This is a genomic window from Megasphaera massiliensis (assembly GCF_036305205.1).
GTDB classification, from domain to species: domain Bacteria; phylum Bacillota; class Negativicutes; order Veillonellales; family Megasphaeraceae; genus Megasphaera; species Megasphaera massiliensis.
This window is the reverse complement of sequence record NZ_JAXIXE010000033.1, coordinates 1-57,671: the sequence shown is the minus strand read 5'-3', so window position 1 is coordinate 57,671 and position 57,671 is coordinate 1. Positions and strand designations below refer to the sequence as shown.

The following is a 57,671-nucleotide window of genomic DNA, read 5'->3' as shown; positions in this document are numbered from 1 at the left end:
ATCTATTACATATCCTTCACGGCCGTTTCCCCTCGAGAGAGAGAAATCTGGCCCGTCCGGGCAATTTCAATGATTTCATAGTCTTTCAGCATTTCAAGCAAGGCTTCAATACGATCTTCCCGGCCTGTAATGCGCATGGTCAGCGAATGTCGCTGGACATCGACAATCTTAGCCTTGAACAAATTCGCAATATTGGTCAATTCTTCCCGGATTTCGGGCGTCAGACTCCGTATCTTGATCATGGCCAGTTCATAACTGACAAAGGGGGCGTCATCAAGGTTTACCACCTTGATGACGTCGATGAGTTTTGACAGTTGATTAACGGCTTGGTCGAGTTCCCATCGGTTTTCGACGGACACGACGATATTGATGCGGGTCACATCGGATTCCTCCGTGTACCCGGCGTTAATACATTCAATATTAATGGCTCTGCGGCTGATGAGGCCGGCGACGTGTGTCAGTACGCCGGGCTTATTGTCGCAAAGTAGTGCCAGGTGCTGTTTCGTCACTGGCCTTCACCTCCCAATACCATTTGATCCAATCGTTTTCCGCCGGGAACCATGGGATACACATTTTCATCAGGCGGAATGAATACATCGAGCAGGGCCGGTCCCTCCGTTTGGAATAACCAGGATACGGCTTCATCCAGTTTTTCCGGATTGCGGACACAGGAGCCGGGAACACCCATGGCTGCTGAAAGGGCCGTCAAATCCGGATTGTCGGCAATGACCGACTGCGAACAGTGACCACTGTAAAACATGCGCTGCCACTGATTGACCATGCCCAAGACGTTGTTGTGGAGAACGACGACTTTGACGTCGACACCGTACTTATGGAGTGTGGCAAATTCCTGACAGTTCATCATGATGCTGCCGTCGCCGGTAAAGAGGACGACCGTAGATGAAGGACAGCCGATTTTAGCACCCATGGCTGCCGGAAGGCCGTACCCCATCGTCCCCAGTCCCCCGGAGGTAACGAAATGCCGCGGTTTATTCAGGTTGAAGAACTGGGCCGACCACATTTGATGCTGGCCGACGTCGGTAACGATGATAGTATCCTCATCGGTCGCAGCCTGAACGGCATTAAAAATCGCCTGCGGAGAGATGGTTCCCTCCAGATGACGGGTCGCAAAGGGATGGGCCTTCTTCATGGACAAAACGACGTGCCGCCACCCTTCATATCTTTCATAAAGGGACTGTCCATAAGGTTTCAGCCCCTCACAGAGCCGCGGCAGAGACCAGCGAAGATCGGCGTTGACACTGATATCGGCATGGACGATCTTATTGATTTCAACCTTATCGATATCGAAGTGGACGATGGTTGCCTGCGGCGCAAAATTCGCAGCGTCGCCGGTAACGCGGTCATCAAAGCGGACGCCGACGGCAAGGAGCAAATCGCACTGGGTAACGGCCATATTGGCGGCGTAAGAGCCATGCATGCCGACCATTCCCAAGTGGCAATCCCAATCATCAGGGATACTGCCCTTCCCCATGAGCGTCGTTACGACCGGTATCCCGAGCGGCTGCACAATAGTGCGCAGGGTTTCTGCCATTTCCGATAAGATGACACCACCGCCGGTGAGGAGGACCGGCCGTTTTGCCTTAGCCAGGGACTTAACGGCACGGACCACATCGTCTTGGCAGCCTTCCTGATTGCCGCTGTAACCTCTAAGGTGAACATCCTTTGGATATTCAAATTCAAAGGACGTGTCGAAGACATCTTTGGCAATGTCGACCAGGACCGGTCCCGGCCGGCCTGTCGAAGCGATGTAGAAGGCCTCTTTCAAGACCCGCGGCAATTCTTTGACGTCCTTTACGAGATAATTATGCTTGGTAATGGGCGTCGTGATACCGGAAATGTCAGCTTCTTGAAAGGAGTCACGGCCGATGAGTGGCGTCGCGACCTGACCGCTGATGATAACCAAGGGAATAGAATCCATATTGGCCGTCGCAATGCCGGTCACCATGTTGCAGACTCCCGGGCCGGAAGTTGCAAAGCAGACTCCGGTGCGCCCCGTCACTCGAGCATAACCGTCGGCAGCGTGAACAGCTCCCTGTTCATGTCCCGTCAAAATATGAGGGAACTGCGCTTTATATAATTCGTCGTATAAGGTTAGGACGGCTCCGCCGGGATAGCCGAATACGACATCTACACCTTCTCGCTTTAAGCATTCAAGGACAGCTTGTGCGCCGGTCATGTTCATTCTATTCACCTCGTTATCATGTCATTAAGAGCATGGTCTATGGACCATGAAGAAATTAGTCGTTCTGATCGTTGCTGTGGAGCCAGGGCATCATGGCGCGAAGCTTTTCACCGACCTGTTCGAGAGGATGTTCCGCGTGCTGACGGCGCATAGCTAAGAAGTGAGCCCGGCCGCCGGCCTTGTTTTCGAGGAGCCAATCTTTGGCAAAGGCACCGGACTGGATGTCGTTGAGGACGTCTTTCATGGCCTGCTTCGAAGCCTGGGTTACGACGCGGGGGCCGGCCGTATAATCGCCATATTCCGCCGTATCGCTGATGGATTTACGCATCTTGGCCATGCCGCCTTCATACATGAGGTCGACGATCAATTTCATTTCATGGAAGGTTTCAAAGTAAGCGATTTCCGGCTGATACCCTGCTTCGCAGAGCGTTTCAAAACCGTTGGTGATGAGCTGGCAGATCCCGCCGCAGAGAACGGCCTGTTCACCGAAGAGGTCCGTTTCTGTTTCTTCCTGGAACGTCGTCTGGATGACGCCGGCACGCGTTCCGCCGATACCGCGGGCATAAGCCAGGGCTAAATCAAAACAAGTTCCCGTCGCATCCTGTTCAACAGCGAATACGTCCGGAACGCCGCCGCCTTCTACAAAGGTACGGCGAACGAGGTGACCGGGTCCCTTCGGAGCTACCATGAAGACATCGACGTCAGCCGGCGGGACAATCTGTTTGAAGTGCACGTTAAAGCCGTGAGCAAAAGCAAGGGCACTGCCGGATTTTAAATTCGGAGCGATTTCAGAAGCATAGACATCCGCCTGTTTTTCGTCCGGAATGAGGACCATGGTAACGTCCGCTTCTTTAACGGCTTCGGCAACGGTCTTGACTTCAAGGCCGGCTTTTTTTGCTTTTTCGACAGATTTACTGCCTTCGTACAAACCGACGACGACGTCTACGCCGCTTTCTTTCAAATTCAAGGCATGGGCATGACCCTGGCTGCCATAACCGACGACAGCTACCTTCTTACCTCTCATGACATCCCAATTTACATCTTGATCATAAAAAACCTTTGCCATAATAACATCGCTCCTTTGAGTATAAAATAATTTATTCTCGTTGGAATTTAGAGATGCGTCGAAAGAGGTAACAAAAAAACTCCTATCCCTATGAGGGACGGAGTTTTTATTCCGCGATACCACCCTGATTCCCGGCTCATTGCTGCGCCAGGCTCTCTACAACGTACCAACATACGCGTTTCCTATAACGTGGAAAAGTCGTCAGTGCTTAGTATACTTCAGCACTCCTCTTCAGGGATGATTTTCAATCGATCTTCACTATCGGCTCGCACCACCCGCCGACTCTCTGAAAGTATCCGAAGGACCTACTCTTTCCCGTCATCAGATTTTACTCTATGCTTTTGCGAGCCCTTATCAGTTCGGCTCGTTTGAAAAGCTTGAACACATTCTACAAAATGACGCCTCGTTTGTCAATGATTTTTTTGAAATTAATTTGAAATTCTTTAGTTAAACGCTTGACTTCCTAATATTTTTAGGAGTCCCGATTGTTGAGGTACCATTTCACAAATTGCTGGGCAATCCGCCCGTTGCGGCCGGAATGTTCCATCTCCCAGCGCAGCCCTTCGATTCGCAGCTTTTCCGGAGCGAGATCAATGCCGGCTTTTTTCAATTCATGGCCAATGATTTCCAGATATTCATCCTGCGTCGGCGCTGCGTAATGAAGGATGAGGCCGAAACGGTCTGATAAAGAAATGGCTTCATTGGTGTTATCGTCACGGTAGACTTCTTCCCATTCATCATTGCGGTCATGCCAGGTCTCCTTGAGCAGATGACGGCGATTGGAAGTTGCATAAATAACCACATTTTTGGGCTGTGGCGTAACACCACCATCCATGGCCGATTTCAGGTACTTATAAGACGCTTCATTTTCATCAAAAGACAGGTCATCGAGAAACAAGATGAAACGCTTGCTGCCGATAGCGCCCAACTTTTCCATCAGGGGCTGTAGTCCCTGAAGCTGGTCACGCTGAAGCTGAACCAGGCGCAGTCCTTGTTCATGATATCGTGAGACCAAGGCTTTGACTGCCGTCGACTTGCCCGTACCGCGAGATCCCGTAAGGAGAACGTTATTCGCTTCTTTCCCGCTGACAAAAGCCGCTGTATTGGCCATGAGTTTTTCCTTCTGGGCAGCATAGCCAATGAGATCATTCCAATCGAGGTGCGGGAAATTTTCAATCCCGATGAGCTGGCCGTCATCAGACAACCGAAAGGCCATGAAACGAGCAAGTTTCCCGCGGCCGAAGGCGGCATAGTAATCGAGCAGGACGGCCGTGGCTTTTTCCGGCGTATCCGCCCCTTGAAAAGCTTTCTCTAAGGACCGAATGCAGGCGTCGTTTGTGACGGAAGCCGGCTCATAATCATCTAAATATTCGATATCAAAGAAGTCAGAAGGCTGACGCTGTAAGTACGGAAATATCAGTTTCATATCGAAAGCCAAAGCCCGAGTCAGTCCCGTACCTGCGGTACCGACCCGTTCCATAACATCGGCAGCTACCGTACGTCCCTCAGAAAAAAGGTATAAAAAATACTGGCGCAGCACATTGCCCTGAAGCCCCAACCGTTCAGCCGCTTCCAATAAGGCGGCCGCACCGGCTCGCCGTGAAAACGAAGCCTCTTGATCCGTATCTTCCTGAACATCCATCAAGGCCTTGATGACAGGATCCTTCAAAAAATCCCGGCAAACGACGAGGCCTCGTAAACTTTCACACTTCATAGAACCATCTCCCCCTTGCGGCACAGCTTTTGACGTCCGCAGTATTTGGGCTATTATACTTCCAGAATGGACAGCGGTCAAGAAGCAGATCACCATCTATGCATAAATAATACAATTTTTATCAAAAGTTATCCACTAAGGCATCGGCCATGCGGCACATACGAACAATAGGTTTTACATCATGAACACGCATGATAGTACATCCCGAAAGGACTCCGGCCACACAGGTCGTCCCCGTCCCTTCCATCCGCTCCGTTACGGGCAGGTCGAGGATCTTTCCGATAAAGCCCTTGCGGCTCGTCCCCAGCAGCATGGGATACGGCAGGACCGTCAATTCGCGCAGATGCTTCATGACATAGACGTTCTGTTCAAAAGTCTTGCCAAAACCGATGCCCGGATCGGTAATGATTTGGTCTTGACGCATCCCGGCCCGGTCGGCAATCATGGACGAACGAATAAAGAAGCGCTTCATATCGCCTATGATGTCGCCGTATTCCGTGCTGTCCTGGTTGTGCATGACGACGACGGGGACGCCGTGTTTTGCAGCAACTGAAGCCATTTTCCCCGGTTCCGGCCCATACTGCAGGCCCCAAATGTCGTTCATGATATGGGCTCCCGTGCTCATGGCATAGTCTGCCGTTTCGGCTTTATACGTATCGACAGAAACGGGCACCGGACAAGCATCGACGAGGCGGGGCAGTATTCGTTCCAATCGTTCAATTTCTTCAGCCGCCGAAATCGGCGTAAAGCCCGGGCGGGACGATTCAGCACCGATATCGATAATATCGGCCCCATCGGCAACCATGTCTTCCATATGGCGTAAGGCCGCGTCGATATCATTCCACTTGCCTCCATCCGAAAAAGAATCAGGCGTATAATTTAAGACCCCCATAATCAGCGTTCTTTCTCCGACAGTCAGCGTTTTTCCATCATTCCAGCGATAGTGACGAATTTCCATGGTAACTCCTCCTATAAAAAAAAGAGATAACTCGGGCGCCCAAAAGGACGCACAGTCGTTATCCCTAAAAAAAGTCCGTAACCTGTACGTTACTATGTAGTATACTAAAATAAGGACTTCCGGGCAATAAGGCCATTCTCAAAAGGCACTTGTTTTTCAGTAAAACACTTCTCTCAATTGAATATATGAAACAAGGCCCTTTGTTGACGTAAAGTATGTATATGATATACTAAAAGGGGTTTATATTTACGAATTACAAGACAAAGGGGGATTTGTTATATGAAAAAGACGCCTGTTATCTTCATCGGACACGGAAGCCCCATGCTGGCCATCGATGAAAATGATCTTACGCGCGAAATGCAGCGAATCGGCGCCGACATTCTAAACAGCCCGGAAAAGCCAAAAGCCATATTAGCCATATCCGCCCATTGGTATGCGCCGGGTACATATATTCAAAGCGCCGAAAAACCACGTCAAGTATACGATATGTACGGCTTCCCAGAAGAACTCTACCAGCTTAAATATCCCGTCAGAGGCTGTTCAGACCTTACGAAAGAAGTCTGTGACCGCCTGGGCAGCGACGTTTCTATCAACGACAGCTGGGGCATCGATCACGGAACCTGGAGCGTCATGGTTCATATGTTTCCCGATGCTTCTATCCCCGTCGTACAGCTTTCGGTAAACAGCCATCTGAGAACGGAACAGTGTGTCGAAATCGGGAGAAAACTAGCCCCCTTGCGTGAGCAGGGATACCTGATTTGGGGCAGCGGCAACATCGTCCACAACCTGCGGCGAATCGAATGGAACAACCGCGGCGGTTCCGACCAGGCAGAACACTTTAGCCAATACATCGTAGACAACGTCCTTAACGGCAATATCGATGCCGTCATCAACTACCAAGAACACGAAAACGCAGCCTACTCCGTTCCTACACCGGACCACTATATGCCGCTGCTTTACTGTCTCGGCGCCGCCGGAGAAGATTCGGCCACCGTATTTAACAACACCTGCACCATGGGGTCTCTCTCCATGGCCAGCTTCGTGTGGGCTTAAAGATTTAACTATATTTAAGACTTAATCATACAAAAGGCGATTCACTCTGTTATTTCAGAGTAAATCGCCTTTTTATGTGTGAAATATAATTTAGCGTTCCCGTAAGTATGATATGGAATGCAATATCATCAATGCCGCTTTGATTTTCTTAAAATAACCAACTTTATACGACCGGTTATTTTATTCCAAGCAAGGTTAGCATAAGCCATGGCGAGGCATAATAGACCATATACTGCACGCCTGTATGGACACCAAAATATCTGTTCAAAATACCCCCAAACACAGCAATAGTCACAGCAATGGAAATACCTACCAGGCCTGCTTCAAAGTACGATATTACGACAATCAAACCGGCAAACATGCTGATAATAGCTTCCTGGCTAACATGTTTCAATACCCAAGCACTAGCTTTCCGTGCATAGTTCATCGAAAAAGGGTAGGCAACCAGAAAAGCAACGAACAACCCAATATAACCATAAACCAAGTAATCTACAGGGGTTAAAAAATTATGTAAATTATGAACCGGCTGTGCTGAAAAAACAGGCGGTGCATTAAACAATGGCGCTGCTGGTCCCAATCCAACGGGACTGAGTGGGATACCAAAAGCAAGCAAAGGAATGACCGTTTCTGCAATATAAGTGGCTTCTGTCGTGCCATTCATAACTGCCAGCGTTGTCGTCATCCGTTGGTATAACCCTTTTATTCTGGTACCTACAAATTCCCCCATCATAACGGTCATGCCAACAGGGCTGAACGTAAATGTAAGTGCTGAAACAGCCGCAGTCAACGCATTGTATAAAATCTGATGCTTAGATAGAATTTTCACTGGATTGGGAAAGTATCCCTTCCATGTTTTTAACTCCGGAGCAAGCCAAAATTCTCGTGCCTGACTTCTTGCTAAAAGATGGCGCGATCCCGGGAATAATATGGTCATTAAATCCGCAAACATCGGACCAATCGCAATCCCAAGAAACATACTAATAAATACGCCATGCCCAATACTTGCAATAGCCATTTTATTTAACCCTTGGACAAAGAAGGCGAACGGAATCAGAGCAAACAAACTGGCCCATCTGCCTTGAGAAGTATAGGCAATAATAATAGCTGCTACAGTAAATACAACGGGAGCCCACGCTTTAACAATATCTGCAAAGGGTGCTAATAAAGAAGCAAAGCCCACACTGATTGGCAAGGCTAAAAAAGCAGCAATAATCCCGCCAGATATCATTTTACGAAGAGCAATATGCGGAACTCCCAGTTTCCTCAAAACAGAAGCATCTTCAAGCATGGGGACGGCCATTGTATCTCCCGGCACCCCCATTAGAGCTGTGGGGATGGCATGTACCATGTGTTTAGAAATCGCAGCGGCCATAAACCAGGAAAAAATGGCTACCGGTGGGACCCCTAACAAAACGATTAATAGGGTAAGAGGAGCAATGGTTGATGTTTCATCCGTGCCAGAAATTAAACCGACACCGGAAAAAATGATGCCGCCAGCTAATGCCATCCCTAAAGCCCACAATAAATCACTGACAACAAAACCCTCCATCATGTTTCATCTCCTTTTAAGGCTTCCGACGATTTATTTTTATCGTGTCCATAGAATAATTCATATAGTTTCAAGTCTTTCATTTCTTGCAATACTTTGGCATCTGCATATTTTAACTCTTCTTGTTCCTTACTTATATCAACATTTAATTCGTTCAATACTCTGTCCCGATCTTTTTCAGAAAATTCTTCTTCGTTCAGTGTCCGTTTGGGCTTAAATAACTTTGCAGATACGACGGCAGAAATAACGCATCCACCAATCCCAAATAGTAACGAATATGCAGAAACTAATTTAGGTGCTATTTCCGGAGCCTGTGTAATAATTATTTCATGGGCTCCTAAATAACAACTAATGCTTATAACAATTCCTATGACGATTCCCTTCCCTAAGTCATACAGATCAACCGTATCACCCCAGATGTCAGCCAAACACGTCTTTTTCATTGCGGGAACCTCCTTTAATTACATTCTTGTAATCAAGTCTTTGGCATATTCTACAGATATGTTTTTATCCGCAATCATTTTATCAACGACAGCTTCTAATACATCTCCCGTAGCTCCAGCGACTGTTGCAATATTTCTAGCATGAAGTTTCATATGACCTTTTTGGATTCCGTCAGTTGCTAACGCACGCATGGCTGCAAAATTTTGTGCCAAACCAACCGCGGCAATAATACGAGCTAACTCTTCTGCCGTTTTTACACCCAATATTTTAATAGCTGTCTGTGCCCCTGGATGAATTTTAGTGGCACCGCCAACTAATCCCACCATAATAGGAAGTTCAATCGATCCAGTCAGATTCCCTTCATCATCCTTTTCCCACCGGGTCATCGAGGTATATTTTCCATATTTATAATACATGTAAGAGTGTGCTGCAGCTTCCATCCCACGCCAATCATTGCCAGTTGCAACTACAACCGGATCCATTCCATTCATAATGCCTTTATTACTGGTAGCCGCCCGGAAGGGGTCCGCTTCAGCAAAAGCATAGGCATCTATCATTCCATCAACAACAGAGTCTCCACCGATAGCCTCTTTAGAAAAAGTAGCAGTTGCTCGTGCCAACCGATACGCAGCTAAATTCGATAATATACGCAACTTCACCGTTCCTTTAGTAATTTTTTCAATCAATGGCGCTACCGCTTCTGCCATCGTATTAACAGCATTAGCTCCCATAGCATCACCCGTATCAACAATCAAGTGTACTACAACCATCGGGCCTATAATCGTTTCAATAACACGGACTTCCACATCTTTAGCTCCACCTGTAATTTTCACCAATACTGGATCTTTTGCATTAGCTTGATCAATAATTTCTTTTTTATGGTGTAAAATAGACTGACATGCAAAATACGGATTTGATACCCCTACAACTTGGACTTGGGCAATCATAATATTTCCCGTATAGCTGGTATGAAACCCACCACTAGATCTTGCCATTTTAGCTGCATTTGAAGCTGCAGCGACAATAGATGCTTCTTCTACAACCATAGGAATGAGGCGTTCCTGTCCGTCAATGATAAAATTCATAGCCACGCCCATAGGCAGTTGATAAGTACCAATTACATTTTCAATGCAGTGATCCGCTATTGTATCGGAAAGTGCTCCCGGCTTTGTAATCGTATTTAATTCATCAGCCGTTAAGTCTGAAAATTCAGCAACTTCCATTGCCCGTTGTTCCATTGTGAGTTTGTGAAATCCCGAATATTGATTTGTTTTCATGATAATTTCTCCTTAACTAAAGTTTAAAATTTATAACTTTTTATTGATTAGTCCTCGTCCACCTCAATATACATTCTCAGGAGAGCTGCTTCCATACATTTTCCCAATGTATCAAGGCGCAGTGAACGTGTAGCACCGCCATCAAGAGCGTGGTGCATGACAAAATTAAATCCGTCCAACTGAGGCACATCATAACGAATGACATCTCCGAATACCAAGCCCTCAAAATGGCGACGAACATTTTCCGGCGTCAATTGTGCTTCCATAAATTTATAATATTTAGGTTCTCTTGCATAGATGCAAATATTAGACGTATCACTTTTATCTCCACAACGGCCGTGAGCAATATCTTTTAACTGTACTTTCATGTTTTTATACCTCCTCAACATATGTCGTAAGCTTAATAGCATCTCTCGGGATTAACGTCGGCCAGAGAGCAAAGACTTCACTCGGACGACTGCGCCCGCCGAAGAAGCATCCCTGTGCCGGTCCATTCAGGTTGCTGACAGCTGCGACTTCCGGCGTAAGTTTCAAGCCTTCCTGCTTGTTTTCAGTCATGATGGCATAGCGAAGGACCACTTCATTGAGATCGGCATTAAGTTCCGGTGCCAGAGGGCCGTGAAGAGCGTTTACACCAAGATAACTTATATGCTTACGAACAATATGCGCATTTTTCATCGCTAATCGCTTATCGAGAATATCAGCTGCCATTTTGGCTTTGTCTAAAGCTCGCGGCCAGGAATATGGCAAATAAGCAATCGTGCGGTACCCTTCAAGATAACCTACGCAGAGCTTTAAGGTATCCGGGGCTGGGGTCCCGGTGACGCCTCGGACGGCCACATGGTCCCGTTCAATTTCTTCCAATGTAATTTTGCTGAAATCAGCAACGGTATCGGGCGTAATGTATTTTGACGGATCATGAATTTCATAAAGCAGCTGTTCCTTAACGGACTGGGGTGTAACGAGGCCGCCGGTGTTCTTAGTTTTCGTCAAGATAAGGCTGCCTTTTTCACTGACTTCAACAATAGGGTAACCCAGGTTTTCCGGGCTGGGAACATGTTCCCAATCGTAATCATAGTTGCCGCCGGTTGCTTGGGCACCGCATTCACAAAGATGACCGGCTAAAATCCCCGTTGCCTTAGCCGTCCAGTCGTCTGATTTCCATCCGAATTCATACATGAGCGGAGCTTCAAACATAGCTGTATCGGTCGATCTGCCTAAAATAATGATATCGGCACCGTCTTCCAAGCATTTGACAATGGGTTCCACGCCATAATAAACATTCGCATTGACCATATTCGGCAAAATACGATCGATATCTTCGCCGGTATCCATATGTTTCATGGTAATGCCTTTTTCTCTGAGCTGAGGAATCATTTCACGCACATCATCACCAAAAACGTAACCTACTTTTAAGCTGTATCCGCCTTCGCGAATAACTTCTTTCGCCTTTTCAACGCAGGCTTTAACGTTCATCCCACCGGCATTGGTGATGACTTTCGTTCCTTTTTGCGTAATATAGGGCAGCATTCCTTTTAAGGCTGTAATAAAATCACGTGCATAGCCTGCTTCCGGGCGCTTTTCCTGCTGTCTTCTCATGATCGATAAAGTTAATTCAGCCAAGTAATCGCAGCAGATATAATCTAAATTATCCTCTCTGGCCATCGTGATAGGGGCATCACTTAAATCCCCCCAAAAGCCTTGTCCACCGCCGATTCGAATTGTTTTCATACGGGTTTACCTCTTTTCTTTGTATTGTATACATCACAGTATCGAAATGTTACTGACACGCCTTTCTATATGAAATTTTTATGCCAATCAAGAAAAGACGCCGAAAAAAGAAGTCCTCCATCTTTAGAGATTGGGATTCTAGCAGTGCTATCACCTTTAATTAAAATTTTACAAAAAAACACCATGACCCATTCAGGCACACAACTGTATACCTAAATAGGTCATGGTGTTTACATAGTATACGATAAATTACGTGAAACATGTTTACATAGTATACGTTTTATAATTCTTCATCAAACCCATATTGCTTCCACTTCTTATAAAAAGTGCGGCGGCTGATTCCTAGCGCCTTCATAGCTTTCGTTTTATTTCCGTTCGCCTCCAATACTGCCTGTTGAATTCGCTTCTTTTCAATCATTTGAAGACCGGATTTCAAGGAATAATCACGGCTATCTTCGACAGTATACGCACTAAAAGAAGTATTCACACGGTCTTGATCCTCATGCTGCAGAAGGTCATCCGGTAAGTGTTCCAACTGAATGATTCCTTCATTGCAAACAATGACGGCATATTCCATACAACTTTGCAGTTGGCGGACGTTGCCATTCCACGGAAAGGTTAAAAAATACTGTTTCACTTCAGGAGAGATTGTAACTTTTTTCCCATACTTTTGTGCATATTTCTCTAAAAAGAATTCCGCCAATAACAGAATATCTTCACCACGTTCACGCAGCGGCGGAATCGTTATTTTAAATGTGTTTAAGCGGAAATATAAGTCATCTCGGAATTTACCTTCCCGGACCATTTGTTTCAAATCGCGATTCGTCGCGGCAATAACCCTGACATCAGCTTTTTGAACTACTTGTGAACCTATTTTTTGGATTTCTCCGGACTGCAGTACCCTCAATAATTTTGACTGCATAAAGAGGGGCATCTCGCCTATTTCATCTAAAAAAATCGTACCGCCATCGGCCTGTTCGAACTTTCCGGTCTTCCCACCTTTAGCAGCACCGGTGAACGAGCCCGAAGTATAACCAAAAAGTTCACTTTCCATCAAAGATTCCGGAATGGCCGAACAATTTAAGTTCACATACGGTTGTTTTCTCTTACCGCTAATAGATAGTATTGCATTGACAAAAACTTCTTTCCCTGCCCCGCTTTCCCCTTCGATAAGTACCGTCGCATCTGTCGGTGCAACTAATTCTGCTAAGCGCAGGCATCGCAAAAAATTAGGACTCTGACCAATGACATGAGAAAATTCAACCGGCAGTTTGATTTCACTGTCAGCAGCCGCTTTAAAAATCGATTGATTAAGCCGCTGTGCCTTCTCCAACTCGGCCTGACTTCGAGACAGTTCTGTAATATCATTGAATACTGATACGGCCCCGACGAGAGACTCGTCCTTCATGATTGGCGTAATGGTTACCCGTATTTTTTTCCCTCGCGTTTTTACTTCCACTAATTGATGAAGAACCGGTTTTTGGTTTTGAAGAACCTGCAAAATAAGTGCTCCCGGTTCAATCGTTTTTACTTGCTTATGAAGCACCTTATCTTTCGAGACAGCCAAAATCTTCGTATAGGCCTTATTGACATAGAGGATACGCGACGTCTTATCGACGATAACGATTCCGTCATTGACAGCATCCATAGCCTCCCACATCATGACACTGGCAATAGCGTCATTTTCAGCCAACACACTCATAAAATCACCTACCTTACCAATAATCTGATGGATACCTGCTTATACATACTATTTTTCAATAGAATTCATTCGTTCTCAGACAAATTCAAAGTTATTGGGTTATAAGAAACATCTGACGGGATCTATCGTACGCACCGACTAAAAGCCCCAGTTACAACAAACAGCCCGGCAAAACCGAGCTGTCTGTTGTGTATCGAGAATCTCGTTACGAAGCCGTTTGGGGTTGGATATTTCCTTTTTCGATTTCAAAAATATGGATCGTATCGGTTTCTCCGGAAAGTTCTTTCTGAACTTCCTGGGCCACTTTCTGGGTCGCTGCCGAGCAGGTGAACAGGAAGATCTGTTCTTTTTTACCTAAGGACGCTAAAAAGTGAATGGCTTCTTTTTGGCGCTGTTCATCGAAGCGGACCAGGATGTCGTCGAGGATGAGCGGCATCGGTTCGATCTGCCGCGAGAAGGCCATGGCCAGGCTGACGCGGATAGCGAGGTAAATCTGGTCGCCTAATCCGCTGCTCCACTGTTTTTCCGGTATGCGGCGCTGGGTACCGTCGACGGCGAAAAGCTGCTTTCCGTCGAGGCTGGCCTGAAGGGTATAACGCCCTTGGGTCATGAGATTGAGGTATTCACCGGCCTGACGAATGACGATGGGCTGGCGGACTCTTTCGTAGTAATCCTGAGCCTGTTCGAGCATGTACTGGGTATACATATAGGTCAGCCAGTCATCGACGTGGCGGTCCAAATCGGCCTTGCGGTTCTGCTGGGTCTGCAAGAGTTTCCCATATTCATCGCTCTTAGCCATCTGACTCAGGCGTTCAATGATACTGCCTCGTTTTTCAGCCACTTCGGCCAGTTTCTTTTCGGCCTCGGCGATTTTTTTCTGATAGTAATCGCGTTCGTCGGTCCAGTTTTTCAGCGTGTGTATCTTCAATTCATGGCGCAGTTCCGACAATTTTTTAGGATTCTTGGCGATGAGCCGAATATGAGCCTCCGTTTGGTCATAGACTTCCTTATACTGTTGGAATTGACGGAATTTCAATAATTTGCTGCGGAATTCCGCATCGGTCTTGGCCCCGGCAGCGCTAAGCAGTTCCCGCTGCATCTGAACTTTATGTTCCCGTTCTTCGGCCAGGCTTTCAATCTGAGCTTCCCGTTCTTTCTGTTGACGGTCCTGCTCTTTGGCAACTTCTGCCTGGACACGGATATCCTGCCACTGTTTATATACGGCTTCTGCCTCGTCGGGAGATACCGGCTTTTTAACGCCGACTTCACGGAAAATCTGTTCTGCCGTATCCGTCCAACGCGAAATGGAACTGTTGACATCGAGTTTACGCCGCTTCCAATCGTTCGACGCCGTCGTCATCTGTTTCCATATATCCCAGGCTTCTTTGGCTTTGGCCATATCCGCCGTTTCAAGTTTCGTAAATCCCGACTGATCGCGCCAGCCTTCCCAAGCCGTTTCACTGGCTAAGAGTTTTTTCTTGCAGGTATTTCCTTCTTCCTGCCAGGTGCCATAGATGGCATCGTACATCACTTTTTGTTCTTTCTGCCAGGCATTCTTTGATTCCTTCGTCTGCCAGTCCATGTACTGTTTCCGGACGCCGTCTAATTCCTGCTGCCAGCGATCGTTGGCGGCCTCCACATCTAAGTTGATTTCAGCGTCTTTTGAAAGGTCGCTTATCTGCTGATTAAGCTTCCCTAATTGATTCTCTATTTCAGCAATTTTACGGGGAATACGATCGGTCCCCGTTTTTTGACGGGCCAGGGAGATGACGGCGATGACGGCACAGGCCGCCCCGGCACCCAGTCCGAGGGTTGAGTCAAAGTCTGCCAGATATACCGCAGCGACGCAGGCGACCGCGGCTAAGAGAAAGAGCACACCTAATACGATAAAGGCCTTCGACGGGCCCGTAGCCCCATTTTTTAGCCAATCGAGCTGTTCTTGCAGGGTCTGCCGTTCCGTAACGGCCGACTGAATGGCTGATACGGCTGTCCCAACAGTATTCCACTCGTCTTTCGACTTTTCCGTATCTTCTTCATCAAGTTCCGGCGACGAGACGTTCTTGGGCTTGGCAGCCTGCCACTTTTCCATTTCCTGACGGCTGTGTTCAAGGGTTGAAGCCGCAGCCATTCCGCGCGGCCAGTCGACCGTTTCCGGAATTTCACCGGTAACAGTCCACCCTTTCAAGACCTCTGCCTGTTTGTTTTTTTCAAAATCCCAGTCTATTTCTTTATCTTCGTGTTCTTTTAATTCATCAAGGCCTTGCTTCCAAGCCGGAATACTGCGGTAAATATCCTCAATTTGAGGACCGCAGACGAGCCAGCGCTTCCATGATTCTTGAAAAGCCGGTCCCTTTTGGTTCATTTCTTTCAAGTGCTTAATCTGTTCGTCGATTTCCTTGATCTTTTGATCCATATCGGCCCATTTTTGAGCGCCATCTAAGGGAAACTGCGATACGTCAGCTAAATTCTGCATCTGCTGCAGAGCATCCTGACCACGTTTATAGACGTCCCAAGCTGCGATGGGCATGGAAATCTGCTCGATCTGCTGCTTTGATTCTTCAATATCGAGACGGATGCGGTTTTCGATTTCATGTGTCGTCCGCTCCGTTTCCTGTAAGTTCGCGAATTCATCTTCATCAAAGGCCAGGCTGCTGATCCGGCGGTCGAAGTCTTTCTGTTCATTGAGGAGGGCATTGATGGGCTTTTTCCCCTGGGGAGATGCGACCAGAAGTTCCCCCATCTCTTTGGCCACTTCACTGCGGGCCAGCCCCATGGCGACGCCGCCTTCAATGCTGAAAAAGTGATTGCGAACGGCTTCGTTGGACAGGATTTTAAAGCCCTGAAGGTCCTCAAGACCCATGGCGAAAATCTTATCGTAGGTCTGACGATCCAGCCCGTGCCACCACAAATCGGCCGGTTCTTCCTGAAGGTTTTCGTCGCCGTTCGATAAGGTATATTCTTTTTCATTGCGGACGATCCGGTATTCTTTTCCGTCTTCCCGGCGGATATCCATACTGCCGAAATAGCCGTGCCAGTCGCCCCGCAAGTAGCCGAAGAACATGGAGCGAACATACTTCATAAGGGTCGTCTTCCCACTTTCATTACGGCCGTGCATGACGATCAGTCCGCTTTCCGGGGGATTCCATTTGACACCATGATAAATCCCGAAATCAGCTAATTCCATCTGTATAATCTTCATGACATTATCCTCTTCTATGTTCCAGCAAGCGCTGCATGCCCAGCCACTTGGCTTTTTCAAAGTTTTCCAGCAGGCGGTCATCAGAAATCGCCCGGCCATACGCACCGAGGCGTTCGAACTCGGGCCGATTCATGAGGATATCCCGCAGGGCCTTTGCTTTTTCAGCAGGCTCCAATTTTTCTAAATTGTCGAAAACATTTAAATAATCGCCAATGGAGTCGGGCAATTTACTCCGTTCATCCATATTGATTTTCGGACGGGCCAGGTTGCGCAGCCGTTCGACCATGACGAAGGCATATTTTCCCTGTTCTTCTTCACGCCAGCTTTCCAGCCAGTACTGTGTCGCTTCCGGATTGTTGATGACATGGTACATACTGCCGCTGCCCGTAAAATTAACGGTCAAGAACGTTGGTTTCCCGATATCACGGCGCACTTTTTCTTTAGCAAAGCGCACGGCACCGCGCAGTTCCGATACGGACTCGAGGCCGTCGATGGCAATATCAATGCTTTCCCAGCGGACGATACTGGTATCGACGAACTCGATATTCGTCGTTCCATAAGGGCCGACTTCAACGTAATAGCAGCCCCGAGGACCGCTTTCCGTGCAGTCCAGCCCTTGGGGATTGCCGGCATAGACGATATACGGTTTTTCACATAAAATTTCGTGTTTATGAATATGACCCAAGGCCCAATAATCCATGCCGCATTCTTTTAAATCGTCAAGGGTGCACGGAGCATACGTCGACTCACGACTGCCGACTTGGGTGTGGAGCAGGCCGATAGAAAAGGTATCTCCGGCGGCACGGTTGAACTTCCAGGCCAGATTTTCCCGCTGTTCGCCTTTAGCATAGCTTTGGCCGTAAACGGCAGCCGCTTCTTCGCCGTCAACGAGCAGCGGTACCCGTTCGACAGCCTCTGCCGAAAAGATATGAACGTTGGGCGGGAAAGGTATTTTTGCCTTCCAAGCTTCCAGAGGATCGTGATTGCCAAGGACGGCAAAGACCTGAATTTGATGCTGGGCCAATTTATGAAGCAGCCGCACGTAATCGAGCTGAGCCGTGAGATTGTGATTGGCACTGGTATAGACATCACCCGTAATCAAAACGGCGTGAACTTGTTTATCGATAGCCAGCTGTACGATTTTTTGAAAGGCCCGGACCGGAGCTTTGCCGATGATACGCTGCCAGCGATCATCGATGGCGGCCAGATTATGGAACGGGCTTCCTAAATGAAGATCTCCGCATTGAATAAACCGCAAATTTTTCGCCATTATTATCCTTCCTTCTCTGACCATGCTGCATGCAGGGCCGCAACGGCATCACGGAGCTTACAGCTGGGAATTTTTGAAAATGACAGGAGAAACTCATTGTCGGTTTCCTGTGAGGGTGTTTCATAAAAAGACTGCATGGATAAGACGCGGCAGCCTTGCTGTTCCGCTTTTTTGAGCAAATCCGATTCTGACAAGGAGCTGTGCAGGCGGACGTGACAGTAGATGCCGGAAACGAGTTGGCCGACGACGATTTCCCGGCCAAAGGCCTCCACGAGGAGTTTCCTCAAGAATTCGCCTTTTTCCTGATAATCCTTGCGCAGCCGGCGGACTTGGCGTGAAAGTTCGCCGCTCTGGATATATTCCGCCAACACGCACTGTTCCGGCACAGAAGCGCCCTGCCGAAAGAGACCTCGCCGGGCATGGTATAACGGCATGAGTTCCGGCGGAAGCACCATATAACTCAGGCGGACAAAAAAAGGCAATACCTTCGAAAGGGCCCCCATATAGATGACGCGGCCACTGCGGTCCAGTCCCTGAAGTGCCGGTACCGGGCGGCCGTAATAGCGAAGCTCGCTGTCGTAGTCGTCTTCGATAATGAGTCCGTCAGTCTCTCCTGCCCATTGGAGCAGACGATGGCGAATGCCGGCCGGCATGACCGTTCCCGTCGGAAACTGATGGGACGGACTGACGTAGACCAAGCGAACGTTACTTTGCTCCAGATCATCGACCTGAAGGAGACCGCCCTTAATAGGAATGGGAACGATGGAATAGCCGCTGTTGCGAAAGATTTCCCGCCCCAGTCGGAATCCTGGCTCTTCAACGCCGATGCAGTCGTATTTACAGCGCAGTAAGTGCGTCAATATGCCCAGCAGGGAAATCGTACCGGCGCCGATGACAATCTGTGAAGGCGCTGCATGGACACCGCGTGTTTCATAGACGTAACGGCTCAGAGCACGGCGCAGATCAGGGACGCCCTGGTCGTCATTGGCCGCCAACAGGCGATCCGGCTCTGACAAAACACGATTCATGTACTTTCGCCAAATATCGAGGGGGAATCGCTCCAAGGCCATGTCGCCGCTGGCGAAGTCATAGTCATACACCGGCTGATGTACGATTTCCTGCACCCGCATTGGACGGCCTTCTTCCGGCAGTTGTTCCCGCCGGCCCAAGGAGGCTACTTCATAGCGTGCTTTGTGCCGGCGCAGGATATAGCCTTCACTGGCCAATTGGTAGTAGGCCTTTTCCACGGTCATCTTGCTGATGCCGGCAGCTTGAGCCAATTCACGCACAGAATCGAGACGCATACCGGCTACCATGCGGCTCGATTCTATTTCCTGGCGATAATATTCGTAAATTTGTACATAAAATGGTTTGCTGATAGATTTGTCGAGTTGCAGCATTGCATCCGGCCTAAGGCCCCTTCTCCCCTCTGTGGCGTCGCCATGTCTATGGTTGTCTCTGTAATATTATATTGTACCGAAAAATGCGCCGCCTGAAAAGGGGGATACCCGGCGATTCCTTGGCAAATCCATATATTTTCTTATAAAAACTATCTTATGCTCATAGCAGCCGCAATCGCAGCACCGACGGAGACCCCATCTTGGATGAGAATCGGATCGACGGAAATCTGTTTTTCCCGATTAGGACCTTCATTTTGGCAGGCCTGCATGGCATCTTCCATCATAACCAAGGCACCTCGAACGTGTTTTAAAACACCTCCGTCAATGGCAATGGTCTGACTCGGAATGGGCAGCTCTTTATATAAATGATGCAGAATACCACAGCCGACGGCGCCGACAAGCTGAGCTGAACGCACAAAAATAGCCGCTCCGATATGCCTTATGGGGCGCACATCTTCCAAGCAGACGATGCGATTCCACAGCCGCCCCATCGTAAGCCGGCCCTGTTGATCATCATCGTTCCCAATGATATCATTCATTGCTTCCGTCGTAAAAGGAGGCAGTTCCTGAGTGTCAAAGTAGGTCAACAGCGTTTGGCGAAAGAGTTCCGAGGCATAAGCGCCGCTCATCATCTTTTCCAGTTTATGCAGCCCCGGCTGAGACGATCCGGCATCGACAGCCTCATCCCAGTGATGACCCGTAACGCCGTTGTAATCGCCGGCCTCTAAGTTAACGATCATATTCCATTCCGGCTCATAATAACAGGCATTAAACCCGGTACCGCAGACCATACCGATACGGACCTTCTCCATCGTATAAGACGCCGACAGCAAGAGGGCCGTCGTATCATTTACAAGGGCCACGGGCTCGATGTCGCTGAGTCCCTGCCGCCGGAGCGCCGCTTTCAGCAAGGCGTTGACGTTCTCACCTTCGACCCCGGAAACGGCAATTTCCTTAGACCAGGAGAGGAGGCGGCCGTCTTCGATACCGGTCCGCTTCAAGGCGAAAGAAAAGGCGTGCCCCAGTCGATAAGACTGGCCGCTGCGAGCTACTTTGCCGACAAGACGGGCCAAGAAATCAAAGAGTTCTGACGCCGTCGTCGAAGAGGACAAGTAATCGTACTCACCGGCCACTTTCAGCGGTCGGGATACCTTTTTTTCGACGATATAGCAATGTCGTCCCAAGAGGCGAATCCGCGAGGCTCGAACATTAGTCCCGCCAAAGTCCAGTGCCAAAAATACGCCCTTTTCATCCCCTTCCGGCAGGGATGCATACGATTTTTCAGCCGAAACCGTGGCGCCGGCCTCACCGGCCAAGGCCCTGTCGATATCGGCCGAGAAATCACGGGAAATCGCCTGCAGCCGCTCATCAGGCAAGTAAAAATAGCGGGCAATATCCGTCCAATCCATCCGTTCATTCATGACAGTCATCACCTCTCGTGAGTTTATAATTTTATTATACTATGTTCCCTGTCACGCCGCCAGTCCGCCCTATTTCGACCATATCGGTCAGGGATACCGTTTGGTACTGATTGGCATAAAACGATTGACTTTTTCAGGCAATCGTCTATAATCAAAGGTAGAGTGAGACCGAAACAAAAGGCCGCACGAAGGGGTACACCACCTTGGGTGTAAGTCTTCGTGCGGCCTTTTTTTAATGCATAGAAAGGAGGGCCAGCATGATACGCATCAACGGCAAGGACATCGCAGCAGACGGCCAGAACCTGCTGTCTTATCTTACCGACCAGGCTTATCGCACAGACCGCATCGCCATCGAACTGAACGGCACGATCGTACCGCGTAAAGCTTATGACACGGTGACCTTAAAAGACGGCGATTCCATGGAAATCGTCCACTTTGTCGGCGGGGGCTAACCCTTCTGACTAAGCAGAAAACCTACACAATATAAAAGGAGTGTCTCCCAATGGAAAAGAAAGATACACTGGTCCTTGGCGGCCATGAATTCACGTCCCGTTTCATCTTAGGCTCCGGCAAATTTTCTGTCGACCTCATCAAGGCGGCAGTCGAACAAGGCGCCGCACAAATCGTCACCATGGCCCTGCGCCGCGTCGAAGCCGGTGAAAAAGACAATATCTTAGACTTCATCCCCAAAGACGTCACCCTGCTGCCCAATACGTCCAGCGCCAGAACGGCTGAAGAAGCCGTCCGCATCGCTCGTTTATCGCGGGAAATCGGCTGCGGCGACTTCATCAAAATCGAAGTCATGCGCGACTCCAAATACCTCCTGCCCGACAACAACGAAACGATCAAGGCTACGGAAATCCTCGCAAAAGAAGGTTTCGTCGTCCTGCCCTACATGTATCCTGACCTCTACGCAGCCCGGGCCCTCGTCGATGCCGGTGCCGCTGCCATCATGCCCTTAGCCTCTCCGATTGGCACCAATAAAGGCTTATCGACAAAGGACTTCATCCAGATTCTCATCGACGAAGTCGATCTGCCCATCATCGTCGACGCCGGCATCGGCCGTCCGTCCCAAGCCTGTGAAGCCATGGAAATGGGTGCCGCTGCTATCATGGCCAATACGGCTATCGCAACGGCCGGCGACCTTCCTCTCATGGCCAAGGCCTTCGGCGAAGCCATTCGCGCCGGCCGCAACGCCTATCTGTCCGGCCTCGGCCGCATCCGTGAAACGGCATCGGCTTCAGATCCGCTTACCGGTTTCTTAGGTGCCTGAGGAGGAATGCGATCATGACAGAAGAAAAACGTATCGACCATATGACCTACCTGCCGGGCATGGAAATCCTCGATTCCGACATGCTCGACCAAGTCGTCGCCATTCACGATTCATTTAACAATGAAGACTTTACCGCTAAAGACGTCCGCATGGCCTTATCGAAAGAACGCTTGGACCCGCGGGACTTCATGGCCCTCTTATCGACGGCAGCTGCCCCGTTCCTCGAAGAAATGGCTCAAAAAGCCCATTTGGTCACGCGCCGCCACTTCGGCAACAACATTTCCATCATGACGCCGATTTATTTTGCCAACTACTGCGACAATCACTGCATCTACTGCGGATTCAACTCGCACAACAAAATAAAACGGGCCCGTCTGAACGACGAGGAACTTCACCAAGAATGCAAGAATATCGCCGACTCGGGCATTGAAGAAGTCATCATGCTGACCGGTGAAAGTCCGAAGATGAGCGACATCAAGTACATCGGCAACGCCGTCAAAATCGCTCGCCAGTACTTCCGTGTCATCAACATGGAAATATACCCGACCAACACCAAGGACTATACCTATCTCCACGAATGCGGCGCCGACTATGTCACTGTATTCCAGGAAACGTACAATTCCGACAAATACGAAACGCTCCACTTGGCCGGCCATAAACGAATCTTCCCGTACCGCTTCTATTCTCAGGAACGGGCTATTCTCGGCGGCATGCGCGGCGTCGGCTTCGCAGCCCTCTTAGGCCTCGACGACTACCAGAAAGACGCCCTGGCAACGGGCATGCACGCCTGGCTCATGCAGCGCAAGTACCCTCACGCTGAAATCTCCCTGTCCTGTCCGCGTCTCTGCCCGATCATCAACAACGACAAAATCAATCCAAAAGATGTCGATGAACGGAAGCTGACGCAAATCATCTGTGCCTATCGCTTATTCCTGCCTTACGCCAACATCGTCGTATCGAGCCGTGAAAGTGCTTCCTTCCGCAATGCCATCATGAAGATTGCAGCCACCAAGGTATCGGCCAGTGTCTGCGTCGGCATCGGCGGCCACCTGCATCAAGACGGGTCGGAAATGGGTGATGAACAGTTTGAAATCACCGACGGCCGTTCCTTCGACCAGATGTACGCTGACATCAAGAACATGGGCCTCCAGCCCCTCACGAGCGAGTATATTTATTTGTAATACTTATCTGATATCCACTATTAAATACCTATATAGAACTATGACAAAAGCAGGTCAGGACCTAATCCACCCCGACCTGCTTTTGTCGTAAACCCGCATGTTCTAAAGCGTTTAACTCATAGGAGGGCCCTATTATATTCTATTGGTATAATCATTGACGTTAGTATGAGATTACTGTATATTTGTAGTATAAAATACTCTAATATTCAGGTGATAATTGTGTTAAAAGTAGCTGCCATTACAAACCACGAACTTGCGGCGACAAACTACTGGGACCAGCTCGAACAAATTGCTGCATCCGACGTAGACTTCATCGTCCTTCGTGAAAAAACGCTCTCTGAAGATGACTACACGGACTATGCCAAACGGGCACTTCGCCTCTGCAGCATTCACCAAAAGACGTGTATCCTTCAACATTTTGGCAAAGTCGCCATTCGACTTCACATTCCTCGTTTCCAATGCTCCTTGTCATACCTTGAAAGCCACTCTTCCTTATTGTATTATATGACGACCCTTGGCGTTTCTGTCCATACCGTAGAAGAAGCCGTCCGAGCCGAAGAACTTGGCGCCACGTATATCATGGCCAGCCACGTCTTCCCGACAGACTGCAAACCGGCGGATAAACCGATCGGAGTCGATACGGTAAAGGCAATTTGCAGCGCCGTAAACATTCCCGTCTACGCCTTAGGCGGCGTAAACCCCACGACAGTATCCCAGCTTCAGGACTCCCAAGTTACCGGCGTAGCCTTGATGTCAGGTCTCATGACCTGCCCGGACGTCCCGGAATACTTGAAAGAACTTCGTTCCTAAAGAATAGGGGAGGGCTGTATGACGCAAGCATATATCATCATCGACATGCAAAATGATTTTATCGACGGCTCCTTAGGCACGCCTGAGGCTCAAGCCATCGTTCCCCATGTCGAAGCAAAAATCGTTGCCAGCAAAAAAGATACCGACCAAGAGACGGATCTGATTTTTACGCAGGATACCCATGACAGTGATTATCTGGAAACCCGGGAAGGTCAAAAACTCCCCATTGCCCACTGCATCAAGGATACGCGGGGCTGGCGCATCTGCAAACAGCTCCTGCCTTACACGCTCATGGCAGAGATTTTTGAAAAGCCGTCTTTCGGCTGCCCGGCCTTGGTCGATGAAGTCAAAGATTATGACCGACTCGTCCTCATGGGGCTTTGTACCGATATTTGTGTCGTTTCCAATGCGATTTTATTGAAGGCCCATTATCCGGAAAAAGAAATCGTCGTCGACAGCTCCTGCTGCGCCGGCTCTACACCGGAGGCCCATGAAATGGCTTTGAAGATTATGCAGAATTGTCAAATCGATATCGTATAACTTCATACGTAAAAGGCTGCACATCACACGGTGTGCAGCCTTTTTGCATTTGGCTATCAAACAGATAGTCCTGGCGAAATCAGGCAATGATGCCCGTAATCGTCGCCTTGTTTTGATTGTTATTGATCTTCTTTTCGTATCCTTTGAGAATAAGGCAGCCGATAATACCGCCAATGATCATGCCGGCAAAGGCCGTCATTTCCGGCGTCGCCTTTACCTGACCGCCCAAGATGTAGCCGATGATGCCGAAGACGATGATGAGCAGCAGCGGCACACCGAAACAGACGATGCCCTTGACCCCCATGCCGGCATCGGGAATATTAAACTGTACAAACTGGCCTTTCTTGGCACCAATGGGATTGACGGCGTCGATGACGACGTTGTCAGCGCACATGCTGTCACTGCACGGCGAGTACAGATTACTGCGATTGGTCTGGATCTTGACCAATCCGTCGGCACAAACCTCTTCAATGACACCCGTTCCTGTTCTCATATAAATCTCCCCTCGATAGGTAAATTAAGGCTTAAAAGCCCAGATCTTCTCCAACTAAGATAACTTTAATTCGTCCCTGGGGCTTACAGACCCGCGTCCGAACGACTTGAGCACAAATGCTTTCCGGTGTCGTACAGTGAGCACACATGCCCGTTTTAGCACAGGGCGTCCCGACATTCTGAAAGCGGCCGATATTTTTCGGCGACGCTACCGTATGGGCCCGTTCAATACCGATTTCAACCGTCGGAACGACTTTATTCATGCCGACGATGACGATGACCTGTTTCGGGCCGTAGCAAAGAGCTGCCACACGGTTGCCGTTGCCGTCGATGTTGATGAGCTGACCATCCTGAATGGCTGCGTTGGTCCCCATGATGAAGGTATCGCAGAGCAAGGCCTTACGCATCAATTCAACCCGTTCTTCCGGCGTCTTGGCAGAGTCGCGGTCGATGACCTGATTGTGTTCCAAGACATAGGGACGCAGGCCGATTTCATTGATCGAAGCCGAACCGCCCCAAGAGACGACATCCGTTTCCGGAATATAAGAAATCGCTTGCTTCAATGCCGCTTCAACCGTGGGACAGTATGTCGCCTCAAAGCCACGGGCTTCAAATTTCTTAGCCACTAACGGTCCTTTAATGTCATACATGCGGTGGGTCATATCCGTTCTATCCATTCTAAAACCTCCTATTTTGCCAGCATTAATTCTGCCGTAGCTTCGGCAGCTGGCGTGCCGTCGGCATGGGTTATACGCCCTTTCATGATAAATAAGCGACGACGGTGTACTTCCGGCCAACCTTCGATTTTAATCGTTTCGCCGATGCGGATGGCGCTGCGAAAGCGTATCTCGAGCCGTGCCGTATAGGCCGGTTTCCCCTCCGTGCGAAAGACATAGTCACCCATGACTTCATCCAATAAGGTACTGGTCAGACCGCCATGCATCCGATCTCCATAGCTTTCATGCTCTGCCTTCGGTGTAAAATAAGCCACACAGCGGCCGTCTTCTATATGCATATCCAGTTTCAGACCAATCGGGTTATCACGCCCGCAGCCGAAACAATGATTCGTAGCGCTAGCGCCTTCCATAACACACCCTCCTCTACTTTAATACTCTTTTATTATACTATATTTGGCAAGTCTCGTGAAAGATTCGGCAGGCATTGTGAACAGGTTCACCCGCTGCGAAAAGTTTAATTATTCGAAAATGGTTATCATCTTTATATTGACAATCGATTTCAAATAAACTATACTAAAGGCAACAAAGCGAAAGGAGGGCATACCGATATGAATTTAGATTGTGTGCTAATTAATCACTGTTCTCCGACTCTAGCGGGACTTAAACAGGCATCCCTTCTCTGTCTCCCCCGGCTCGAGGACGGTCAAACTTATGATGATTTAATTGAAAATTACAATCATAAATATAATGCTAAAGGATTATATTTTCGCATCTTGTATGCCTGTCCTAAGCGCACCTTGCTGTATGTATACCGTCCAAATGTAGTTTTAAGGTACATACAGCGGCGAGACATTTCTTCATTTTTGCAGCAATTCGGCTATGCAGACTGTCAGGATATATCGGCATTTTTAGACCGTCTCGCTTCGCGTTTTGCAGAAGACGGCTGCTTTCCTCACGAAGCAGGCATCTTTCTCGGCTATCCCTTGGAAGATGTCTGCGGATTCATTACCAATCGGGGAAACCACGCCAAACTCTGTGGTGAATGGAAGGTCTACGGCGATGTCCACGCCGCAGCCCGCACGTTCCAGCGCTATACCTGCTGCCGACAGGATTATTTAAATCGCTTTGCAATTGGGACAACATTAGAATCGCTCATCGTAGCATAAGGAGGATTTAATCATGGTAGAAATCGCATATTGGAGTGGAACAGGTAATACGGAAGCAATGGCAAGTGAAATTGAAGCAGCTGTCAAAGCTGCCGGTGCAGATGTAGAATCGGTTCGCTTCGAAGATACCACCGTCGATGATGTAGCCGGTAAAGACGTTATTTTGCTCGGCTGCCCGGCCATGGGTGCTGAAGAATTGGAAGACTCCATTGTCGAACCATTCTTTGCAGACCTCGCTCCCAAATTAAAAGGCAAGAAAGTCGGCCTCTTCGGCTCTTACGGCTGGGGCTCCGGCGAATGGATGGATAATTGGAAACAGCGTACGGAAGACGCTGGCGCCACCATCATCGGGACGGCTATCGTCAACGAAACGCCGGATAATGCTCCCGAGTGCAAAGAATTGGGCGAACTTGCCGCTAAGGCATAAGTTGTTTTAACTTCATATTCATTCTCCTCTAGGAAAGGGGCTGCATACCCGACACAGTATGCGGTCCCTTTTCTCATGTCTTAGCTGTTTTTTTCGATTGGGAACGTTTTTGATCCCAATTTTATACGTTTTTGTCAAGTGCCCATGCGATATCGATACAGTCATTCTCTACTTTCATGGTACGCATTCCCGCTGGCTATGCTACAATAATAACGGATTACATTCATTCTCATTTTTTATTTTTAAAGGAGGCTTTATTGCATGAGAGACCAGGTCTTTTCTATTTTACAGGCTGTCGGTCGCAGCTTCATGCTGCCTGTAGCCATACTACCTATCGCCGGTCTGCTTCTCGGTATCGGCGCGTCTTTCACAAACGCCACAACCATCCAGACCTATGGATTGGAAAACATTCTCGGGAATGGGACCATCCTTCATTCCCTGCTCACCATCATGAGTGATGCCGGCAACATCATCTTCGGCAACTTGCCGATCATCTTTGCCGTCGGCGTCGCCATCGGCATGGCCAAACAAGAAAAGGAAGTCGCAGCCTTGTCGGCTATGATTGCCTTTTTCGTCATGCACGCATCGACGAGTTCCGTCTTAAAATTGACGGGCAAGGTACTCGCCGACAATACCGTTTCCCCGGACGTCCTCGAAGGTACCATTGCCAACATCAACGGTATCATGTCCCTTCAAGAAGGCGTTTTCGGCGGCATCATCGTCGGTATCGGCGTCGCCTACCTGCACAACCGCTTTCATAAGATTGTCCTGCCCGATGCCTTATCGTTCTTCGGCGGCTCCCGTTTCGTTCCAATCATCTCGACCGTCGTCTACATGTTCGTCGGCATTGCCATGTACTTCATCTGGCCTGTCGTCCAGAACGGCATCTTTGCCCTCGGCGGTTTGGTAACCGGCACGGGATATGTCGGGACCCTCATCTTCGGTATCATCAAACGTGCCCTCATTCCGTTCGGCCTGCACCATGTCTTCTACCTGCCCTTCTGGCAGACCGGCGTCGGCGGCTCCATGATGATCGACGGCAAGCTCATCCAGGGCGGCCAGAACATCTTCTTTGCTCAGCTGGCCTCGCCGAACGTCGCTCATTTCAGTGCCGATGCAACGCGCTACTTCTCCGGTGAATTCATCTTCATGATTTTCGGTCTCCCCGGCGCAGCCCTTGCCATGTACCGCACGGCAAAACCGGAAAAGAAAAAGGTCGCCGGCGGCTTGCTCTTATCCGCAGCCTTGACGTCCATGTTCACCGGTATTACCGAACCGATTGAATTCTCCTTCCTCTTCGTCGCACCGATGCTGTTCTACGTCCAGGTCATCCTGGCCGGCGCAGCCTACATGATTGCCCATATCCTGAACATCGCCGTAGGCCTTACCTTCTCGGGCGGTCTCCTCGACCTCTTCATCTTCGGCATTCTGCAAGGCCAAGACAAGACGAGCTGGATGTACATCATCCCCGTCGGCATCATCTACTTCTTCCTGTATTACTTCATCTTCACCTTCCTCATCAAGCGCTTTAACTTAAAGACACCGGGCCGTGAAGACGATGATACGGCAACGAAGCTCTACACCAAAGCCGATGTCAAGGCCCGCGATGCCGCAGCCAAAGAAAGCTCAGCTGACAAGGCTTCCGGCGATGCCGTCAGCCAAACGATTACTCAGGCCCTCGGCGGCAGCCAAAACATCACCTCTGTCGATGCCTGCGCCACCCGCCTGCGCTGCACTGTTGCTGATTCCGCTCTGGTAAACGACGCAGCCCTGAAAGCAACCGGTGCCGTCGGCGTCATCAAGAGAGGTACCGGCGTTCAGGTCGTCTATGGTCCTCAGGTTGCCGTCATCAAATCCAATCTGGAAAATTACCTGGCAACCAATCCCCAGGACGGCCCCATCGAAGCCGCCCCGGAAGCCGCCCCGGAAGCGGCACCGGTTGAAGAGCCGAAAAAAGAAACAGCTCCAGAAAAATCAGACGCTGAAAAACGCTACTTCAACTCGCCATTCACAGGAGCCCTCCATCCGATTACGGAAGCTCCGGATGAAGCCTTTGCCGGAAAAATGACCGGCGACGGATTCTTCGTATATCCGGAAGATGGCGTAGTCTATGCACCGGAGGACAGTACCGTCACCTTCGTCTTCGATACGAAACATGCCCTCGGCATGACCACCGCCGACGGCGTCGAATACCTGCTGCACATCGGCATCGACACGGTCAACCTTAACGGCCAGGGCTTCAAAGTCTTCGTCGAAAACGGCCAGGAAGTAAAGAAAGGCGATAAACTGATGGAATTCGATGATGAATACATCAAAGCCAACGCGCCTTCTGACGCTTGCTTATGCATCTTCACCGACACGGACCAAGTCCCGGAAGTACACCTCGCTGCGAGCGGCAAGGTAAAAGCCGGCGACCAGGCTGTCTATTTCTAAGCCGATTACTAAGATAAAAAAATGAGATGCCCCTTCGGGAGCATCTCATTTTTTATACCCTTAATAGAGACTTTTATAGATTTCGTAAACGTCGTCATAAGACAAGGGAACAAAGTTATGGGCCATCAATCGGCCCTGGTTTTCCATGACCGACTTGGCAAATTCAGCCAGTTCCGCTTCCTTCACCCCGTATTCATGAAGGGCTTTCTTCGGCAGGATGACGTTAAGCAGTTTTTCCAGCTCATCATAGACGCCATCGGCATCGCAGCCTAAGATAGCCGCAATAAAGGCGTTGAGCCGGGCAATTTCCCCATCCGATTTAATCGTCATGTAATGCTTCATGACGCCGGTAAACATGGCGTAATTCGATTCACCGTGGGGCACGTGGTAGTTCGCTCCCAAGGGATAACTCATAGCGTGAACGGCAGCACAACCGGGAACGCTGAAGGCGATGCCGGCCCAGGTGCTGGCCAAAAGGAAATCTTTCATCAAGGGAAGGCGGGCTTCCGGACCGTGGTCGCGGATCTGTAAATAACCGCTGAGGATTCGTTCAATGGCCTGATAGCTGAAGACGCGGAAACTGGCGCTGGAATCAGGCGACAAGGCCGATTCGACAGCATGGACGAGAGCATCGATAGAACTCGTCGCAAAGACGGGAAAGGGCAGGGTCTTCAATAACTGGGAAATGAGGACGGCCTTATCGGCATAAAGGGCGTTACTCGCAATCCCCTTTTTCGTGTGGCGGCTGATGAGGGCCATGACCGAAACGTTGGTCACTTCACTGCCTGTGCCGCACGTCGTCGGAACCAAGATCAGTTCCCTTCCTTTTTCAATGGCCGTCTTCCCGTCAAAGAGGTCGAGAATCGGGCTGACCTTCTTCAAAACGAATAACTTACAAAGGTCCATGACCGTGCCGCCGCCGATGCCGATAATTCGTTTCACATCAGCCGGTATATCTCGGTAAATGGCTTCGGCCATCTCGTCAGACGGCTCGCCGCTGCCGTATTTTTCCTGAAAAAGAACGTGGCAGGGAAGATTCAAGACTTTAAAATTCGGTTCAAAAATATACTCATTGGTAATGATCAGGTCCCCTGCTCCCAGGTGAAAATCGGAAGCAAAGTCCCGGCACGTATCATAAGAGTAAATCGTCGGTTTAAGCTGTAATTCAATCATTCGAACAGACTCCTTTCAAAAGCAGTATGGCTATTATCTACAGTGTACAAAAATGCAAAGCGTTTTTCAACCGTATCGGCTCCATGCCATCCGTGATATAATATACCTATTATGGGAAAGGACGGGTTCTGGTGTTCCCTCTGGTCTTCAAAACCAGCGTGAGGGGTTAACAGCTTCTCAGGTGGGTTCGATCCCCCTTCCCCGCCATAATAAAGAGATTGCGAATCCCTTGTTGAAAAGCATCCATCCGGACAAGCCCCTAAGAACAAGATAGAAGACAACAAACAGCCCTTCCCGATTCGGAAAGGGCTTATTCTTTTAAGGAAGAACCGCTATATCGACGGTCAAAATTTTTGACCGGCCTTATCTTTTTTCAGCCACTCAATGAGGACATCTTCACGCCGTCTCTCGATGTTCTCCAGTTCTTCAGGCGTCCAGGGATAAAGACCGGTCCCCGTTTTAGCACCGAGGCGGCCTTCATCGACGCACTGTTTCAGGAGAGCCGCGCCTTCCTTATCGTCGGCCAAGTCGGCATTCAGATAGGCGGAAATATTGTAGAAGACGTCGAGACCGCCAAGATCGGCCGTTTCAAGAGGCCCCGTAACGCCGAGCCGCCGTCCGATACCGTATTTACAAATAAAATCAACCGTTTCTGCCGTTGCAATCCCGTCCTGAACACAATGAATGGCCTCGCGAAGGAGGGCAAACTGCAGGCGGTTACCGACAAAGCCTGGTGCTTCTTTTAAGAGCGCCGCCGGCTTTTTCCCGATTTTTTCCATGAGCTTCCACGTAATATCCACCGTTTCTCGGCTCGTCTTTTCACCGGGAACGACTTCCACCAAGGGCATGAGGTACGGCGGGTTCCAAAAATGGGCGACGACAAACCGTTCCGGATGGTCCAAGACGGACGACACTTCCGTCGGCGAGAATCCCGATGAATCGGTCGCAAAAATGACGTCCGGTGGAAGATATCCTTCTAATTCCCGGTACACCTGCTGTTTAACGACCATATCTTCAGCCACCGATTCAATGACAAAATCGGCATCACGGGCGGCTTCTTCAATCGTCGTAACGCCGTGAATCCGCTTCACCAAGGCCCTTTCCTCTTCATCAGTCAGCAGTTCATTAGCCTTCATAATGGCCAGCGTCGCCCGAATATTCCCCATAGCCCGTTCAATACTGGCATCCTTGCGGCCAAACATGTTTACGTCATAGCCATGACGGGCAAAGTCAATGGCCGTGCCAAAACCCATGGTGCCGCAGCCTAAATTGCAAATCCGTTTAATCTCGTTTACTTGTTTCATATCGTATCTCCCGTTCGCTGTGATATGCCGGTGAATGGGCCAAGACCGCGCAAAACCGGGTAAGCCACCATCTTACCGGCCTTATAGTATATATAATAAAGGACCGGCCTGTAAATCTCAATATAAAGATGAGTGAACACCGCCTAAAGCATAGCTGCACTACACAAAGACAGCGTAATCATCTGCACCGAAGGCTGCCGCCCCCCCTTTATAGAAATAGAAGCCTCCAAATCATGGTAAAAGGGCGGTTTCTCCAAGATTCGAAGGCTTTTATTTCTATGAGCAGGTTTTATCTATGAGCTTTTTAAAGGAAGGCCGGCGTGTGAAACCGACCGACAAAACTTATTTTTTCATAACTCGTGCTTTTCCGTCAGTTACCAGCTTGTCGTGCTGGTTGGTAACGGTAGTCCGGAATACAATCCGATGTTTGGCGTCGTCTTTTTCAATGCATTCAACCGTTGCCGTCAAGGTATCTCCATACAATACAGGCGCTAAAAAGCTGAGCTCCTGGTTCATGTAAATCGTATCGATACCGGGCAGTTCGGTTCCCAGTACAGCCGAAATGAGACCGGCTGAAATCATACCGTGGGCAATGCGCTGCTTAAAGAGCGAATTCTTTGCAAATTCCGCATTGACATGGACCGGGTTGAAATCGCCCGTAACCCCGGCAAAAGCATACACGTCGTGTTCAGAAATCGTCTTCGACACCGAGGCTCTGTCGCCTACATGGATGTCATCGTACGCAATATTTCTTGCCATCATATCACCTCCTTAAAAGAATATCTATACTTCTAAGCCCATGGGCTTATCTTCAAAAATACGACTGTCCATCAATTTGACATCCTTCATGATCGGCTTAAATTCCATGTGAGCCAATACATCTTTTTCTAAATCGATGCCCGGTGCAATTTCAATCAGTTCCATGCCTTCCGGCGTCAATTTAAAGACGGCTCGCTCCGTAACGTACAGCACGGGCTGTCCGACAGAATTGGCATAATCGCCGCTGAAGGTGATTTGTTCGACCTGTTTCAGGAACTTGTGGTTATGTCCCTCCTGATCGATGATCAATTTTCCGTCCCGGACCGACTCTTTCAGACCGCCGGCCGTAAAGGTGCCGCAATAAATGACCTTTTTAGAGTTCTGCGTAATGTTGATGAAACCGCCGCAGCCGGCAACACGGCCTTTGAACTTGCTGACATTGATATTCCCGTGCGCATCGGCTTCAGCCAGGCCCAAGATAGCCAGGTCGACGCCGCCGCCATCGTAAAAGTCAAACTGGTAGGGCTGATCGATGATGGCATGGGCATTGGTCGCGGCCCCGAAGCTTCCGCCGCCGGCAGGAACACCGCCGATCGTACCGGCTTCCGTCGTCAAGACCATGCCTTCAACACCTTCTTCTGCGGCAATGGAGGAAACGCCTTCGGGCATACCGATACCGAGGTTTACGACGGCATCGGGAATCAATTCCATGGCGCAGCGGCGGGCAATGATTTTGCGGTTAGTCAGTTCCATGGCCGGCAGTGAATCGACGGGAACTTTCAAATCGCCGTTAAAGGCCGGATTGAATTCATGATCCCAAGTCATGAGATGATCGGCTGTATCGCTTTGAACGATATAATCGACGAGTACGCCGGGAATCTTAATATCTTTCGGATCGAGGGTGCCGCGAGCAGCGACTTTTTTGACCTGAGCAATGACGATTCCGCCGCAGGCATGGACGGCTGCCGCAATGGACAGGGCTTCGCCGGTCCCGATTTCTTCTTCCATGGAAATATTGCCGTCCTGGTCCGCTGTCGTGCCCCGGATGATGCCCACGTTAAGGGACAGGGGCTTATACCAAAGCCATTCTTCGCCCTTCATATTGACGACTTCCACTAAGTCTTCCGTCGTCTGAGCATTTAATTTTCCGCCTTCTAAGCGGGGATCGACGAAGGTGCGCAGGCCGACCTTGGTAATCGTCCCCGGACGCTGGCCGGCAATATCCCGAAACCACTGGGAAATCGTGCCCTGCGGGAAGTTATAGGCAGCTACTTTATTGTCCATAACCAGCTTACCGATGCGCGGCGTCAAGTTAAAGTGACCGCCGACAATGCAGCGCAGCAACCCTTCTTCGCCGAGATGATTAAGTCCTCGTTCACCGCCGTCCCCTTGACCGGCGGCAAAGACGACGTTTAAATCTCGGGGCGTGCCCGTTTCCAGATAAGAAGCCTGGATTGCCTTCAATACGGCTTCGGGGATAATCCCGCCGACAAAACCGCTGGTAGCCAAGGTAGCTCCATTTTCAATCTTTTGCACAGCCTCAGCAGCTGTTATAAATTGTGCCATATCAACATCTCCTTTATCGTAACTAATCTATCCGTTAGTGAAGGCCTGTAACCGAGTAAATAAGGATGACTACAAAAACGGCAAAGGTCTTCAAGAGGGTAATTGCAAAAATATTTTTATAAGAACTCCGATGAGTTAATCCGCAAACGGCGAGCAAGGTAATGACGGCGCCGTTATGAGGCAGGGTATCGAGACCGCCAGACGCCATGGAGGCTACGCGGTGAAGGATTTCAGGACCCATGCCGATAGACGAGGCCCATGCCAGCCAGTCTTGGGACATCAATTCAAGGGCAATGGCCATACCGCCCGAAGCAGATCCGGTAATACCGGCCAAGGTCGTGACGCTGATCGCTTCCGATACCAACGGCGTACCGCCAATATGGATGTTGATCAAAGCGTGGGCTACGTGGGAAAAGCCCGGAAGCTGCGAAATAACATTGCCATAGCCGACTTCTGATGCCGTGTTCATGATGGCCAAGAGAGAACCGATGGCACCGGCATTGAGAATCTTGGTCAGGCGGTCGATTGATTTAATCTCCCCTTTACCGATGATAAGGGCTAAGAAAATCCCGACGACCAAGGCGATAATCAAGGACCAGATGCTGGCAACATTTTTAACCTGAGCCACGACGAGAGGCACGCCCTTCATGGACTGGAAGGGTTCGAGAATGGCCGGATGCCAAATGACGATTTCCGTAATGAGGAAGTTAATGACCAAGACCGCCAGCAAGGGAATACAGGCTAATTTCCAAGAAACCAAGACGGCATCCGGATTGTCTTCCGGTTCATTGACGGTATGATTCCCGTAGCCTTCCCCATTGGCGATGGCCTGTTTCAAGCAGCGGGTAAGATAAACGAGGCCGCCGCCATAGATAATGCAGGCACCGATGATGCCGGCGACAGGAGCGGCATACAGAGTCGTTCCGAAATAAGCCGTCGGGATGATATTTTGAATCTGCGGCGTCCCGGGCAGGCAGTCCATCGTCGCCGTGAAGGCGCCTAGGGCGATGATCCCCGGAAGTAAGCGTTTCGGATAATTCGCTTCCTTGAAAAGAGCAGCCGCGAAAGGATAAACGGCAAACACGACGACGAACAAGCTGACACCGCCATAGGTTAAGAGAGATGCTGCAATGACGATCGACATGACGGCTTTATGCGGTTCTTTCCCAAGGCCGGTAATGATCGCCTTGGCAATGCTTTTAGCCAGGCCCGTGTCTTCCATGACCTTACCAAAGATAGCGCCTAACAGGAAAATCGGGAAAAAGGACTTAATATAAGTGACGGCCTTGCCCATAAACAACTCCGTATAGGAAGGCATAATGGCCAGCCCCGATAATGAGGCAGCCAAGAGAGCCATAATGGGAGCCATCATGATAACGGAAAAACCGCGGTACGCAAAGGCAATCAATCCCAGCAAACTAAGAATAATAATGATTACACCAAAATCCATACGTATCACTCCTCATCGAATTTTTAAATCATTTTGTTATTAAGCTTGGCCCGAGATAAATGTTCCTTATTTCACATATCCAAATAAAAGGATGGGAACACGGACCGGAAGGGACGAACCTTCATGGGGTTCAAAGCATTACTTGGTTTATCACACGTGTAAATAATTGAGATTCATTTCTCGTATGCTTTTGTTGCCTACATCGTATCATCGCTGCTATGCCTTTGTAAAATACATCGATTTCATCCCTGTAATGAATAAATTTCACGTAAAAAAGCACCTGACTCCGAAGAGTCAAGTGCTAAAAAAATCAGATGTGCAGCTTCGATTTTTGAACTAAATCCAAAAAGAGTTTCATAGGTGTACTCAGAAATTTCTCCTGATGGTACGCCGCTAACGGAATCCAAGGAAGGGACGGATTACTGAGACGCAGGGCTTTTACTCGCTTACTGCAGAATTTTTGAATGATCGGCTTCGGTAAGATGGTGACTCCCTCGCCATGAGAAACGGCTTCTACCAATAAGTCCCATTGTGCGCTCTCCCTTTGAATCTTAGGCGTGAATCCGGCTTCCTTGCAAGATTCCACCATGCGGTCGTGAAGCATGAAAGATTTGTCGAGCGAAAAAAACGGCTGGTCCTTTAACTGGGAAAAAGAAACGGTATCATAATTAGCCAGGCGGTGACTCGTTGAGACGACACAAACCGCTTCCGACTCCATAATGGGGATTTTATTGACCTCCGGATGGTCAAAAGGCTCGATGATAATACCGATATCGACGGCACCGGCCTGTATCAGTGAAAAAACGGTTTGGGCTCCGATTTCCGTAATTTGCAGGGTGATTTCGGGATACATCTGCTGATATTGATGTAAAAGCGAATGAATGACCGTTACCGTAACAGGCGGTATCCCGAGAATCAACTTTCCCCGCTGACTGTGCAAAAGAGTCGCCAGCACTTCCGTTTCAGCCTGATAATTCGATACGATTTTGACGGCACTGTTGTAAAAAATTTCGCCGGCAGATGTCAATTTAAACTTACGAGCCTTACGATCGATGAGTTCCGTATTATACGTCTGTTCCAGATTTTTTATGGCCTTACTGATTGTCGATTGGCTGATAAAGAGAGATTCCGCAGCTCGGGTAATACTGTTTTCCCGCACGGTCTCGATAAAATAGGAAAAGTGGTTGATGTTCATAAGCATGCCTCCTTCTATATAAAATATGTCATCAAATCATTTTTTGACAATTCCCCATCCGAAAAGCCGGCATCAGTATAACCGTCGACGCAAATACAATCATCAGCTCCATGAAAATAGTTCATCCTCCCCATATAGTGAAGGCTGTCACCGAGATGACAGCCTTTTAATCAGTTTTCAAGGGCTTCTATCATCGACTCGAAAGCAGGTACATAATAGCGGGTAATCCGCTGCACCTTCGCCTCTACAGGTTCCGTACAGTCCGGACGGTACCGATCTTTCAACATGGACAGCCAAACCGATTCATCGACAAAGAGATGCCGTTCGTAAGCATCCAAAATCAATTCCTTCGGGGTCAACGAAATGGCAAGCGAGGGATTACTTTCCGAAAGATAATCGCGAAACACCTGCTGTCCCAAATCAAACTCATCCATAAACCAATGAACAATGCCGTGCAAAATAAATACATTCGACAAATCCTCTTTCTGTAAAGAAGAAAAATCGTTCAAGCCTTGTGAAAACAGATCAATGGTTTTCATAGACTCACCACCTTTTAACCATCTTATATACTTATCGTATAAAATAAAGGTTATAATTGCAAAAGACTTTAATTCATCAGCGGCTATACTTTTTTTCATCCATATGACCCATCTTGAATCCGGAAAAATCGAAGACCTATCCCTCCATTCCATTTTCATCGGATTATCCATGACGACATCGCAAGTGATAAAGCAACAATAGTAATTATACCATTAATCACTCCCTATGTATTTGCATAAATTAAAATTTCAATTGCGATTTATTTATGAGAGCGTAGTCGTCATTTAATAGCAACACCATAAGATTGTCTAAAAAACCTCTTTATCTGCAATCCTTATGTATATCTTTATATGGTCCGGGTAGACGCCTCCATCTAGTGAGCAGAAAAAATAGTTCCAAAATCAAAAGGGGACTCCAAAAATCGGAGTCCCTTTTTGAGCTTTACCTATTCAATTTATACACTTGGCGTTACGGTCTATCAGGTGATGCAATTCGCCCCTTATCCGCCGCCGGTCCGAAAATACGATAGTTTTCCTCTCTCGCAGTAATATGACGAGCATCGATAAACTCGAGGATTAACATGGATGCTTTTCGGCTGGAATGCGTAGCGTCCCGAAAATCCCCCAACGTCATTTTCCCATGTTCATTAAGGTAGTCATAGATAATATCAATGGCCTCTTCATACCTTTTTTTGGCAATGATATATTCAGGGGTCAAGAATATGAACTCTTCCCCTTGTTTCAATCGGGCCAGTTCCGCAATATCTGTTCCCGGTAGTATTCCATCATCAATTTTCACCGGATTAAATCCAGCGTCATCAACCATGTTCTGCAATTGTTTCAGCTGCTTCTTTTGCGCCTCCGTCAATTGAATCTTAAAGGAAGAGGCGGCTATATACTTTCCGTCCAATCGACAAGATTGATCTGCCGTCAACAGCGGAATCAACGCAGAAATTTCCTTATCCGGAATCTGCTTGGAAAACCGAGACCGGAACTCTTCCAAAGGCATTCCCGCCCGCAGCGGGTATTTATGATGATAATTGAGCAGCGCTTGTACAACCTTCCCTCTCAAAGATTTATAGGTATCTTTATGTATATATCCCTCTTTCATAGGGATGAGGATCCCCTCTGTGACCATACGGTTAACAGTGTCTGCTACTTCTGCTTTCGATATATGAACATATGCAGCCAAGTCATCCTTCGTGGCTACGATATTTTTAGTATTGATCAGAAAATCGCTAATAATCGCATCAAGATTCCCCTCCTCTTTAGTTTTAAGACTATCCAGTACATCTTGGTGAAACCTCCGATGCTTATGCGGAGCCGCATCAAGAACTTCACCACCACCAATCGTCATCATCGGGGAATAAGAGCGCAGGACAAATCGATCTCCATTTTTCACAAAAACAGACTCTTCCATTCGCAGCTGCAAAAAGCCTTCATGGCCCGGCTGAATACAATCTTCTCCGATAGGAACGATTCGTCCCATGACTTCCCGTGTACCGATCAGCACACGAACGCGGTCCCATAAGCCCATCGCAACCGGAGAGGTTTTCAAACACTGAACTTTGACGTCAAGCATCCACGATTCTTTTAAAGACGGTGATGACGAAACGACGTCGCCGCGTCGAATATCTTCAAGTCCAATATTGGCTAAATTAATGGCAGTACGATGCCGAGAGCCGGCATGCTTCACATTTTGTTCATGGATTTGTATGTTCCGTACCTTCGTCTTTTTAAGTTCCGGATATACATATAACTCGTCACCAATCCCTACCGTACCATCTAAAAGGGTACCGGTTACAACCGTCCCGAACCCCTTGACGCTAAAGGCTCGGTCAACATTCATGCGAGCTTCCCCTTTTTCTTCCATAGCCGGATTTCGTTCTGCCCATTCTTGAATCTTGGTCTTTAAAGTTTCAATACCATTCCCACTGACAGCATCGGTCTCTACCATATCGGCATCCTTCAATACGGTATCAGACAGCTGTTCTCGAATATCTTCCCGGACCAAATCCCGAAGTTCTGCATCAACGGTATCTACCTTCGTCAATACAATAATAAAATCACGAACGCCTAAAACGGTAAGGATGTCTATGTGTTCCCTCGTCTGAGGCATTACGCCTTCACCGGCATCAATAACGAGCAGCACCAGATTAATGCCCGGCAAGCCGGCCACCATGTTCTTTATAAATCGTTCATGTCCGGGGACATCGACGATTCCGACCCGTTGTCCATTCGGTAAATCCAAGTAAGCAAAGCCCAGATTGATAGACAGGCCTCTTTTCTTCTCTTCGGCCGTCGTGTCGGTTTCAATCCCCGTCAAGGCCTTGATCAGTGTCGTCTTTCCATGGTCGACGTGTCCCGCAGTTGCAATTACTAAATATGCCATCCCACATCATCCTTCCCCGACTTTATACATAAAAAAGGGGATGTCCCCTCTAAGCGAGATATCCCCTTTATAAATTATTCGGCTACGGCCTTCTTTAAGCCTTTGCGGACATATGTGAAACTGGTATAGATAACAACAGCAATGATGATCCATGTCAGCAGTTTCAAATCCATATTGACAATGATGTTGGTCGCAATAAGAACAGCTACTATCCCCGTCAGGGTAAAGCACAAGCTGATTTTTCTTGCATAGCTTCCTGCTGCAATAAATTCTTTACCTGCAACAGGCATTAATGCCGCCGCAGACCCCATCATGACGGGAAAAGCGACAATCGGATTCATGCCTAACATAAAGACCATTACCATGCAGGGCGCATATAAACCGCACCCCAATGTCATCAAAGCACCAAAAACAAAGTTCAAAACAATGGCAATAATTAATTTCGCACCATCTAAGCCGACAGCCGTATTACCGCTTCCCAAGAAATCGACGAACCCAACTTGTTTGCCAATCATAAGGATAGCCGTAAACAAAAGGGCAATACCTAAATAAAGTTGAACTTTTCGTTCCGGAAGTTTCGGAACCAACCGGCCGCCAATAGCAGCACCTGCAATGGCTGCAAAGATAAGCGAAAACAGCGTAAGCGGTTCAACTTCAACATTTTTAATAAAGATATACGCTTCCATCATGACAGGAACTGTAAAAGCAACATTCAACGTTCCCGGCAGCAATCGGTCATGTTCCAACTGTTTGGTCACATTCAACAGCATCGTAGACGTTGCAAAGCTCCCAATCCCGAAAACATCAAAAAAGTCTACCACAAAGCCGATGATGCAATTTACAATCCAGCTTCCATGACCCAGATCATGGCGATGTGCGTATAAATCGCGAATATAGAAAAACAGAAAATAAATCAATAAGACAGCTAATAAGCCAAGCAAAATGTGTACAATCATAAGGTTACCTCCCGTTTTCTAAAGCGGCATGTTTTCGTATAACCAACTTGATTGCAGCTAGGGCTTTAATAGCATCGACATGCGCAACGGCATTTTCACCGATGATCTCGGTTTCTCTGCCGTCAACAGACTTATTGATGTCCAATACACGCTTGGTGTATTCATTTTGGACTACAAAGTTTGCCTGCTTGCCAATAAATTTGAGACCGACAACGCTTATCCCCCGTCGTCCTATTTGTTCCAGTGTGTTAACAAAATCAACGTCTGAATTTCCCCATCCGTCTGCGGAGACCACAGCGCCATCGCACTGCATCCCTTCCAGCCAGGCAGCCACGCGCTGTCCGACAAGATGTTTCATCCGGTTATCCTGCGGGGTTCCAACTACAATAACACCGGCAAAGTCAATATCAGGATCTCCTGCAAAGACGTTTACTAAGGGGTCTTCAAAATAATGTTTCGTCGTCTCTTTCGTAGAAGGACCTATACCCATGATTACGCCTCCTTTCTCTAGACCATAGCCCGCAACATTCCGTCACGAATCTCGTTGGCCGTAAGAAAAACAGGCATATTATTCATGTCAATAATGGAAACTCCTCCCGCAAATCCGCTCGGTTCAAAAGGAAAGACCATCGTATCATACATCGCACCTTGCCCGGCAACTTGTCGAACGAGTGCTACTTTCGGTTTTCCCGGATGCGATACTTCTTCATATTCATGGGTTTCGACAGCATCGCGCCCATCCATTTCCTTCAACATCACCCGTATATGCTGGATATAATCATCAGCAAGAGCAAACATTTCCAAGCAAAGCTTTCGGGTTAAAATACAATCTTTTTTAGCCAACATATCGATTACGATCAGGTAATCATCCTCTTTAGGCGTCCCCGGGCGTCCCCATTTGACATGATCATTTAATAGGCCTTCTGTCGACCCGAACTCATGCATCTGTTCGCCATCACGAATCGCCCCGCACAGGGCCACGCATACCCCGGTCAGGGTATGCGTAATGCCTGTACCGGGAGTTCCCAAAACCTTTGTCGATATAGGAATAAAATCCATAATCGTATTCGTTTCGAGATCCCGACAATGCGGTGGCAAGACATGAATGGTCAGTTGTTCAATGTCGGGGCAATCGTAAGAGAATGTTGTTGGAACTTGTAAACGATCCGGTTTCAGCTCAAAACGAGCTCCCACAGTAACATCCTGCATGTGAAATACTCGTATACGTAACGATTCGCCTCGCATTATCCCACCTGCTTTTCAGTCAATCATGCCTATTAAATATGTGCAATATATTCATACGGCAAGGGCACGATCTTCCCAGGCGTCTGAATGTCTTCCAAGGCCTGAAGCGTATCGCGTACAATGCCCAACTGCATCGGTATATTATGCGGTTCCCCTGCATTGGCCCCCATAGGAACACGAGGAGATACGGCACGCGGCGTACCGTTTTGACGTACGACGGGTGGTAATGCGGCAATAATAATGGTAGGAATTCCAATTTCTTCAATGGCTCGCTGCACGATCACGGCAGTTCTATGGCACGTGCCTCACCCAGCGGTTAAGATAACGCCATCGACATTTTCGTCTTTCAATCTTTGGGCAATTTCAGGACCCGTTTTATCGTGGAATACTTCCTGGTCACCGCCGCCGCCCATAAAGCCGTAGTGGAAGGGCGCCGTTTCTTTAATAAATCCTTCTTCGACCAACTCATGGAGTCTGTCGAGGGGGAACATGCAGTTAATATCCCGGTTAGCGTCCGTATTGTCATATCCCCCGTGGGAAATCATGAGTTCAGACGTCGGAGTATTATCGGGAATTTCCCGGAAAGACGTATCCCCGGCTAAGTTAAATCGAGGATCGGTTTTAACATGAGCACCGCAGGCAGAAGCCAAGGCAATTCGCATTTCACTCAAGGGCTTCGTCACGGGTGTAAAAATAGATTTAGGTGTAATCGGCACATAGATTTCTGACTGTAAGCCTTCAAATACAGTTACACGCATAAGGCGTTTCCTCCTTTAATCAGAATTAGATATCTTTTTTTCGTTCTCTCATAAGACGCTGCTGGTTGCGGATTGCTCGCACGTATTTATCGTTCGGCTCTTGCTCAAACACTTCCGGATAGGACATCAAAAATCCAACTTCTTGTCCTACTTCTAAGTCATAGTCGGAAATGATCATCCTCTTAGGAATCCGAAGCTGCCCCAGACGTCCTTTTAAGTCAATGACAACGCTGCCGCCATGTACTTCAATAATAATACCTTCATACATGCGTTCGCTTGACATGTACTTCAATTCATGTTCGGCCATTTTATCCATCTCCAGCAACAGCCCGATTAATCTTCAGGCTCATATTTTTCCAAACGCTTCTTACTCTTCGGCAATACCTGTTCATTGTCGACCAATTCAATCTTTTGACCGGTCTTCTTTTCAATGATGTCGATGTTATTCAACTTCACATTGACATTCCATTGCCGTTCAGCCGGTTTTATGGTACCGCCGCCAATAAGCGTCTTCAACATAGCCAGCTGGCGAATGGCATCTTCCCGGCACAATGTATTATTGCCAAGAATTTCGTTTTCAATGCCTTGCATGGATTTATTATTGTCGCACATAGCTCCCATGTACTTGTTGCCAACAACTAACGCGCCCTGCTTAGCGCAATAAGAAGCACCGACAACTTTCACACCCCGCTGTCCGATCTTTTCAATATGGGATGTAAAGTCAACATGGTTATTGCCAAAGCCTTCTGTCGTAACAATGGCACCATCGACGCCCAAGCATTCTACGGTCTGACCAACACGTCCGGATACATAGAACTTATCCGAGTTAGCTTGTGGTGATCCGACCAGCATAACGCCGACTAAGTCGATTTCTTCATCGTGGAGGGCTTCTAAAACCAAGGGTTCACGCCAATAGTGACGAGACATTTCCTTAGAGGCCGGTCCAATGCAAGTCAAAGCATGGATGCATCCGTCAAGGACTTCTAAGGGATTTACCATAACCGGAACATTCCCGAGGTCGACATTTGGCTTAGCCCCCAGCGTACCAACCGGTTCTACCGGCAGCAGCAGGTTATCATGCATAGCCCCTTGTCCCATAATTTCCTTAACGATGACGACTTTAGGCTTGCCCGGTCGACGATATTGGGTCAGCGTTTCTTTTTCAGTTACCAGTGATTCATCCGCTTTTTTGAGAGCTTCCCGAATTTCCTGGCAAATATAATCAGAAGCCCGATGAGCTGCTAAGGGGCCGGGGCGTTCCATATTCGCATGGGCACGAATCGTGACATTCGTCCGAATGAAGATTTCGCCCTTATCCGGGGAACCGGGGCGTCCCCACATGATATTGCGGTCCATTTCGCCTTCACTGGAGCCAAACTCGCCGATCTGTACACCATCATGATCCGTACCGGTAACCATGAAAACGACTCCGTCGAGGACGCGGGTTATACCTTCTCCGACTTCGCCTTCTACCTTGGTAGCAATCGGTTGTACGTCCATAATAGTATTGCTGTACTCACCATAGCGGTCCGGCGTAATAATATCTAATTCGATGTTTTCAACTAGTTCTTGAGACTCAACTGCTTCTTCGCAAATTCCGTCTTTGCGGATTGTCAAAGTTGTGCCTTCAATCTTTGTTTCATCACCAAAAACAACTTTTTCTATTTTAACATGGTCATGACGAACTTCACGAACCTTTACAGCTTCTTCCACGGCTTCGGGAATATCAGCACTTGAATCGGCAGGTGCTGCCGCAGCGATGGATTCAGCTGATTTGACCGATGTCGTATTCGTTACCGTCGGAGTCACAACTCCTGCGGATACGCCACCGATAGGAAATTCTAAGTCAATTCCCTTTCCTTCACTGATGTGAATTTTAACGGTTCCTGCTGTAGTAACAGCTTGAGAAACGGGCAAAGGTTCTGTCATTGGAACAGACGCTTCTTCTTCAATTACATCCTTGACCGGTTCGCTTTCTGCAGGTGCTTCGACAGCAGCCTTAATGCCATCAACCATCTCTGCCGTCAAAGGAACTAAAGAATCGGCGGTCTGTTTTAAAGTAGCCCCAATAACCTGTTCAATTTTCAGAACATTATCGGGAATGGTCAATAAGCCGGAATCTTCTAAATCCGCAAAAATTGCCGGATCCTCTAAATTAGCGGCTTCTAATACAGTGCCTGCTTCGGCACGGCAGCATAATACTGCAGGGTCTTTTGCGTGGTCTTTTGCCATTTCGGCTGTAATAGACATAAAGTCATCCTCCTTTTAAACTGTTTAATGTTTAAACATCATTGAGGAAGCTTTCGATACAGCTTGTGACCGTCAGCCCGCAGTACATGATCAGTATGATGATAAACTGGCACTCCTAACCTAGGAGCTACACCCATAACGGTGTTCGTTCAATTAGAGCATGTTCCAACAATTAAAACGTCTGCTCCAGCTTTTTTCAAAGCGATTACCGTTTCTGCCTGCCCCGGGCATTCGCCTGGCAAGTCACATCTGTATCGACCATTTACCTCAACCATTCGCTTGCATTGTTTCTTAGCGACTACCGTTGCGCCCATACTTTCGGCAATGTGCGTCAGGCGTTCTTCGGATCCGCCGCACTCACAAATCAAGATGCCGGCCTTACGAGATTCTTGTGGGAACGGCATGGCGATTAAGAAAGCTCCACTGGTTTTTGTTACCGGAGAATCTTCACTGCCGGCACGGCCGGTCTGAGGACCCCCAACGACGATTTCACCATAGGGTTTTATGTACCCGCCGGCCTTCATGATCAGTTCATGAGCCGTCGTTCCAATCGGGACGTCGACAAATACGCTTTCCTTCTGCTCCACTCTTCCCGATACGGTCAAATCTTTATCAATCGCCGGTTTTCTGTCTTCGATAGCTTCCGCGATATGCTTAATCGTTTCCACATTATCAATGCAAGCTCCGACAGCTCCCGGCAGTTGTCCCGGTTCCAGGACAATACCCATGATTTCCCGAACAATAACGCGTTCATCCCCGGCAGGATACATATCCGGCAGGCGGAAGACATCGATATTCGGCTCATCCTTCGTTTCCTTGATTAAGGCAACGACAGCCTTCTTATGCTTGGGTTTGATAGCAATATAGGCCTTCGGTGCTTTGGTTATTTCCATGCAGTACTTAATGCCGCGAACTAACTGTGCAGCCTGTGTTTCCATCTGATGGATATTATGGGCCAGCAGCGGTTCACATTCTGCTGCATTGGCGATAAATACACCGTTCGGAATCTCAGTTTTTAACTTAACGGCTGTCGGAAAACCGGCACCGCCTGCACCAACAACCCCGGCAGACTCAATGGCTTCTAAATTCGTCTGAAATTCAGGAATAGGCACATATGTCGTGAAATCCTGAACATCATCTGCAGCCATATGTATATCCGTATCCGTCACCTTCGTGATAGTACCGGAATAACTGGCATGGATGTTTGCTCCCAATCCGCCGGGAACGGCAATCAGCTGACCGCGTTTTACATATTCCCCTTCAGAAACAATGGCCTTACAAGGAGCTCCCACATGTTGTTTTAATGGCAATACAATGTTTTTCATTTTTTTCACCTCCTTTCAATAAAGTGATGAGCAGCCTCAAGTTTGTGCTTTTACGAACAAGCATAACTAAAGACACTTCATCTTAAATAAATTATCTCATGCGGTATCATTTGAAAAAATAGGACGATATTGACCAATTGTTGACCCATTATTGACTCAACATCGATTTCTTATACCGTAAAAATGGACATTTGTTAGACAACCTTATATAATAAGAACTATCCTATATGATAATGTTTCACACATTAATCAAATACTGTTATTAGTAAGTTAGGTCTATATGGATTTTTAAAAATACTCCGAGGTAGGCACCATGAAAAAATCAAATGCGTCAAGCTACTCATCAGCGTTAAAAAAATTGATTTCCTTTACGGAAGCCAGTTCAACTGAATTAGCTCAGTACATGGGATATGATATTTCTTATATCAGCAAGTGGAAAAGCGGAACGAAGTTGCCCTCCTCTCGTACCATTGAGCGTATTAATACTGAAATGGGAAAGTACTTTTCAGATTTAATTATTTCCAAAAAAATGACGGATGAGTTTTATGCCTATTTTCTAATCCCAACGGCTCAGAGCGACATTCCGTTTGCGATTGCTCAATATCTTTCCACAGCCTACCGCGATACGCTTCATAGCCACCGCACGGCGGCCGTAACGACAACGCCTCATTCGGCAATTCTTACCGATCCGAAAGACATAAAAGACCTATTCGCTGAACGTTTCAAAAAACAGTTGTTAAGTCAGAATCCCAGTACCGAACTGTTGATTCTCGGTGATTTTTGCGCGCTCTATGATGCCGGTTTTTGGCCGTGCTTACAAGAGGCCTCCGATCAGGGGATTCCGTTAAAGATAACCCTCGGTGTAAATCAAAAGAAGTTATCCGAAGATTGGCATTATACAAAAGCCCTTTACGATATCTTAAATCAATACCTCGGCTTCAACTTCACCTTATACGAATACGAAAACATATTTTTAAATAATCTGATTATCTTGAATAATAAATTTATCATTCAATACGCGCAGCAGCCGGACAATGCCTTCGGACTGTGCACCGCTATCGATGACCCCATTGCCGTCCAGACCGTTTCAAAAAGATTCAGATCAAAAAAACTGGCTGCCACACCTATTTTGAAAGGGATGAGTTCCCCTTGGAAAACCGACCTCGGTTATCGAACTTGGTTTTATGAACGAGCCCGCTTTTTCTTCTACCTGACAAATGGCATCGAATACCTGCTGCCTAATGAAGTATTCGACAACCTTAGTAAACAGCTGCCACCGAAAGAAGCCATGTCCATCCACCGCCTTCGCATTACCTGGGAGGAAATCATCAATAAATCCGATTTAAAATTAATGATTCCCAGCCCTTCGCTAATCCGCTATTTAGAAACAGGAAGTATTGACCTGACACAGTATCAATATAAGCTGAGCCCGCAAGAGAGAATTTCTCATTTGAAAAATATACTTGATTGTTTAAGAAACAATCCTAAAATACAGATCGGCTTACTATTCGCTTCTCCGGGATCAATTCAGAATCTGTCCTTCTATTCAAATTATAAAACCTCCTTTTTTAAAAAGAACGCGACTCATATCAAGCCAGAAGCAGATGCCTTCTATCTCATTGAGAATGCCGATTTAAATGAAAATTTTTTAAATTTATTTCACCAATTAAAAAACCTTCCCTCGTATCATGAATATACGGAAGAGGAAATTTCTGAAAAATATGTGCAGTATGCTCCCTTAACAAGGCGGATCATGTCAATTGACTCCGGTCAATAAAGAGTCAATCATTCAATAATTATTCCATGGAATACCAGTATTATTCATCCATCGCCCGTGATATAATAAAGTTGTCCTGGGGAGGGATGGGTTCTGGTGTTCCCTCTGGTCTTCAAAACCAGCATGAGGGGTTAGTAGCTTCTCAGGTGGGTTCGATTCCCACACTTTCCCGCCACATAAAATAAGACGCCTGTCACCATGGTGACAGGCGTCTTTTGTGTAGTTATACTATTTTTTTAGTCCATACCGGATAAAGACAAGGCTCACTTCATACAGAATGATCATGGGAACCGCCAACAATGACTGTGAAATCATATCCGTCGTCGGCGTGATGACGGCCGCAATTGCAAACGATATTACAATCACATATTTTCGAAAGCTTTTTAACTGTATCGACGAGACGAGCCCCATTCGGACTAATACTACCAAGGCTACGGGCAGATTGAAAATAACGCCGAAAGGCACGACCATGAGGACGGCAAAATCTAAATACCCGGCTAAAGACCATAACGGCTGTACCGATTCCATGGCAAAACTCATGAAAAAGCGGAGCCCTTGCGGCAAAACGATGAAGAAAGCAAAAGAAATCCCGCCTAAAAACAGCAAGGTCGACAAGGGAACAATGAGCAGTAACCCTTTCTTTTCCTGCTTGGTGAATGCCGGAAGTAAGAAAGCCCAAAACTGGTAAAACCAAACGGGAGAGGCTGCGACAACGCCGCTCCATAAAGCGATTTTCATATAAATCATAAAGGCTTCGGCCGGCTTCATGACATAGAGTTTTTCGACAGGGCTTGTCAAAAGGGCAACGATTGCATCGATCTGCCAGGCACAGACGGCCATTCCCATGGCTATGGCAACGGCTGATTTAATAATTCGTCGCCGCAGCTCCGTCAGATGATCCGTAATGGTCATGCTTTATCCGAAGATTGAACGGTCTGACTTTGAAGCTCTTCCGCCGTCTTTCCAGCATCTTTCCCCGGTTCATGCGCTTCATCCGTATTCACCGCATCCTTAAATTCATGAAGACTCTTTCCCAAAGCATGCCCAATCGTTGGCAGCTTTCCCGGCCCGAAAACGACCAAGGCAATGACTAAAATAAGCAATAATTCCGGTGCACCCAATCCAAACATCGCAGTTCCTCCTATTCACAAATAGCCTGTAACGCGGCAATCGCCTTGTCAACCTCGTCTTCCGTATTGTAGTGGCTGAATGAAAAGCGAACAGTCCCTGTAGGAAAGGTCGTCAGTGTTTTATGCGCCCACGGGGCACAATGGAGGCCGACACGCGTCAATATACCGTATTGATTTTCCAATTCAAAAGCCACTTGCGCATTGTCTTTACTGAATGAGGAGACAGAAACGACGGCCACTCGCTGTGCCGTATCTTTTCTCCCGGCGATAGTAAGATTGGGGATACTCTTGAGCCCTTCCAAAAAGCGTCGGGTCAAGACCATTTCCTTCTCATGAATTGTCGTAATGCCTTCCTCCAACAAATAGTTCAAGGAAGCATGAAGACCTATAATCCCCGGCAAGTTCATCGTTCCTGCTTCAAACTTATCCGGTAAAAAATCAGGAACGTCTTCACTATGCGATAAACTGCCCGTTCCTCCGCTAATAAGAGGTTGTATACGGGCCGCTAACTCGTCGGTGACAATAAAGCCCCCGATTCCCTGAGGGCCGAGCAGCCCTTTATGGCCGGTAAAGCAAAGAGCGTCAATATGCATATCCTCCATATGAATCGGCAGAACTCCGGCCGTTTGAGCACTATCGACAATAAACGTAAGTCCATGACGACGACAAAAATCTCCGACTTCCGTCAAGGGCATAACCGTTCCACAAACATTCGACGCATGAGTCATAATGACAGCCTTCGTGTTGGGACGAACCAGCGCTGCCGCTTCTTTTAGGCGCAACTCGCCTTGCTGCGTGCAGGGAATTCGATCAAAAGAAACACCGTCCCTTGTTAACTGAACTAAAGGGCGCATGACGGCATTGTGTTCCATCGACGATACCAAGACGTGATCTCCCGGCCGCAGCAGACCTTTTAAAACCATATTCAAACTCGTCGTAATATTGGCTGTAAAGATAACATTTTTACAATCGGGATAGCCAAACAGGCGGCTCAAGGCTACTCGCGTCTGGTATACGACATTTTCCATCTCATAGGCAGGACCATAGGAACCGCGGTTAATATTGACGCCGTAATTTGTAATAAAATCGCCGACTGCAGCCGCGACGGTCGGCGGCTTAGGAAAGGATGTACAGGCATTGTCCATATAAATTTTGTCCATAAAGATCTCTCCCCTACGTTAAATCAATCATTGGCAGCACACAGTTTACCAACAGCATCGGCGCGGCAGCGGCAGCAGTGCCTCATTTGTGCTACATATTGTTCCGCCTTATCCTGAACCCGTCGATGCTGTTCCGCCGTTAAAGGAGTCACCTGTTCAAACGGTGTGTTTTCTACCGGAATCATCGAAATACAATTCATGATGTCTACCTTCCAGGAAGCGCATTTCCTAGCAATATCGACGACGTGGTCTTCATTAATCCCCGGAATAACGACCGTATTTACCTTGACGGTCAGCCTTAACTCCTTCGCCATACGAATGCCTTCATCTTGTGCCCTCAATAAATAGCCGGCGCCAAGAGCCCCGTCCAGCTTTTGACCGTTTACACCGACAAAAGCATATATCTTACCGGCAATCTCCGGAGAAACGGCATTTACGGTAACCGTTAAATGCGTCACCCCCACGGCGGCCAAGTCCTTCACGTAGGCCGGCAGACCTAACCCATTCGTCGATACGCACAACATTAACTCCGGATAGGCCTCGTGAACGAGCTGAAAGGTCTCTAACGTCTGCTGAGCATCACAAAGCGGATCCCCCGGTCCGGCAATACCTACAACAGAAATATCAGACCGAGTATGCATAACCTTTCGCAAAAACGCAAGAGCCTCCTGCGGGGTATATACCCGATCGGTAACACCGGGGCGAGATTCATTGACACAACTGTACTTGCGGTTACAAAACTTGCACTGGATGTTGCAATGCGGTGCCACCGGCAAGTGGACGCGTCCCCAAGTGCGATGAGCACCATAGTTAAAGCAAGGATGTTTACTCATGTTTCTTCTTCCCCCAATAAATAGCATTATTATGGCAGACATGCAGACAGCTGCCGCAATTATTGCAGTTCATCTCTTCCGGCCTGGTTCCCATTTCACAGACACGTAAACAAGCATCACAATTGTCGCAGGCCGAAGTTTTCCGGATTCCAAAAAGAGAGATCTTCTTAACGATTTCAAACAGGCCTCCGGCAGGACAAATGAAACGGCACCATGCATTCGCAACAATAAGGCTGCCAATAATCAGTACGATAATGAAGATAGTCCGAGCCAGCCAAAACGGCGAAGCATGTTGAAAACTTAAGTAAATGGAATTGAAAACCTCTCCCGTTCGAATCGGAATCATCATTCTCGGATTATCCATGATGAAATAAATATAGGCACAGGCGACAATCAGAAGCGCCATTCCCAATTGTCCGAAGCGAAGTATCTTTTTACGGCTTCGTAATTTAAAGAGTGCCGCCTTGCCCAACACTTGATTTACAAAACCGACGGGACAAACCCACCCGCAAAAAGCACGGCCGACAAGGATGGCTGAAATAGGAATAATCAACCACGCCGTATAAAAATACGCGGTCAAACGCCCCCAGCAAGTAAGAACAGGGCAACTTTGACAGTTGACAAAGGGAACTAGAAAGGGACAGCGAAAAATGCCGTAAAAAGCCCATTTCCCAAGGCCACCTACCATGATCAATTGAACAATCCTCCGAATAACGGGTATCGTATAAAGCTTCTCTGTCAATGGTTTCATATTATCAGTCCTTTACTCCGAACTTCTCAATAAGCAATTTTCCCTTCGGCGAATATGCCGGAATAAACCCGTGCCGTTGAAAAGCATCCTGTGCCTCCTTATCGCACAGAAAATTGACATAGTCGTCAGCTAAAGCCCGATCCGGTGCTGAATTCATAACGCCGATAGTGAAGGTCCGCGGTCCCGGAGGGAAAAATTTCTCATCAATAGGAACAACATGAACCTTGCCTTCATACGCCGGCATGGTCGTCAGACGCCGTTCAACGATGGAGGCATCATAAGTCCCTTTCACGACTTTAGGCATCATCTTGATGACGCAGCTTTCTTTCTCAAGCATATTGCTTCGTACAGCCTGGTCAATCCCTGCATTTTTGATAATATTAGCCACGGCATCCCCGCCCGGAGGTGACGCCCCCAGAGGCAGAATTATGCGCACTCCCGGTTTTGCCAAATCATCGATGGTCTGTATCCCGGCAGGATTGTCGGCCGGCGTCACAATAACATATTCCGTAAAACATAACGGCTTGAAATATGCCATTTTCCCGGTTTTTCTCAAGGATTGCGCCAATTTTAAAACACGGCCGGCAAAGACATCCGTTGTAGCGCTGCCGCCAAGTAAAGATTTGCCAAGGGCACCGGCAAAGGCCCCGGTGTAATTAATATCGACCCCTCTTTTTTTCTCATACATCGCATTGACTTCGGTAAATGTCTCTGCTAAGCCCCCGCAAGACCAAACGGTAAGGCTCTTCGAATTAAAAAGAGCTGAATCTGCCAATGATACTTTTGGCAGTACAGCCGCCGCCGTAACAGCCAACATTGACTTTAAAAAAGTTCTTCTGGTGATTTCTCGCTTCTCGTCCATAGTCATCCTCCGCGCATAATATTGGTATATTTATCTATAAGTATACTCACCTCAAATTCCATGCGCAACCCGAATGCCATGGATTCTGCAGGCCAATAATAGTCAATTTAGCTTCAAAAAAGAGTCAATGAAATCAAGCTTTATGCATTTGTGAAATAATTTACTTTTTTCACACCGCATGATATAATCTAATTAATTATTAGCTCGACTATTTTTTTGTTAGGTCATTTTCATTTTAAAAAATCAAATTTAGTCAGGAGGTAGTGAAATGAGTTTAGAAAGGGAAAAAATTGCCATCATCATTGCAGGACTCATCATCGGGCTGATTGCAGGTCTGTTGGTCGTCGCCGGAAACCCGGCCAACATGGGGTTTTGTATCGCCTGCTTTATCCGTGATACCGTCGGAGGGTTGGGCCTGCATCGAGCCGGTGCCGTACAGTATATTCGACCTGAAATCATCGGCTTGTTACTGGGATCATTCATCCTCTCGTTAATTCGTCATGAACACGGCTCCCGCGGTGGTTCTTCTCCGGTGACCCGATTCATTTTAGGATTCTTCGTCATGATAGGCTGCCTGATGTTTTTAGGGTGCCCCTTCCGAATGATCCTGCGAATTGCCGGCGGTGACTGGAATGCCTTAGTCGGCCTCGCCGGTTTTGCCTGCGGCATCGGTGCCGGTGTCTTCTTCTTGAATCGCGGTTACTCCTTAAAGAGAACCTATACGCAAACCAAACTCGACGGCTTCATTATGCCGGCTGTTCAAATTATTATGCTGCTCTTATTAATTCTTGCACCGGCCTTTATCCTCTTTACCCCAGCCGGAGGCGGTCCCGGGGCCAAGCATGCTGCCGTTTGGATTTCATTGGGAGCCGGTCTCATCGTCGGCGCTTTGGCACAATATACCCGCTTTTGCATGGTAGGCGGAATCCGTGATTTCATCTTATTCCGTGAAACAAAATTATTACTCGGCTTTATCGCCCTCTTAGTTGCCGCCTTCGCCGTAAATCTGGCTGTCGGCAATTTCCATCCCGGTTTTACGGGACAACCTATCGCCCATGCCGACGGACTTTGGAACTTCTTAGGCATGCTCTTAGCCGGTTTCGGTTGCGCCCTTCTCGGCGGCTGCCCCATGCGCCAGCTTATTTTAACCGGTGAAGGCAACACCGATTCGGCCGTTACCTTCCTGGGCTTGGCTGCCGGCGCTGCCTTTGCCCATAACTTTGCCTTAGCGGCTTCGGGAAATGGCCCGACCATGAACGGTAAATACGGAGTCATCATCGGATTGATCGTCGTTTTAATCATTGCCATCGTAAACACATATTCGCAAAAGAAAGCTATGAATTGAGGTGAGACACATGATGATAGATGCCAGAGGTTATTCCTGCCCGGAACCGGTTATTATGGTAAAAAAAGCTTTAGAACAACAAAGGGACGACAAAACCTGTGAAGTACTGGTAGACAACCACGCTGCCCTTGAAAACATCACTCGTTTCGTCACCCACCAAGGATACGCCGTAGAATCGGCCGAACAGGGAGACGATTTTCTCCTGAAAATCACACGGAAGTAGTGAAAGCCATGTACTACGTCGCATTATTTTATTCCCATTTCGGTGCCATTCGATTCATCAATTCCCTTCCCGAAAGCATTGTCGAGAAGCGGATGATGCCTGTCCCCCGCTCCCTAAGCGCATCTTGCGGGACCTGCGTCCGTTTTAAAGGTCCCGATGACTACACCTTTACCGTCGACGAAAGTCATGAGGTCGAACAAATCGTAAAAGAAACGAAGGACGGTTATGTCATCGTCTTTAAATCAGAATAGAGCACAAACGACAAAAGTACCGTTGCTGTATACCATGCAGCAACGGTACTTTTGTATAACTCGACAAGATACGTGGCGTTCATCAAATCAGCGCTAATTATGAAGTGAGTCCAACCAAAGAAATGTACAAAGAAGAGCATCTTTGCTACAATATAAGGAAATATCATATCTTTACCTTCTATCACCGGTTATTCATAAAACGCGGGAATTTTACTCCCCCTCACAACAAACAGACTGGTTGATGAAAAATAAATAATCAACAGTTTGTCGACTTCATTATAATAAAATTCTCGACGGCTAAAATTAATTGTTAACGCTAAATAACGATATAGTCAACGGTAGGTGAATCATGAAAGATAGTAAGTTACACAATCCAACCTTGCGAGTACTCAACATATTAGAAACTGTCTGTGCCAATAATAAGGGACTGACACTGACAGCCATTTCAAACCAAACAGGAATTGCGAAGGGAACGCTTTATCCAATTGTAATGACCTTGATCCATGAAAGATATCTACAAATACATGATTCTGCAATTACAATAGGGCAACAGTGCTTTAAGCTGGGCAATGCTTATGAACACTCACTGAATTATCTGTCAATAATTCGCCCCTATATGCAAGAAATTGTAAATCGCTGTGATGAAATCTGTCAGCTAGGCATATTGGATGGCCCCGATGTATTATACATAGAAAAAAAAGAGCCCGACCAAGCCATCCGAATTACATCGTATGTAGGAAAAGCCTTGGCCGCTTCTGCGACGGCCTTAGGGAAAGTACTGTTATCCGGGTTGAGTGATGAAATGATTCGTGAATTATATACCCATGGATTAACACGCTATACAGAAAAAACAACCGTCGATATAGAGACCCTATTAGAGCAAGTCAAAATCGTTAAAGCAAAAGGATATGCTCATGAAATCGGTGAATCCCACATTGAAGTAGAGTGTTTAGCCGTCCCGATTCGCCAAGGCCCCGATATCCTGGCTGCCTTAAGCGTTAGTCTCCCCATCTTCCGTTCTACACCAGAAAAAATTCAATCTATTGTTTCACTGCTAAAGCAGCAAGTTCATCTTATTGAACATGAAATCAATCAGATGCCTTCAAAACAAATCTCTATATAATGATCAACAAATGACGCCCCTTCTGGAGGAATCTATCCCTTCGGAAGGGGTTTTATTACGAGCCATCATAAACAGTGATATTTATATGAATAATTACTATAAGAATGACTCTTTTGAATATTGACGACCGTTTTTATAAGTGATACAGTTAAACCGTGGTAAGTATATACAAATTAAGTTAGAATATACGAACAAAAAGAGGTGTGTATGAATGGATTGTAAATATTTTTGCCCCATTTTAACGTCTGTCAATTCAGATGGAACGGTGAATTATGAAGAGATGCATCAATTCTATGATCAAATCTTAGATGCCGGTATCGATGGCATTTTAGTGGGTGGCAGCGCCGGAGAATTTTATGCATTTACCTACGATGAAATCAAAGCAATGATAACAGATGCCGTAAAGTATATCAACAAAAGAGGCTTTGTTTTAGCCGGCACAGGTCGTATGGCAAAATCTGAAACTATCAGTCTTTCCAACGCCGTCATTGACGCCGGTGCTGACGCGGTCATCATTGTCGGTCCATACTATTGCGGATGTACACAGGAAAATGTATTCCAGTATTATGATGATGTAATGGGACAAATTCATGGTAACATTTTCCTTTATAATTTTGCCGATCGCACAGGATATGATGTTTCGGAAAAAACGATACTGCGACTCATCAAAAAACACTCGAATTTCATTGGCGTAAAAGATACGCATCCGATGTTACGCCATACACAACGATACATTCAGGAAATAAAGAGCCAGTATCCGAATTTCATGGTATTTACGGGATATGATAATAACTGTATCCCCTCTGTCCTTTCCGGCGGCAACGGCTGTATCGGTGCTTTATCCAATGTCTATCCGGAAATGTGCCATCAGGCAGCTGAAGCCCTTCGTAATGAAGATTTATCCGCACTCCGCTCCAGCCAACGTCAAATTGATAAACGCATGAAATTCTATGAAGTATATCCGACCTTCAACCCGGTAATGAAATGGGCTTTAAAAGAATTAGGCCAGCCTATGCAGGAAAATTGCAAGGCGCCGCTCGTCCCATTAACTGCTGAAGAAAAACAAAAACTAAGTTCTGCCGCCGATGAGCTTTGGCGCAACAAATAAAAATAAGCTGCCGTTTTGAATCGACCCTTTAAAGTTGGACCAAAATCCAACTTTAAGGGGTCATATCATTTGAACTGCTACCCGTCAAGTAGACACTCGAAAAAACATAAATAGATTTTGTTTCTGCCACCGGTTTCCGGTGGCAGTTTTTTATGCTGCCAGCCAATAGCTGGCATGTTTTTCCATTGGCGTTACTACTCCCAGATTTCT

54 protein-coding genes, 2 tRNA genes and 1 other annotated feature are annotated in these 57,671 nt (G+C 47.7%); of the genes, 17 read left to right on the top strand and 39 right to left on the bottom strand.

The window, feature by feature from the left end:
• Positions 1 to 5 precede the first annotated feature (5 nt).
• The 5 genes from ilvN to folP all read right to left on the bottom strand — a co-directional run bounded on the left by ilvN (position 6) and on the right by folP (position 5,941).
• Positions 6 to 509, bottom strand: a complete 504-nt coding sequence (ilvN, locus tag UCI88_RS06385; protein ID WP_044505336.1) for an acetolactate synthase small subunit — start codon at positions 507 to 509, stop codon at positions 6 to 8.
• Positions 506 to 2,203 (bottom strand): biosynthetic-type acetolactate synthase large subunit, encoded by a 1,698-nt coding sequence (gene ilvB, locus UCI88_RS06380; RefSeq protein WP_256179623.1) that lies wholly within the window; start codon positions 2,201 to 2,203, stop codon positions 506 to 508. The genes ilvN and ilvB overlap by 4 nt, the downstream gene beginning before the upstream one ends.
• Positions 2,204 to 2,258: 55 nt before the next feature.
• Positions 2,259 to 3,269: a ketol-acid reductoisomerase gene (gene ilvC / locus UCI88_RS06375; RefSeq protein ID WP_044505335.1), complete on the bottom strand. Its 1,011-nt coding sequence runs from the start codon at positions 3,267 to 3,269 to the stop codon at positions 2,259 to 2,261.
• Positions 3,270 to 3,359: 90 nt separating this feature from the next.
• Positions 3,360 to 3,600 (bottom strand) — a binding site (T-box leader).
• Positions 3,601 to 3,741: 141 nt separating this feature from the next.
• Positions 3,742 to 4,983, bottom strand: coding sequence for an ATP-binding protein (locus UCI88_RS06370; RefSeq protein WP_256179622.1), 1,242 nt, complete (start codon positions 4,981 to 4,983; stop codon positions 3,742 to 3,744).
• Between the two features lie 121 nt (positions 4,984 to 5,104).
• Complete coding sequence (folP, locus tag UCI88_RS06365) at positions 5,105 to 5,941, bottom strand: dihydropteroate synthase (RefSeq protein WP_256179621.1); 837 nt, start codon at positions 5,939 to 5,941, stop codon at positions 5,105 to 5,107.
• 279 nt (positions 5,942 to 6,220) lie between these two features.
• Here folP and ygiD point away from each other — a divergent pair, with 279 nt between their 5' ends.
• The gene (gene ygiD / locus UCI88_RS06360) at positions 6,221 to 6,994 is read left to right on the top strand and encodes a 4,5-DOPA-extradiol-dioxygenase (RefSeq protein WP_044505332.1); all 774 of its coding nucleotides are present in this window, start codon (positions 6,221 to 6,223) and stop codon (positions 6,992 to 6,994) included.
• 175 nt (positions 6,995 to 7,169) lie between these two features.
• Here the strand turns inward: ygiD and UCI88_RS06355 are convergent, their stop codons facing one another.
• From UCI88_RS06355 to UCI88_RS06310, 10 genes are all read right to left on the bottom strand, one after another.
• The gene (locus tag UCI88_RS06355) at positions 7,170 to 8,546 is read right to left on the bottom strand and encodes a tripartite tricarboxylate transporter permease (protein ID WP_218055549.1); all 1,377 of its coding nucleotides are present in this window, start codon (positions 8,544 to 8,546) and stop codon (positions 7,170 to 7,172) included.
• The gene (locus tag UCI88_RS06350) at positions 8,543 to 8,986 is read right to left on the bottom strand and encodes a hypothetical protein (RefSeq protein ID WP_065360986.1); all 444 of its coding nucleotides are present in this window, start codon (positions 8,984 to 8,986) and stop codon (positions 8,543 to 8,545) included. Before UCI88_RS06350 ends, UCI88_RS06355 begins: the two co-directional genes overlap by 4 nt.
• 18 nt (positions 8,987 to 9,004) lie before the next feature.
• Positions 9,005 to 10,264: a hydroxymethylglutaryl-CoA reductase, degradative gene (locus UCI88_RS06345; RefSeq protein ID WP_302357101.1), complete on the bottom strand. Its 1,260-nt coding sequence runs from the start codon at positions 10,262 to 10,264 to the stop codon at positions 9,005 to 9,007.
• Positions 10,265 to 10,311: 47 nt separating this feature from the next.
• Positions 10,312 to 10,632 carry an AtuA-related protein gene (locus UCI88_RS06340; RefSeq protein WP_065360988.1) on the bottom strand — a complete coding sequence of 107 codons (321 nt, stop codon included), beginning with the start codon at positions 10,630 to 10,632 and terminating at the stop codon, positions 10,312 to 10,314.
• Positions 10,633 to 10,636: 4 nt separating this feature from the next.
• On the bottom strand, positions 10,637 to 11,995 hold the full coding sequence (locus UCI88_RS06335) for an acyclic terpene utilization AtuA family protein (protein WP_065360989.1): 1,359 nt from the start codon (positions 11,993 to 11,995) through the stop codon (positions 10,637 to 10,639).
• 280 nt (positions 11,996 to 12,275) lie between these two features.
• Positions 12,276 to 13,697, bottom strand: a complete 1,422-nt coding sequence (locus UCI88_RS06330) for a sigma-54 interaction domain-containing protein (RefSeq protein ID WP_256179616.1) — start codon at positions 13,695 to 13,697, stop codon at positions 12,276 to 12,278.
• A gap of 205 nt (positions 13,698 to 13,902) precedes the next feature.
• A complete protein-coding gene (locus tag UCI88_RS06325; protein WP_256179615.1) occupies positions 13,903 to 16,896 on the bottom strand; it encodes an AAA family ATPase in 2,994 nt (997 codons plus the stop codon).
• A 4-nt stretch (positions 16,897 to 16,900) separates the two neighbouring features.
• Positions 16,901 to 18,166, bottom strand: a complete 1,266-nt coding sequence (locus tag UCI88_RS06320; RefSeq protein ID WP_225068774.1) for a metallophosphoesterase family protein — start codon at positions 18,164 to 18,166, stop codon at positions 16,901 to 16,903.
• A 2-nt stretch (positions 18,167 to 18,168) separates the two neighbouring features.
• Positions 18,169 to 19,566 carry a MocR-like pyridoxine biosynthesis transcription factor PdxR gene (pdxR, locus tag UCI88_RS06315; protein ID WP_256179613.1) on the bottom strand — a complete coding sequence of 466 codons (1,398 nt, stop codon included), beginning with the start codon at positions 19,564 to 19,566 and terminating at the stop codon, positions 18,169 to 18,171.
• Between the two features lie 149 nt (positions 19,567 to 19,715).
• Positions 19,716 to 20,987, bottom strand: a complete 1,272-nt coding sequence (locus tag UCI88_RS06310) for a hexokinase family protein (protein ID WP_256179612.1) — start codon at positions 20,985 to 20,987, stop codon at positions 19,716 to 19,718.
• A gap of 257 nt (positions 20,988 to 21,244) precedes the next feature.
• Between UCI88_RS06310 and thiS the strand changes: the two genes are divergently transcribed.
• The 5 genes from thiS (at position 21,245) to UCI88_RS06285 (ending at position 24,791) form a co-directional block, all read left to right on the top strand.
• Positions 21,245 to 21,439, top strand: a complete 195-nt coding sequence (gene thiS, locus UCI88_RS06305) for a sulfur carrier protein ThiS (protein ID WP_044505327.1) — start codon at positions 21,245 to 21,247, stop codon at positions 21,437 to 21,439.
• A gap of 50 nt (positions 21,440 to 21,489) precedes the next feature.
• Positions 21,490 to 22,260 (top strand): thiazole synthase, encoded by a 771-nt coding sequence (locus UCI88_RS06300; RefSeq protein ID WP_065360995.1) that lies wholly within the window; start codon positions 21,490 to 21,492, stop codon positions 22,258 to 22,260.
• Positions 22,261 to 22,274: 14 nt separating this feature from the next.
• Positions 22,275 to 23,441 carry a 2-iminoacetate synthase ThiH gene (gene thiH, locus UCI88_RS06295; protein WP_044505325.1) on the top strand — a complete coding sequence of 389 codons (1,167 nt, stop codon included), beginning with the start codon at positions 22,275 to 22,277 and terminating at the stop codon, positions 23,439 to 23,441.
• 219 nt (positions 23,442 to 23,660) lie between these two features.
• Entirely contained in the window at positions 23,661 to 24,251 is a 591-nt protein-coding gene (locus UCI88_RS06290; protein ID WP_256179611.1) for a thiamine phosphate synthase, read from the top strand.
• A gap of 18 nt (positions 24,252 to 24,269) precedes the next feature.
• A complete protein-coding gene (locus UCI88_RS06285) occupies positions 24,270 to 24,791 on the top strand; it encodes a cysteine hydrolase family protein (RefSeq protein WP_044505323.1) in 522 nt (173 codons plus the stop codon).
• 79 nt (positions 24,792 to 24,870) lie between these two features.
• On the opposite strand, the gene UCI88_RS06280 is transcribed toward UCI88_RS06285, so the two are convergent.
• The 3 genes from UCI88_RS06280 to UCI88_RS06270 are packed head-to-tail and all read right to left on the bottom strand — an operon-like array spanning position 24,871 to position 26,370.
• Positions 24,871 to 25,284 carry a SoxR reducing system RseC family protein gene (locus UCI88_RS06280; protein ID WP_256179610.1) on the bottom strand — a complete coding sequence of 138 codons (414 nt, stop codon included), beginning with the start codon at positions 25,282 to 25,284 and terminating at the stop codon, positions 24,871 to 24,873.
• 31 nt (positions 25,285 to 25,315) lie between these two features.
• Positions 25,316 to 25,960: a lactate utilization protein gene (locus UCI88_RS06275; RefSeq protein WP_256179609.1), complete on the bottom strand. Its 645-nt coding sequence runs from the start codon at positions 25,958 to 25,960 to the stop codon at positions 25,316 to 25,318.
• Positions 25,961 to 25,971: 11 nt separating this feature from the next.
• A complete protein-coding gene (locus tag UCI88_RS06270) occupies positions 25,972 to 26,370 on the bottom strand; it encodes a PaaI family thioesterase (RefSeq protein WP_044505320.1) in 399 nt (132 codons plus the stop codon).
• 198 nt (positions 26,371 to 26,568) lie between these two features.
• Here UCI88_RS06270 and UCI88_RS06265 point away from each other — a divergent pair, with 198 nt between their 5' ends.
• The 3 genes from UCI88_RS06265 (at position 26,569) to UCI88_RS06255 (ending at position 29,986) form a co-directional block, all read left to right on the top strand.
• Complete coding sequence (locus UCI88_RS06265; protein WP_256179608.1) at positions 26,569 to 27,126, top strand: DUF3793 family protein; 558 nt, start codon at positions 26,569 to 26,571, stop codon at positions 27,124 to 27,126.
• 13 nt (positions 27,127 to 27,139) lie between these two features.
• Positions 27,140 to 27,553, top strand: coding sequence for a flavodoxin (locus UCI88_RS06260; protein ID WP_044505318.1), 414 nt, complete (start codon positions 27,140 to 27,142; stop codon positions 27,551 to 27,553).
• A 261-nt stretch (positions 27,554 to 27,814) separates the two neighbouring features.
• Complete coding sequence (locus UCI88_RS06255) at positions 27,815 to 29,986, top strand: PTS transporter subunit IIABC (protein WP_256179607.1); 2,172 nt, start codon at positions 27,815 to 27,817, stop codon at positions 29,984 to 29,986.
• A 60-nt stretch (positions 29,987 to 30,046) separates the two neighbouring features.
• Here UCI88_RS06255 and UCI88_RS06250 read toward each other — a convergent pair whose 3' ends face one another.
• Complete coding sequence (locus UCI88_RS06250) at positions 30,047 to 31,159, bottom strand: 4-hydroxybutyrate dehydrogenase (RefSeq protein WP_256179606.1); 1,113 nt, start codon at positions 31,157 to 31,159, stop codon at positions 30,047 to 30,049.
• A 113-nt stretch (positions 31,160 to 31,272) separates the two neighbouring features.
• Between UCI88_RS06250 and UCI88_RS06245 the strand changes: the two genes are divergently transcribed.
• Positions 31,273 to 31,366 (top strand) — tRNA-Sec (locus UCI88_RS06245).
• 137 nt (positions 31,367 to 31,503) lie between these two features.
• On the opposite strand, the gene UCI88_RS06240 is transcribed toward UCI88_RS06245, so the two are convergent.
• From UCI88_RS06240 to prdC, 14 genes are all read right to left on the bottom strand, one after another.
• Entirely contained in the window at positions 31,504 to 32,463 is a 960-nt protein-coding gene (locus tag UCI88_RS06240) for a 3-hydroxyacyl-CoA dehydrogenase family protein (RefSeq protein ID WP_330024132.1), read from the bottom strand.
• Positions 32,464 to 32,805: 342 nt separating this feature from the next.
• Positions 32,806 to 33,225, bottom strand: coding sequence for a MaoC family dehydratase (locus UCI88_RS06235; RefSeq protein WP_225068762.1), 420 nt, complete (start codon positions 33,223 to 33,225; stop codon positions 32,806 to 32,808).
• Positions 33,226 to 33,246: 21 nt separating this feature from the next.
• Entirely contained in the window at positions 33,247 to 34,788 is a 1,542-nt protein-coding gene (locus UCI88_RS06230; protein ID WP_256179604.1) for an acyl CoA:acetate/3-ketoacid CoA transferase, read from the bottom strand.
• A gap of 34 nt (positions 34,789 to 34,822) precedes the next feature.
• Positions 34,823 to 36,238 (bottom strand): GntP family permease, encoded by a 1,416-nt coding sequence (locus UCI88_RS06225; RefSeq protein ID WP_044505312.1) that lies wholly within the window; start codon positions 36,236 to 36,238, stop codon positions 34,823 to 34,825.
• Positions 36,239 to 36,548: 310 nt separating this feature from the next.
• Positions 36,549 to 37,433 (bottom strand): LysR family transcriptional regulator, encoded by an 885-nt coding sequence (locus UCI88_RS06220; RefSeq protein WP_330024128.1) that lies wholly within the window; start codon positions 37,431 to 37,433, stop codon positions 36,549 to 36,551.
• 170 nt (positions 37,434 to 37,603) lie between these two features.
• Positions 37,604 to 37,972 (bottom strand): nucleotidyltransferase substrate binding protein, encoded by a 369-nt coding sequence (locus tag UCI88_RS06215; protein ID WP_044505310.1) that lies wholly within the window; start codon positions 37,970 to 37,972, stop codon positions 37,604 to 37,606.
• 469 nt (positions 37,973 to 38,441) lie between these two features.
• Positions 38,442 to 40,364, bottom strand: a complete 1,923-nt coding sequence (selB, locus tag UCI88_RS06210) for a selenocysteine-specific translation elongation factor (RefSeq protein WP_256179602.1) — start codon at positions 40,362 to 40,364, stop codon at positions 38,442 to 38,444.
• A gap of 74 nt (positions 40,365 to 40,438) precedes the next feature.
• Positions 40,439 to 41,320: a TSUP family transporter gene (locus UCI88_RS06205; protein ID WP_256179601.1), complete on the bottom strand. Its 882-nt coding sequence runs from the start codon at positions 41,318 to 41,320 to the stop codon at positions 40,439 to 40,441.
• Between the two features lie 4 nt (positions 41,321 to 41,324).
• On the bottom strand, positions 41,325 to 41,810 hold the full coding sequence (locus UCI88_RS06200; protein ID WP_256179600.1) for a glycine/sarcosine/betaine reductase component B subunit: 486 nt from the start codon (positions 41,808 to 41,810) through the stop codon (positions 41,325 to 41,327).
• A gap of 17 nt (positions 41,811 to 41,827) precedes the next feature.
• Positions 41,828 to 42,565, bottom strand: a complete 738-nt coding sequence (prdD, locus tag UCI88_RS06195) for a proline reductase cluster protein PrdD (protein ID WP_256179599.1) — start codon at positions 42,563 to 42,565, stop codon at positions 41,828 to 41,830.
• 32 nt (positions 42,566 to 42,597) lie between these two features.
• Positions 42,598 to 43,323, bottom strand: a complete 726-nt coding sequence (gene prdB, locus UCI88_RS06190; RefSeq protein ID WP_256179598.1) for a D-proline reductase (dithiol) protein PrdB — start codon at positions 43,321 to 43,323, stop codon at positions 42,598 to 42,600.
• A gap of 25 nt (positions 43,324 to 43,348) precedes the next feature.
• Entirely contained in the window at positions 43,349 to 43,630 is a 282-nt protein-coding gene (locus tag UCI88_RS06185; protein ID WP_225068751.1) for a CBO2463/CBO2479 domain-containing protein, read from the bottom strand.
• A gap of 26 nt (positions 43,631 to 43,656) precedes the next feature.
• Positions 43,657 to 45,573, bottom strand: coding sequence for a D-proline reductase (dithiol) proprotein PrdA (gene prdA, locus UCI88_RS06180; RefSeq protein ID WP_256179596.1), 1,917 nt, complete (start codon positions 45,571 to 45,573; stop codon positions 43,657 to 43,659).
• Between the two features lie 38 nt (positions 45,574 to 45,611).
• Entirely contained in the window at positions 45,612 to 46,898 is a 1,287-nt protein-coding gene (gene prdC / locus UCI88_RS06175) for a proline reductase-associated electron transfer protein PrdC (RefSeq protein ID WP_276535330.1), read from the bottom strand.
• Positions 46,899 to 47,211: 313 nt separating this feature from the next.
• Between prdC and UCI88_RS06170 the strand changes: the two genes are divergently transcribed.
• Positions 47,212 to 48,675 (top strand): helix-turn-helix domain-containing protein, encoded by a 1,464-nt coding sequence (locus UCI88_RS06170; protein ID WP_256179594.1) that lies wholly within the window; start codon positions 47,212 to 47,214, stop codon positions 48,673 to 48,675.
• Positions 48,676 to 48,753: 78 nt separating this feature from the next.
• Positions 48,754 to 48,850: transfer RNA gene (locus UCI88_RS06165), tRNA-Sec, on the top strand.
• Positions 48,851 to 48,903: 53 nt separating this feature from the next.
• Here the strand turns inward: UCI88_RS06165 and tatC are convergent.
• Genes tatC through UCI88_RS06135 form a run of 6 tightly spaced genes read right to left on the bottom strand, consistent with a single transcriptional unit; the run spans position 48,904 to position 53,411 of the window.
• Complete coding sequence (tatC, locus tag UCI88_RS06160; RefSeq protein WP_256179593.1) at positions 48,904 to 49,587, bottom strand: twin-arginine translocase subunit TatC; 684 nt, start codon at positions 49,585 to 49,587, stop codon at positions 48,904 to 48,906.
• A complete protein-coding gene (gene tatA / locus UCI88_RS06155; RefSeq protein WP_256179592.1) occupies positions 49,584 to 49,805 on the bottom strand; it encodes a twin-arginine translocase TatA/TatE family subunit in 222 nt (73 codons plus the stop codon). The genes tatC and tatA overlap by 4 nt, the downstream gene beginning before the upstream one ends.
• Before the next feature lie 11 nt (positions 49,806 to 49,816).
• Positions 49,817 to 50,965 (bottom strand): aminotransferase class V-fold PLP-dependent enzyme, encoded by a 1,149-nt coding sequence (locus tag UCI88_RS06150; RefSeq protein WP_256179591.1) that lies wholly within the window; start codon positions 50,963 to 50,965, stop codon positions 49,817 to 49,819.
• A 23-nt stretch (positions 50,966 to 50,988) separates the two neighbouring features.
• Positions 50,989 to 51,798 (bottom strand): radical SAM protein, encoded by an 810-nt coding sequence (locus tag UCI88_RS06145; RefSeq protein WP_256179590.1) that lies wholly within the window; start codon positions 51,796 to 51,798, stop codon positions 50,989 to 50,991.
• Positions 51,791 to 52,549 carry a 4Fe-4S binding protein gene (locus UCI88_RS06140; protein ID WP_256179589.1) on the bottom strand — a complete coding sequence of 253 codons (759 nt, stop codon included), beginning with the start codon at positions 52,547 to 52,549 and terminating at the stop codon, positions 51,791 to 51,793. Before UCI88_RS06140 ends, UCI88_RS06145 begins: the two co-directional genes overlap by 8 nt.
• A gap of 4 nt (positions 52,550 to 52,553) precedes the next feature.
• Positions 52,554 to 53,411 carry a substrate-binding domain-containing protein gene (locus UCI88_RS06135; RefSeq protein ID WP_226870474.1) on the bottom strand — a complete coding sequence of 286 codons (858 nt, stop codon included), beginning with the start codon at positions 53,409 to 53,411 and terminating at the stop codon, positions 52,554 to 52,556.
• A gap of 268 nt (positions 53,412 to 53,679) precedes the next feature.
• Between UCI88_RS06135 and yedE the strand changes: the two genes are divergently transcribed.
• From yedE to UCI88_RS06110, 5 genes are all read left to right on the top strand, one after another.
• A complete protein-coding gene (gene yedE, locus UCI88_RS06130; protein ID WP_256179588.1) occupies positions 53,680 to 54,756 on the top strand; it encodes a YedE family putative selenium transporter in 1,077 nt (358 codons plus the stop codon).
• A 10-nt stretch (positions 54,757 to 54,766) separates the two neighbouring features.
• Positions 54,767 to 54,979, top strand: a complete 213-nt coding sequence (locus tag UCI88_RS06125; protein ID WP_256179587.1) for a sulfurtransferase TusA family protein — start codon at positions 54,767 to 54,769, stop codon at positions 54,977 to 54,979.
• A gap of 8 nt (positions 54,980 to 54,987) precedes the next feature.
• Positions 54,988 to 55,230 (top strand): DUF3343 domain-containing protein, encoded by a 243-nt coding sequence (locus tag UCI88_RS06120; protein ID WP_256179586.1) that lies wholly within the window; start codon positions 54,988 to 54,990, stop codon positions 55,228 to 55,230.
• Positions 55,231 to 55,579: 349 nt separating this feature from the next.
• Complete coding sequence (locus tag UCI88_RS06115; RefSeq protein ID WP_256179585.1) at positions 55,580 to 56,353, top strand: IclR family transcriptional regulator; 774 nt, start codon at positions 55,580 to 55,582, stop codon at positions 56,351 to 56,353.
• Positions 56,354 to 56,564: 211 nt separating this feature from the next.
• Positions 56,565 to 57,461: a dihydrodipicolinate synthase family protein gene (locus tag UCI88_RS06110; protein ID WP_256179584.1), complete on the top strand. Its 897-nt coding sequence runs from the start codon at positions 56,565 to 56,567 to the stop codon at positions 57,459 to 57,461.
• Positions 57,462 to 57,671 lie beyond the last annotated feature (210 nt).

Coding starts and splice junctions, on each gene's coding strand:
- ilvB (WP_256179623.1), bottom strand. CDS start 2,203: ATGAACATGACCGGCGCACAAGCTGTCCTTGAATGCTTAAAGCGAGAA.
- ilvC (WP_044505335.1), bottom strand. CDS start 3,269: ATGGCAAAGGTTTTTTATGATCAAGATGTAAATTGGGATGTCATGAGA.
- UCI88_RS06370 (WP_256179622.1), bottom strand. CDS start 4,983: ATGAAGTGTGAAAGTTTACGAGGCCTCGTCGTTTGCCGGGATTTTTTG.
- folP (WP_256179621.1), bottom strand. CDS start 5,941: ATGGAAATTCGTCACTATCGCTGGAATGATGGAAAAACGCTGACTGTC.
- ygiD (WP_044505332.1), top strand. CDS start 6,221: ATGAAAAAGACGCCTGTTATCTTCATCGGACACGGAAGCCCCATGCTG.
- UCI88_RS06355 (WP_218055549.1), bottom strand. CDS start 8,546: ATGATGGAGGGTTTTGTTGTCAGTGATTTATTGTGGGCTTTAGGGATG.
- UCI88_RS06350 (WP_065360986.1), bottom strand. CDS start 8,986: ATGAAAAAGACGTGTTTGGCTGACATCTGGGGTGATACGGTTGATCTG.
- UCI88_RS06345 (WP_302357101.1), bottom strand. CDS start 10,264: ATGAAAACAAATCAATATTCGGGATTTCACAAACTCACAATGGAACAA.
- UCI88_RS06340 (WP_065360988.1), bottom strand. CDS start 10,632: ATGAAAGTACAGTTAAAAGATATTGCTCACGGCCGTTGTGGAGATAAA.
- UCI88_RS06335 (WP_065360989.1), bottom strand. CDS start 11,995: ATGAAAACAATTCGAATCGGCGGTGGACAAGGCTTTTGGGGGGATTTA.
- UCI88_RS06330 (WP_256179616.1), bottom strand. CDS start 13,697: ATGAGTGTGTTGGCTGAAAATGACGCTATTGCCAGTGTCATGATGTGG.
- UCI88_RS06325 (WP_256179615.1), bottom strand. CDS start 16,896: ATGAAGATTATACAGATGGAATTAGCTGATTTCGGGATTTATCATGGT.
- UCI88_RS06320 (WP_225068774.1), bottom strand. CDS start 18,166: ATGGCGAAAAATTTGCGGTTTATTCAATGCGGAGATCTTCATTTAGGA.
- pdxR (WP_256179613.1), bottom strand. CDS start 19,566: ATGCTGCAACTCGACAAATCTATCAGCAAACCATTTTATGTACAAATT.
- UCI88_RS06310 (WP_256179612.1), bottom strand. CDS start 20,987: ATGAATGAACGGATGGATTGGACGGATATTGCCCGCTATTTTTACTTG.
- thiS (WP_044505327.1), top strand. CDS start 21,245: ATGATACGCATCAACGGCAAGGACATCGCAGCAGACGGCCAGAACCTG.
- UCI88_RS06300 (WP_065360995.1), top strand. CDS start 21,490: ATGGAAAAGAAAGATACACTGGTCCTTGGCGGCCATGAATTCACGTCC.
- thiH (WP_044505325.1), top strand. CDS start 22,275: ATGACAGAAGAAAAACGTATCGACCATATGACCTACCTGCCGGGCATG.
- UCI88_RS06285 (WP_044505323.1), top strand. CDS start 24,270: ATGACGCAAGCATATATCATCATCGACATGCAAAATGATTTTATCGAC.
- UCI88_RS06280 (WP_256179610.1), bottom strand. CDS start 25,284: ATGAGAACAGGAACGGGTGTCATTGAAGAGGTTTGTGCCGACGGATTG.
- UCI88_RS06275 (WP_256179609.1), bottom strand. CDS start 25,960: ATGGATAGAACGGATATGACCCACCGCATGTATGACATTAAAGGACCG.
- UCI88_RS06270 (WP_044505320.1), bottom strand. CDS start 26,370: ATGGAAGGCGCTAGCGCTACGAATCATTGTTTCGGCTGCGGGCGTGAT.
- UCI88_RS06265 (WP_256179608.1), top strand. CDS start 26,569: ATGAATTTAGATTGTGTGCTAATTAATCACTGTTCTCCGACTCTAGCG.
- UCI88_RS06260 (WP_044505318.1), top strand. CDS start 27,140: ATGGTAGAAATCGCATATTGGAGTGGAACAGGTAATACGGAAGCAATG.
- UCI88_RS06255 (WP_256179607.1), top strand. CDS start 27,815: ATGAGAGACCAGGTCTTTTCTATTTTACAGGCTGTCGGTCGCAGCTTC.
- UCI88_RS06250 (WP_256179606.1), bottom strand. CDS start 31,159: ATGATTGAATTACAGCTTAAACCGACGATTTACTCTTATGATACGTGC.
- UCI88_RS06240 (WP_330024132.1), bottom strand. CDS start 32,463: ATGAAACAAGTAAACGAGATTAAACGGATTTGCAATTTAGGCTGCGGC.
- UCI88_RS06235 (WP_225068762.1), bottom strand. CDS start 33,225: ATGATGGCAAGAAATATTGCGTACGATGACATCCATGTAGGCGACAGA.
- UCI88_RS06230 (WP_256179604.1), bottom strand. CDS start 34,788: ATGGCACAATTTATAACAGCTGCTGAGGCTGTGCAAAAGATTGAAAAT.
- UCI88_RS06225 (WP_044505312.1), bottom strand. CDS start 36,238: ATGGATTTTGGTGTAATCATTATTATTCTTAGTTTGCTGGGATTGATT.
- UCI88_RS06220 (WP_330024128.1), bottom strand. CDS start 37,433: ATGAACATCAACCACTTTTCCTATTTTATCGAGACCGTGCGGGAAAAC.
- UCI88_RS06215 (WP_044505310.1), bottom strand. CDS start 37,972: ATGAAAACCATTGATCTGTTTTCACAAGGCTTGAACGATTTTTCTTCT.
- selB (WP_256179602.1), bottom strand. CDS start 40,364: ATGGCATATTTAGTAATTGCAACTGCGGGACACGTCGACCATGGAAAG.
- UCI88_RS06205 (WP_256179601.1), bottom strand. CDS start 41,320: ATGATTGTACACATTTTGCTTGGCTTATTAGCTGTCTTATTGATTTAT.
- UCI88_RS06200 (WP_256179600.1), bottom strand. CDS start 41,810: ATGGGTATAGGTCCTTCTACGAAAGAGACGACGAAACATTATTTTGAA.
- prdD (WP_256179599.1), bottom strand. CDS start 42,565: ATGCGAGGCGAATCGTTACGTATACGAGTATTTCACATGCAGGATGTT.
- UCI88_RS06185 (WP_225068751.1), bottom strand. CDS start 43,630: ATGGCCGAACATGAATTGAAGTACATGTCAAGCGAACGCATGTATGAA.
- prdA (WP_256179596.1), bottom strand. CDS start 45,573: ATGTCTATTACAGCCGAAATGGCAAAAGACCACGCAAAAGACCCTGCA.
- UCI88_RS06170 (WP_256179594.1), top strand. CDS start 47,212: ATGAAAAAATCAAATGCGTCAAGCTACTCATCAGCGTTAAAAAAATTG.
- tatC (WP_256179593.1), bottom strand. CDS start 49,587: ATGACCATTACGGATCATCTGACGGAGCTGCGGCGACGAATTATTAAA.
- tatA (WP_256179592.1), bottom strand. CDS start 49,805: ATGTTTGGATTGGGTGCACCGGAATTATTGCTTATTTTAGTCATTGCC.
- UCI88_RS06150 (WP_256179591.1), bottom strand. CDS start 50,965: ATGGACAAAATTTATATGGACAATGCCTGTACATCCTTTCCTAAGCCG.
- UCI88_RS06145 (WP_256179590.1), bottom strand. CDS start 51,798: ATGAGTAAACATCCTTGCTTTAACTATGGTGCTCATCGCACTTGGGGA.
- UCI88_RS06140 (WP_256179589.1), bottom strand. CDS start 52,549: ATGAAACCATTGACAGAGAAGCTTTATACGATACCCGTTATTCGGAGG.
- UCI88_RS06135 (WP_226870474.1), bottom strand. CDS start 53,411: ATGGACGAGAAGCGAGAAATCACCAGAAGAACTTTTTTAAAGTCAATG.
- yedE (WP_256179588.1), top strand. CDS start 53,680: ATGAGTTTAGAAAGGGAAAAAATTGCCATCATCATTGCAGGACTCATC.
- UCI88_RS06125 (WP_256179587.1), top strand. CDS start 54,767: ATGATGATAGATGCCAGAGGTTATTCCTGCCCGGAACCGGTTATTATG.
- UCI88_RS06120 (WP_256179586.1), top strand. CDS start 54,988: ATGTACTACGTCGCATTATTTTATTCCCATTTCGGTGCCATTCGATTC.
- UCI88_RS06115 (WP_256179585.1), top strand. CDS start 55,580: ATGAAAGATAGTAAGTTACACAATCCAACCTTGCGAGTACTCAACATA.
- UCI88_RS06110 (WP_256179584.1), top strand. CDS start 56,565: ATGGATTGTAAATATTTTTGCCCCATTTTAACGTCTGTCAATTCAGAT.